This is a genomic window from Streptomyces sp. NBC_01089, assembly GCF_045162975.1.
Lineage (GTDB): Bacteria > Actinomycetota > Actinomycetes > Streptomycetales > Streptomycetaceae > Streptomyces.
In genome coordinates this window covers 2,100,001-2,157,671 of sequence record NZ_CP108660.1, presented here as the reverse complement: position 1 = coordinate 2,157,671, position 57,671 = coordinate 2,100,001, and the positions used below count along the sequence as shown (strand labels likewise).

Below are 57,671 nucleotides of genomic sequence, written 5' to 3'. Positions count from 1 at the left end.
ATCACGGCGGACTCGGTCCGCTCCATCCAGCGGCTGCGCTCCGCGCACGCCGGAGCGGTCCTCACCCTGCGCAGCCTGAGCGATGTGCCGGACGACCTGCACACCGCGCTGCTCGGCGCGGTCGGCTGCCGGATGGCGTTCTCCGGCGTCACCACCTGGGAGGGCAGGTCCTTCGCCGAGGCGTGGGGCACCGAATGGGTGGAGACCAGGGACGTCACCCAGCGCACCGTCTTCGCCGACCAGCCGCTGACCCGGGCGATCCACTCCTTCCGCAAACTCGTCACGGGCAAGGCGGTGACGACGGACGCCGTCACCGTGCGCAGGGTCGAGCGGGAGCGCTGGTCGGCCTCCGACCTGGCCCATTCGGTGCCGGCGGGCCACGCGGTGCTCTCGCTGACGACGGTGCGCGGCGAGCACGCGCCGCCCCTTCTGGTGGATCTGCGCGGCTGATCCGGCGCGGGGACCCGTACGCCCTGGCAGAATCGGAGAAGCCGTTCATACGGGGCGGCGCAGTTCTCACCCATTCTTCAGCCGAAGGTCCTACGGTCCCTCCATGCCGCCCACCCTTGCCTCGCTGGTCCACCACTCCACGCTCAAGCTGACCGTGCGTGCGGGGGAGGGCCGGCTCGAGACGCCGGTGCGCTGGGCCCACGTCAGCGAGCTGGCCGACCCCGTCCCGTACATGGAGGGCGGCGAGCTCCTCCTCATCACCGCGATGACCCTGGACACCGATGACCAGGAGGCGATGCGCCGGTACGTACGGCGGCTCGCCAAGGCCGGAGTCGTCGGGCTCGGCTTCGCCGTCGGCGTCCACTACGACGACATCCCGCCCGCGCTGGTCGCCGCGGCCGACGAGGAGGGCCTGCCGCTCCTCGAGGTCCCCCGGCGTACGCCGTTCCTGGCCATCAGCAAGGCGGTGTCGGCCGCCATCGCCGCCGACCAGTACCGCTCGGTCACCGCGGGGTTCGAGGCCCAGCGCGAGCTGACCCGGGCCGCGCTGAGCGGCGACGGCCCCGGCGACCTGCTGGCGCGGCTCGCGTCCCATGTCGACGGCTGGGCCGCGTTGTACGACGCGGCGGGCACCGTCGTGGCCGCCGCCCCCGAGTGGGCCGCGCGCCGCGCCGCCCGGCTCACCGCGGACGTCGCCCGACTCGGTGAGCGCCCGGCGCCCGCGAGCGCCGTCGTCGGCGGCTCCGACGACCGGGTGGAGCTCCAGTCGCTCGGCACCGGACGCCGCCCGCACGGCGCGCTGGCCGTCGGTACGGCCGCCCCGCTGGGCACCGCCGAGCGGTACGCGGTGCACTCGGCCGTCGCCCTGCTCACCCTGACCACCGAACGCTCCCGGTCCCTGCGGGCGGCCGAGGACCGGCTGGGGGCGGCGGTGCTGCGGATGCTGCTCGCGGGGGAACCCGACCACGCCCGCACCGTCGCCGGGGACCTCTACAACGGGCTGCTCGACGCCCCGTACCGCCTGCTCATCGCCGAGGGCGCACCCGTCGCGCTCCAGGAGCTGGCCGAAACGCTGGAGGCCGGGGCATCGCGCGCCGGGGAGATGGCGCTGGTGGTCCCCGAGGGCGAGCGTCTCGTCGTCCTCGCGACCGACGGCGGAGCCGCGGTCACGGCCTGCACCGCCTACGCCCAGCGGATCGAGGCCAGGCAGGCCCCCGGGGACACGGTGGGGCAGGTGGGGTCAGCGGGATCGGTGGGATCCGTGGGCTCGGTGAAGTCGGTCGTTTCCGCGGGTTCCGCGGGGGAGGACGTCCAGGTCGTCATCGGCCAGTCCGCACCGGCCGGCACCATCGCCGCCGCCTCCGCCTACCGCCAGGCCGAACAGGCCCTCTCGGTCGCCCGCAGACGAGGCCGGGTCCTGGTCGAACACGAGGAACTGGCCACCGGATCCGTGGTGCCGCTGCTCGCCGACGACGCGGTACGGGCCTTCGCCGACGGCATGCTGCGTCCGCTGCACGAGCACGACGCGACCGGCCGCGGCGATCTGGTGGCGTCCCTGCGCGCCTGGCTCGCGCACCACGGCCAGTGGGACGCGGCCGCCGCCGACCTGGGCGTGCACCGGCACACCCTGCGGTACCGGATGCGGCGGGTGGAGGAGATCCTGGGGCGGTCCCTGGACGATCCGGACGTACGGATGGAGCTCTGGCTGGCGCTGAAGGCCACCAGCATGCCGTGAGGCGGCACGGCGCACGGAGCCACGCCGCGAGAGTGGACCGCCGCCCGCCGCCCGCCGCCCGCCGCCCGGAGCCCGGAGCCATGCCGCAGGGCGGACCTGGCCCGGCCGAGGGACGGGCGCCGAACCGCCGCGGAGGGCCGCCTCCGTGTCCCACGACATTCCGGCACCCCGGGACCCCGCACCACTCCATGCTGGACAAACACAGCGCCGCCCCCGCACCCCTACCGTGGGAACACCAACCACCACCACGGAAGGGCCGGAACACATGACCTCCACCCACGCCTTCTGGCTCGCCGGCCGCCAGGCCACCGGCGATGACACCTTCGATGTCACCTCCCCCTGGGACGGCCGGCACGTCGGTACGGTCGCCGTCCCGACCGACGCCCAGGTCGAGGAGGCCGTCGCCGCCGCGCACGCCGTCCGGGACGAGTTCGCCGCGACGCCCGCCCACGTCCGGGCCGCCGCCCTGGACCACGTCTCCCGGCGCCTGGTCGAGCGCACGGAGGAGATCGCCCAGCTGATCACCGCCGAGAACGGCAAGCCCATCAAGTGGGCCCGCGGCGAAGTCGGCCGCGCCGTATCGGTGTTCCGGTTCGCCGCCGAGGAGGCCCGCCGCTACAACGGCGGCGAGGCGCAGCGCCTCGACACCGACGCGGGCGGCGCCGGCCGCCTCGCGCTGACCCGCCGCTTCCCGCGCGGCGCGGTCCTGGGTGTCGCGCCGTTCAACTTCCCGCTGAACCTCTGCGCCCACAAGATCGCCCCCGCCATCGCGGTGGGCGCGCCGATCATCCTCAAGCCCGCCCCGGCGACCCCGCTCTCGGGTCTCGTCCTCGGCGAGCTGCTCGCCGAGACCGAGCTGCCCGCCGGCTCCTGGTCGGTCCTGCCGGTCGCCAACGACAAGATGCCCGCACTCGTCCAGGACGAGCGGCTGCCGGTCATCTCCTTCACCGGCTCCGACAAGGTCGGCTTCGCGATCATGGACTCGGTGCCGCGCAAGCACATCACCCTGGAGCTCGGCGGGAACGGCGCTGCCGTCGTCCTCGCCGACTACGCGTCCGAGAAGGACCTCGACTGGGCCGCCTCGCGCATCGCGACCTTCTCGAACTACCAGGCAGGCCAGTCCTGCATCTCGGTCCAGCGGGTGATCGCCGACGCCTCGGTGTACGACCGGCTGGTCCCGAAGATCGTCGACGCCGTGGGCCGGCAGACCACCGGCGACCCCGCCGACGCGGCCACCGACGTCGGTCCGCTGGTCAGCGAGGACGCGGCCAGGCGGGTCGAGTCCTGGGTCGACGAGGCGGTGCAGTCGGGCGCCAAGCTGCTCGCGGGCGGCTCCCGGGACGGCGCCAGCTATGCGCCGACCGTGCTCGCCGACGTCCCCGCGGACACCACCGTGGCCTGCGAGGAGATCTTCGGCCCGGTCCTCACCCTCACCAGGGTCGACGGCGAGGCGGAGGCGTTCGCCGCCGTCAACGACTCCAAGTACGGCCTGCAGGCGGGCGTGTTCACCCACGACGTGCAGACGGCGTTCCGCGCCCACAGCGCCCTGGAGGTCGGCGGTGTGATCGTCGGCGACGTCCCCTCGTACCGCGCGGACCAGATGCCGTACGGAGGCGCCAAGCAGTCCGGCGTCGGCCGCGAGGGCGTGCGCTTCGCGATGGAGGACTACACCTACGAGCGGGTCATGGTCTTCACCGGCCTCGCCCTCTGAACCACGGACGACGGCCGGCGGGGCCCGCTCCGGCCTGACCCGATCGGACGCACCCCTCCCCGCCCCGGCCACCCCTCACCCGCGTGAGGGGTGGCCGCTGTGCCGGTAATGCGGTAGATACGGACACGTAGTGATGACCAGCACCGCCTGGCTGCGGGCAGGTGCGTCCATCCCGACGTCCGCGGTGAGGAGTACCCCTCATGACCGCACCACTCGACAAGCCCAGGGTCACCGAGCGCGAGGCGCGCCAGGTCGCCGAGGCCGCCCGTGAACAGGACTGGCGGAAACCCAGCTTCGCCAAGGAGCTGTTCCTCGGCCGCTTCCGGCTCGATCTGATCCATCCCCATCCACTGCCCGACGCGGAGGACGCCCGGCGCGGCGAAGCCTTCCTCGCGAAGCTGCACACCTTCTGCGAGACCCGGATCGACGGCGCGCTGATCGAGCGCGAGGCCCGGATCCCCGACGAGACCATCAACGGGCTCAAGGAGCTCGGCGCGCTCGGCATGAAGATCGACACCAAGTACGGCGGCCTCGGCCTCACCCAGGTGTACTACAACAGGGCGCTCTCACTGGCCGGTTCGGCCAGCCCGGCCGTCGGCGCGCTGCTCTCGGCCCATCAGTCGATCGGGGTCCCCCAGCCGCTGAAGCAGTTCGGCACCCAGGAGCAGAAGGACGCCTTCCTGCCCCGGCTGGCCCGTACGGACATCTCGGCCTTCCTGCTCACCGAGCCGGACGTCGGCTCCGACCCGGCCCGGCTCGCCACATCGGCGGTCAGGGACGGCGACTCGTACGTCCTCGACGGGGTCAAGCTCTGGACGACCAACGGCGTCGTCGCGGACCTGCTCGTCGTGATGGCCCGGGTGCCGAGGAGCGAGGAGAGCAAGGGCGGCATCACCGCTTTCATCGTCGAGGCGGACTCGCCGGGCATCACCGTCGAGAACCGCAACGCCTTCATGGGGCTGCGCGGCCTGGAGAACGGCGTCACCCGCTTCCACCAGGTCCGTGTCCCGGCGGCGAACCGGATCGGCCCCGAGGGCGCCGGTCTCAAGATCGCCCTCACCACCCTCAACACGGGCCGGCTCTCGCTGCCCGCGATGTGCGTCGGCGCAGGCAAATGGTGTCTGAAAATCGCCCGTGAGTGGTCGGCGGAGCGGGAGCAGTGGGGCCGGCCCGTCGGCCGGCACGAAGCCGTCGGCGCCAAGATCTCCTTCATCGCCGCGACCACCTTCGCCATCGAAGCGGTCGTGGACCTCTCCTCCCAGATGGCCGACGAGGACCGCAACGACATCCGGATCGAGGCGGCGCTCGCCAAGCTGTACGGGTCCGAGATGGGCTGGCTGATCGCCGACGAACTGGTCCAGATCCGCGGCGGCCGCGGCTTCGAGACGGCCGAATCCCTCGCGGCCCGCGGTGAACGGCCGGTGCCCGCCGAGCAGCTGCTCAGGGACATGCGCATCAACCGGATCTTCGAGGGCTCGACCGAGATCATGCATCTGCTGATCGCCCGCGAGGCCGTCGACGCGCATCTCTCCGTCGCCGGCGATCTGATCGACCCGGACACCTCGCTGTCGGACAAGGCGAAGGCGGGCGCGCAGGCCACCGCCTTCTACGCGCGCTGGCTGCCCAAGCTCGTCGCGGGCCCAGGACAGCTGCCCGGCAGCTACGCGGCCTTCCACCCGGAAGGACACCCGGACCTCGCCGCGCATCTGCGCCACGTCGAGCGCTGCTCCCGCAAGCTGGCCCGCTCGACCTTCTACGCCATGTCGCGCTGGCAGGGAAAGATGGAGACGAAGCAGGGCTTCCTCGGCCGCATCGTCGACATCGGCGCCGAGCTGTTCGCGATGAGCGCGGCGTGCGTACGGGCCGAACTGCTGCGCGCGTCGGACGACCACGGGCGGGAGGCGTACCAACTGGCCGACGCCTTCTGCCACCAGGCCCGTATCCGGGTCGACGAGCTGTTCGGCCGGCTCTGGGCGAACACCGACGAGCTGGACCGCAAGGTGGTGTCCGGGGTCCTCTCCGGGACGTACACCTGGCTGGAACAGGGCATCGTCGACGCATCGGGCGAAGGCCCCTGGATCGCCGACGCGACCCCGGGACCCTCGACGGCGGATGACGTCCACCGCCGCATCCGCTGAGCGGGACGGGGTCACCGCGCGCTCGGGCGGTGCCGGGCTGTTGAGGGGTGCCGCGCGCCTGGGCGGTGCCGGGCTGGTGACCGGGGGCGGGAGGGTCCACGGCCGGATCGTGGACCGTCCCGCCCCCGGTCACGGGCGCACGGCAGAATGTCCGCCCGTGACCGTCACCGAAATCCCCGGCTCCAAGTCCGTGACCGCGCGCGCCCTGTTCCTGGCCGCCGCGGCCGACGGCACCAGCACGCTCCTGCGCCCTCTCGTCTCCGACGACACCGAAGGGTTCGCCGATGGCCTGACCCGGCTCGGATACGCGGTGGAGCGCGGGCCCGACGCGTGGCGCATCGAAGGCCGCCCGGCCGGGCCGGGCGTGGCCGACGCGGACGTGTACTGCCGGGACGGCGCCACCACGGCCCGCTTCCTGCCCGCACTCGCCGCCGCGGGCCGGCAGCACCTCGAAGGACCTCCCGGCACCGGCGGAGGCAGCTACCGCTTCGACGCCTCCGCCCAGATGCGCCGCCGCCCGCTGGCCCCGCTCACCCGCGCGCTCCAGGAGCTGGGCGTCGACCTCCGGCACGAGGGAGCGGAGGGCCACCACCCGCTGCGGATCGCCGCCCGAGGCATCGAGGGCGGCGAACTGACCCTGGACGCCGGCCAGTCGTCGCAGTACCTCACCGCGCTGCTGATGCTCGGCCCGCTCACCCGCACCGGGCTGCGCATCACCGTCACCGACCTCGTCTCCGCCCCGTACATCGACATCACGCTCGCGATGATGCGCGGCTTCGGTGTCACGGTGGCCCGCGAGGGCAATGTGTTCACGGTGCCGCCCGGCGGCTACCGCGCCACCGAGTACGCCGTCGAGCCCGACGCCTCCACGGCGAGCTACTTCTTCGCCGCGGCCGCCGTCACCGGACACACCGTCACCGTGCCCGGCCTCGGCACGGGCGCGCTCCAGGGCGATCTGCGCTTCACCGAGGTGCTCGGCAGGATGGGCGCCGACGTCCGTACGACCGCGGACGGCACCACGGTCACCGGCCCGCGGCAGCTCCGCGGACTCACCGTCTCCATGCGTGACATCTCCGACACCATGCCCACGCTGGCCGCCATCGCCCCCTTCGCGTCGGGGCCGGTGCGGATCGAGGACGTCGGCAACACCCGGGTCAAGGAGTGCGACCGGCTCGAGGCGTGCGCGGAGAACCTCCGCGCGCTCGGCATCGACGCCGCCACCGGACCCGACTGGATCGAGATCCGGCCCGGCACACCGGCCCCTGCCCGGATCCGTACGCACGGCGACCACCGCATCGTGATGTCCTTCGCGGTCACCGGTCTGCTCACCCCGGGCATCACCTTCGACGACCCCGGCTGTGTCCGTAAGACCTTCCCCGGCTTCCACGAGGCGTTCGCGAAGCTGCGAAGCTCTTGGTGAAGTGCCCGCGCCGCGGCGCACTTGACCGACACCGAGGGATGGCGGGCGAGCAGTGCCGATGTACCACACGGACACACGGCAGTGGTGCCGTGCGGCGGGCGCCGCACTGATCACCGTCGTCTGCGCGGCGGCGGTCGCCTGCGGCAGCCACGGTCACCGGGGCCACGAGGACCACGAGCCCGCCCGCTCCGCCGGGACGGCGCAGGCGCAACAGCCGCTCGGCCACACCCGAACCGGGGCTCGCTGTCCTGACGGACAGCTGATGCGGCAACAATGGGGGGCATGAGCGACAGCCCTGCCATCCTCGCCGACCCGCACATCGTCTTCGACCCCGTCGAAGGACGCCGGGACATCGTCGTCCTCGGCTCGACCGGGTCCATCGGCACCCAGGCCATCGACCTGGTGCTGCGCAACCCCGACCGCTTCCGGGTGACGGCGCTCTCCGCCGCCGGCGGCCGGGTCGCCCTGCTCGCCGAACAGGCCCGCCGGCTCGGTGTCCGTACCGTCGCTGTCGCCCGTGCGGACGCCGTGCCCGCGCTGCGCGAGGCGCTGGGCGCCCAGTACGGCTCCGAGCCGCTGCCCGAGATCCTGGCGGGGCCCGAGGCCGCGAGCGAACTCGCCGCCTCCGACTGCCACACGGTGCTCAACGGCATCACCGGCTCGATCGGCCTGGCACCCACCCTCGCCGCCCTGACCGCCGGCCGTACGCTCGCCCTCGCCAACAAGGAGTCGCTGATCGTCGGCGGTCCGCTGGTGAAGGCGCTGGCGAAGCCCGGCCAGATCATCCCGGTCGACTCCGAGCACGCGGCGCTGTTCCAGGCGCTGGCGGCCGGGAAGCGGGCCGATGTGCGCAAGCTCATCGTCACCGCGTCCGGTGGGCCCTTCCGCGGCCGGACCAGGGCCGAACTGGCCGACGTCACCCCCGACGCGGCGCTGGCGCACCCGACCTGGGCGATGGGCCCGGTCATCACCGTGAACTCGGCGACCCTGGTCAACAAGGGCCTGGAGGTCATCGAGGCGCATCTGCTGTACGACGTCCCGTTCGACCGTATCGAGGTCGTCGTGCACCCCCAGTCGTATGTGCACTCCATGGTCGAGTTCACCGACGGCTCGACGCTCGTCCAGGCCACGCCGCCCGACATGAGCGGCCCGATCGCCCTCGGTATCGGCTGGCCGCAGCGGGTCCCGGACGCGGCGCCCGCCTTCGACTGGAGCAAGGCGTCCAGCTGGGAGTTCTTCCCGCTGGACACCGAAGCCTTCCCGTCCGTCGGCCTTGCCCGGCACGTCGGCGCCATCGGCGGCACGGCTCCCGCGGTCTTCAACGCGGCGAACGAGGAGTGCGTCGACGCCTTCCTGACCGGAAAGCTGCCCTTCAACGGGATTATGGATACGGTCACCGCAGTCGTGGCCGAGCATGGCGAGCCCCGTACGGGAACTTCTCCGACGGTCACGGACGTCCTGCAAGCGGAGACCTGGGCACGTGCCCGGGCCCGTGAACTAGCCCAGAAGGCCACAGCGGAGGCTCGCGCATGACCACGATCGTGTTGACGGTCATCGGCATCGTCATCTTTGTCTTCGGGCTGCTCTTCTCGATCGCCTGGCACGAGCTGGGCCACCTCTCGACGGCGAAGCTCTTCGGCATCCGTGTCCCGCAGTACATGGTCGGCTTCGGCCCCACCATCTGGTCGCGCAAGAAGGGCGACACGGAGTACGGCTTCAAGGCGATCCCGGCCGGCGGGTACATCCGCATGATCGGTATGTTCCCGCCCGGCCCGGACGGCAGGATCGAGTCCCGGTCCACGTCCCCGTGGCGCTCCATGGTCGAGGACGCCAGGTCGGCGGCGTTCGAGGAGCTGGAGGAGGGCGACGAGGAGCGGCTGTTCTACACCCGCAAGCCGTGGAAGCGCGTGATCGTGATGTTCGCGGGCCCCTTCATGAACCTGATCCTCGCGGTGGTGATCTTCGTCGGGGTCGCGATGTCCTTCGGCTTCGAGACGCAGACCACGCAGGTGGCCGGGGTGCAGAAGTGCGTCATCGCGCAGAGCGAGAAGCGCCAGACCTGCGAGAAGGGCGACCCGGTCTCGCCGGCCAGGGCCGCGGGCCTCAAGGAGGGCGACAAGATCGTCGCCTTCGACGGTACGAAGGTCTCCACCTGGGGCGATCTGTCGAACCACATCCGCGACACCATCGGCCCTGCGACGATCACCGTCGTACGGGACGGCAAGCAGCAGACCCTGCACGCCAAGCTCGCCAAGAACATGGTGGCCCGCAAGGACTCCAACGGGGACGTCGTCCCCGACAAGTTCGTCCCGGCCGGTTACCTGGGCTTCGCCGCGCAGACCGAGATCAAGCCGCTGTCCTTCGGCGCCTCGGTGGGCCGGATGGGCGACATGGTGGGCAACGGCGTCGACTCCATCGTCGCGCTGCCGTCCAAGATCCCGGACCTCTGGAACGCCGCCTTCGACGGCGGCCAGCGCAAGGCCGACTCGCCGGTCGGTGTGGTCGGCGCCGCCCGGATCGGCGGCGAGGTCATGACCCTGCACGTGCCCGCGCAGAACCAGCTGGCGATGATGCTGTTCCTGCTCGCCGGGTTCAACCTCTCGCTCTTCCTCTTCAACATGCTGCCGCTGCTGCCGCTGGACGGCGGCCATATCGCAGGGGCCCTGTGGGAGGCGCTGCGGCGCAATCTGGCCAAGGTCTTCAAGCGGCCCGACCCGGGCCCGTTCGACGTCGCCAAGCTGATGCCCGTCGCGTATGTCGTCGCCGGGGTCTTCGTCTGCTTCACCCTGCTCGTGCTGGTGGCCGACATCGTGAACCCGGTCAAAATCACCTGAGAAGAAGGCGGAACCTGCGGCCGTACACCCTTGGTGTGCGGCCGCTCACCTTTGGGTGGTTTACGGGCGCGGGTGTTCGTGTGCTGCCCCGGGTGACGTAATCTCGGTGGCCGAAGCCCGTTGATTCCGGGACCTCGATCCACACCCTTGGGGATGCACTGCGCATGACTGCGATTTCTCTCGGAATGCCGGACGTTCCGATCAAGCTCGCCGACCGGAGGATCAGCCGCAAGATTCAGGTCGGCACGGTGGCCGTCGGAGGAGACGCACCCGTCTCCGTGCAGTCGATGACCACGACGCGGACCTCGGACATCGGGGCGACGCTCCAGCAGATCGCCGAGCTGACGGCCTCCGGCTGCCAGATCGTACGGGTGGCGTGCCCGACGCAGGACGACGCGGACGCGCTGGCGACCATCGCGAAGAAGTCACAGATCCCGGTCATCGCCGACATCCACTTCCAGCCGAAGTACGTCTTCGCGGCGATCGACGCCGGCTGCGCCGCGGTGCGGGTGAACCCGGGCAACATCAAGCAGTTCGACGACAAGGTCAAGGAGATCGCCCTCGCGGCCGCCGACGCCGGGACCCCGATCCGGATCGGGGTGAACGCGGGCTCGCTGGACGCGCGGCTGCTCAAGAAGTACGGCAAGGCGACGCCCGAGGCGCTGGTCGAGTCGGCGCTGTGGGAGGCGTCGCTCTTCGAGGAGCACGGCTTCCGCGACATCAAGATCTCCGTGAAGCACAACGACCCGGTGGTCATGGTCAACGCCTACCGCCAGCTGGCCGCGCAGTCCGACTACCCGCTGCACCTGGGCGTCACCGAGGCGGGCCCCGCCTTCCAGGGCACCATCAAGTCCGCCGTGGCCTTCGGCGCGCTGCTCAGCGAGGGCATCGGCGACACGATCCGGGTCTCGCTCTCCGCGCCGCCCGCCGAAGAGGTCAAGGTCGGCATCCAGATCCTGGAGTCGCTCAACCTGCGCCAGCGCCGCCTGGAGATCGTCTCCTGCCCCTCCTGCGGCCGCGCCCAGGTCGATGTGTACAAGCTGGCCGACCAGGTGTCCGCCGGGCTCGAAGGCATGGAGGTCCCGCTGCGCGTCGCCGTCATGGGCTGTGTCGTCAACGGCCCCGGCGAGGCCCGCGAGGCCGACCTGGGTGTGGCGTCGGGCAACGGCAAGGGCCAGATCTTCGTGAAGGGCGAGGTCATCAAGACCGTCCCGGAGTCGAAGATCGTCGAGACCCTCATCGAAGAGGCCATGAAGATCGCCGAGCAGATGGAACGCGACGGCATCGCCTCCGGCGAGCCCGCGGTCTCCGTCAGCTGATCCTCCGTATCGACGGCGCGCGGGACGGGACCCTCCGCAGGCAGGGCCTCTCCCGCGCGAGCGGTGCTGCGATCCATCTCCGGGTACAGTTCGGAGACCAGCAGACCGTGTGACTCCGCCCCGAGGGGCTTCTCGCGGTGACGCGACGGTCAAGCCGTGACCGACGCCGGACATGCGCGCTGCAACGCTAGCAAGAAGCGCGATGCCGTGACATGGCCCGAAGGAGCGTTGGAGCGACCCTTGTGTTGACGCAGACCACCACCCGGGTCCTCGAACCCGGCGAACTCGACGCGGCGCTCGAGATCCTGCACAGCGATCCCGTCGTCAACGCCTTCGTGACGTCCCGTGTCCAGGTCGCCGGACTCGACCCCTGGCGGCTCGGCGGCGAGATGTGGGGCTGGTACACCGGGGGCCGGCTCCGCTCGCTCTGCTACTCGGGCGCCAACCTCGTCCCGATCTGCGCGGGCCCCGCCGCCGTACGCGCCTTCGCCGAACGCGCCCGCCGGGCCGGCCGCCGCTGCTCCTCCATCGTGGGCCCCGCCGAATCCACCGCGCTCCTGTGGCGGCTGCTCGAACCGAGCTGGGGCCCCGCCCGCGACGTCCGCGCCCACCAGCCGCTGATGATCACCGAGGAACCCTCGGCCGACATCGCGCCCGACCCGTTCGTCCGCCGGATACGCAAGGACGAGCTGGAAGTGATCATGCCCGCCTGTGTGGCCATGTTCACCGAGGAGGTCGGCGTCTCCCCGATGGCGGGGGACGGCGGACTGCTCTACCAGGCACGCGTCGCCGAACTCGTCGGCTCCGGCCGCTCCTTCGCCCGGATCGAGAACGGCCAGGTCGTCTTCAAGGCCGAGATCGGCGCCGCCACCTCGCTGGCCTGCCAGATCCAGGGCGTCTGGGTCGCCCCCGAGTTCCGCGGCCGCGGCCTCTCCGAGACCGGCATGGCGGCCGTCCTGCGCTACGCGCTCGCCGATGTCGCCCCCGTGGTCAGCCTGTACGTCAACGACTTCAACCACGCGGCACGCGCCTCCTACCGCCGGGTCGGCTTCCGCGAGGCCGGAGCCTTCATGAGCGTTCTGTTCTGACACCGCGGTTCTGGCATTAGGGTGCCGACCATGGATGACGCAGTGGTCGGACCGGTCGATCTCGCGGGACGAGTGGACGAGGCGCTGGCCGTACAGGCACTCGCGTTCGGCCTCAGCGAGGCCGAGGTCGCCGTGCGCCGCCACATCGTCCTGCGCCATCTGCAGAACCCGGGCGCCCGCGCCCTCGGCGCGACGGCACCCGACGGCCGCCTGGTCGGCTTCGTGTACGGGATGCCCAACAGCCGGGCCCACTGGTGGTCCACGGTGGTCGAGCCGTATCTGCGCGCCACCGGCTCCGACTTCTGGCTCGACGACTCCTTCGTGATCACCGAACTGCATGTCCACCCCGACTTCCAGGGCCGCGGCACCGGCCGCGAACTGATCACCGCGATCACCGACGGCGCCGCCGAACCCCGCTCGATCCTCTCCGCCATCGACCGGGAGTCCCCGGCCCGCGGGCTCTACCGTTCCCTCGGGTACACGGACCTCGCGCGGCAGGTCCACTTCCCCAGCGCGGGAATGCCGTACGCCGTGATGGGCGCCCCGCTCCCGCTGCTCCGCCCCGGGACGCACACGTAGCCCTGTGCGGTCAGGCCCCCTGTGCGGTCAGGACCCCGACCGATTTCCGCCCGCCCGCCGGGCCCGGTTAACCTCCTGACATCACTTACGGGGGTCCGGGGGGCGTCCCCCGGAAAACACAGCCAAGCAGGAGAGTCACCATGGCCCAGGTCCAGCGCATGTCCCGGTTGATGGTCAAGACCTTGCGCGACGACCCGGCGGACGCGGAGACGCTCAGCCACAAGCTCCTGGTCCGCGCCGGTTACGTACGCCGCAACGCGGCCGGGATCTGGACCTGGCTGCCGCTGGGCAAGAAGGTCCTCGACAACGTCTCCCGCGTGGTGCGCGAGGAGATGGACGGCATCGGCGCGCAGGAGGTCCTGCTGCCCGCGCTGCTGCCCAAGGAGCCCTACGAGGCGTCCGGCCGCTGGGAGGAGTACGGCGACCTGCTCTTCCGCCTCAAGGACCGCAAGGGCGCCGACTACCTCCTCGGCCCGACGCACGAGGAGATCTTCACCCAGACCGTCAAGGACCAGTGCACGTCCTACAAGGACCTGCCGGTGATGCTCTACCAGATCCAGACCAAGTACCGGGACGAGGCGCGTCCGCGCTCCGGCGTGCTGCGCGGCCGTGAGTTCCAGATGAAGGACTCGTACTCCTTCGACACCACGGACGAGGGCCTGGCGGAGTCCTACCGGCTGCACCGCGAGGCGTACATCAGGATCTTCGAGCGCCTCGGTCTCGACCACCGCATCGTGTCCGCAGTCTCCGGCGCCATGGGCGGCTCGGCCTCCGAGGAGTTCCTGGCCCCGGCCGCCGCAGGCGAGGACACCTTCGTGGACTGCCCGCAGTGCGACTACGCGGCCAACACCGAGGCGGTCACCTTCGTCGCCCCCGCGGCGGACGGCACGGAGCACGGCGCCGTCGAGGAGCTGGACACCCCGGACACCCCGACCATCGAGACGCTGGCGGCGCACCTCGGTGTGCCCGCGTCCGCGACCCTGAAGAACCTGCTGGTGAAGGTCGACGGCGAGATCGTCGCCGTCGGCGTCCCCGGCCACCGCGAGGTGGACCTCGGCAAGTTGGGCGAGCACCTGGCCCCTGCCGTGGTCGAGGTCGTCACAGCCGAGGACTTCGAGGACCGCCCCGACCTGGTACGCGGCTATGTCGGCCCGCAGGGTCTGGAGAAGGTCCGCTACATCGCCGACCCGCGGATCGCGGCGGGCACGGCCTGGATCACCGGCGCCAACAAGCCCGGCAAGCACGCGCGCAACGTGGTCGCGGGCCGCGACTTCGAGGTGGACGACTACCTCGACGTGGTGGTCGTCGAGCCCGGCGACCCCTGCCCGTCCTGCGGCACCGGCCTCAAGCTGGACCGCGCGATCGAGATCGGCCACATCTTCCAGCTGGGCCGCAAGTACGCGGACACCTTCCAGCTCGACGTGCTGGGCCAACAGGGCAAGCCGGTCCGGGTCACCATGGGCTCGTACGGCATCGGCGTCTCGCGCGCCGTCGCCGCGCTGGCCGAGCAGTCCGCGGACGACAAGGGCCTGTGCTGGTCCAAGGAGGTCGCACCGGCCGATGTGCACGTCGTCGCCGCGGGCAAGGCGCTCCAGACCGAACTGGCCCTGGACGTCGCGGAGAAGCTGGGCGCGGCCGGTGTGCGGGTGCTGGTCGACGACCGCCCCGGGGTCTCGCCCGGTGTGAAGTTCACCGACTCCGAGCTGATCGGTGTCCCGCAGATCCTGGTCGCGGGCCGGCGCGCGGCGGACGGCGTCCTCGAACTCAAGGACCGGCGCACGGGCGAGCGCGAGGAGCTCACGGTCGCCGAGGCGATCGAGCGCCTGGCCGGCTGAGTCCAGCCGCAGACAGCCGCAGACAGTCGAGGAAGTCGGCCGCCGGGGCAGCGGGTAGCGGGCAGCGGGCAGCCGACAGCCGACAGCTGCGCGTACGAGTACGGACAGGGCGGGCCGGGAGTCGAACCCCGGCCCGCCCTGTTCCGTCAGAGCCAGCCCGCGAACTCCAGCAGCAGCTCCCCGTCCTGCCGGCGCCCGGCCGCGACCGCCCGCACCCCCGACTCCACCGCCCGGAACAGCGTCCAGCCGTGCAGCCGCGCGTGCTCGATCTCCAGCGAGTCCGCCAGCCGGTTCACCCGGCGCCGCACGGTGGAGGGCCCGACAGCGGCCGCGACCAGGTCGTCCACCCGGTCGCGCACCAGCCTGGCCAGGTCGTACGCCCGCTCGCCGACCACCGGGTCGGGGCCCACCGCAAGCCACGGGGTGCGCTCACCCGCGAGGACTTTGCTCTGGCGGAAGTTGCCGTGCAGCAGCACGCTCTCGCTCCCGGCGGCCGACCCGAGCAGTTCGTCGCGCGCCGCGAGCGCCGCGTCGACCAGCGGGACGACCAGCGGCTCGGCCGTCGCGCGCATCGCCGTGGCCTGCCGGGCGGTCCGCTCCGCCACCGTCTCGAAACCGTGCCCGTCAGGCGGCGCCACCCAGAGCTTGCGCACCGTGCCCGCCGCTTCGAGCAGGGCCTTGGCCTCCGGGAGCGAGTGCAGGGAGACCTCGGGGTGCAGCCGCTCCAGCAGCAGAGCGGTGTCGCCGGGTGAGGCGTCGTCGAGCAGCTGCACGGCGCCCCAGCCGTTCCAGTGGGCCAGCGCGGCCCGCTCCAGATCGGGCCGCGCGAACGGCGGGGCCAGCTTGAGTACCGCGTGCGTTCCGTCGGCCCTGCGCACCAGCACGATCAGGGCGCTGCGGCCCCCCGGGGCCTGCACCCGCTCGGCGGTCAACTCCCGTACGCCGATGGCCCCTTGCATATCAGTCTGAATCCGGCCGAACCAGTCGGCCGCGGCCGCGTCCCCGTACGTCTCGCCGAGCGCCCGGACAAGCCGCTGCGGCGGTTCGAAAGTCATGCGTGAGTGGGTCCCTTTCCGGCGCTTGCTGAGGCCCGCTCGACGAGCCCCGGAAAGGCTACGCTGCCGTTGCCACGCCACCGCGCAGCCCGCACCGCGGCCTCCCGCAGTGCCAGCGCCGCCTCGTGCCGCAGTGGCCCCTGTGCGGCCCGCACCAGGTCGGAGTAGACATCGGCTACCCGGTCCTCGAGCACCGAGGCCAGCCGGACCGCGTCGCTCTGCTCCGCCACCGGGAAGGGCAGCGCGTAGGCGGCCGCCGCGGCGACGGGCCTGCCGCCCAGGTCGCGCACGGTACGGGCCAGCGCGTCACGCCGGGCGCGGTGGGCGTTATACGCGTCGAGCGCCTCCGCCCTGCGGGCAGCGGCGATCCGGCCGCCGACGACGCCGTACCCGTACACGGCCGCGTGTTCGGCGGCCAGCGCCGCCTGTGCCGCTTCGCGTGTGCTCATCAGTGGTCCGCCTGCGTCAGCAGATACGCGTGGACGGCGGAAGCGGCCGCGACCGACGCCAGCAGCCGCGCCAGCTCGGGCGGGGCGTCGGCGAGCGCGGCGGTGTGGGCGTCGGCGGCACGCCGCTCGGCCGCCGCGAGTGCCTTCAGAGCGGCCTTCCGGTCGGCCGGCACCGCGGGAGGCGCGGGCGCGGGAGACGCCTTGCCCGCCGGCCCCTGCGCCCCGGACGACGGCGCCCCGGCGGGCGGGGCCAGCGCCTTGATGTGCAGCGCCACGGTGTCCCGCAGCGGGCCCGCCAGCTTCTCGGTGGCCGGGTCCCGGTGCCGGGCGAGCACCGCGTCGTACAGCGCGAGCAGGCCGCCGCTGGTCCGCGCCGAGCGCAGACGGAGCGCCGTCCCCGCGCGGGCGGCGGCCGCACCCTGTGTACGGTGGGCGGCGGACCGCTCCGAACAGCCGGTCAGGAGTGCGGCACCGGCAGCCGCCGTCGCGCCCAGCACACCCCTGCGTGTGGTCCCCGTGCCCAGCACGTGTTTCTCCCTCGGCCCGAAGTGATCACCGCAGGCGAGCGTACCCGCGGGTCAACACAGCGAGGACGGCAACACCCCTGCGGACCGGATACCCTTTGATCTGACACGCGACGATCAGAGACGCGGCGATCGCGAATCGCGACGATCCCACAACAGCACACGCGGCCGAGGAGTCACCCGGATGAGCACCACCCAGAGCGAGAGGCTGCGCGGGCTGCTGGAACCGCTCGTCGCCGCCAAGGACCTGGATCTGGAAGAGATCGAAGTCTCCCGGGCCGGCCGGCGTGGCGTACTGAGGATCACCGTGGACTCCGACGACGGCGTCGAGCTGGACACCTGCGCCGAGCTGAGCCGGACCATCTCCGAGAAGCTCGACGAGAGCGACGTGATGGGCGACGGCGAGTACGTACTCGAGGTCAGCTCGCCGGGCGCCGACCGTCCGCTGACGGAGCACCGCCACTACGTACGCGCCACCGGCCGCCTGGCCAAGCTGACGCTGACCGGGGGCGACGAGGTGATCGCGCGCATCCTCGCGGTGGACGCCGACGGCCTCGACCTCGAAGTGCCGGGCGTGAAGGGGCGCAAGCCCACCGCCCGCCGGGTCGGCTTCGCGGAGATCGCCAAGGCGCGCGTGGAGCTGGAATTCAACCGCAAGGACAAGAAGGAAGAGGAGGCGTAGCCATGGACATCGACGTAAAGCTTCTGAAGGGCTTGGCGAAGGAGAAGGAGATCTCCTTCGACCTGCTGGTCGAGGCGATCGAGTCGGCCCTCCTCATCGCCTACCACCGCACGGAGGGAAGTCGCCGCCTCGCCCGCGTGCGCCTCGACCACGACAACGGTCATGTGACGGTCTGGGCGAAGGAGGACCCGGCCGACCTCGAAGAGGGCCAGGAGGCCCGGGAGTTCGACGACACCCCGTCCGACTTCGGCCGGATCGCCGCGACCACCGCCAAGCAGGTCATCCTGCAGCGGCTGCGGGACGCGGAGGACGACCTGACCTTCGGCGAGTACGCCGGACGCGAGGGCGACGTCGTCGCCGGGGTCGTCCAGCAGGGCAAGGACCCGCGGAACGTGCTGGTCGACATCGGCAAACTGGAGGCCATCCTGCCGGTGCAGGAGCAGGTGCCGGGCGAGACCTACTCGCACGGGCTGCGGCTGCGCACCTATGTGGTCCGGGTGGCCAAGGGCGTCCGCGGCCCGTCCGTGACGCTCTCCCGCACCCACCCCAACCTGGTGAAGAAGCTCTTCGCGCTGGAGGTCCCGGAGATCGCGGACGGCTCGGTCGTCATCGAGGCCATCGCCCGCGAGGCCGGTCACCGCAGCAAGATCGCCGTCCGGTCGACCCGGTCGGGGCTCAACCCGAAGGGTGCCTGCATCGGCCCGATGGGCAGCCGCGTCCGCAATGTCATGGCCGAGCTGCTCGGCGAGAAGATCGACATCGTGGACTGGTCGGACGACCCGGCCGAGATGGTGGCCAGCGCGCTCTCGCCCGCCCGGGTCAGCAAGGTCGAGATCGTCGACCTCGCCGCCCGCTCGGCGCGGGTCACGGTCCCCGACTACCAGCTCTCCCTGGCCATCGGCAAGGAGGGGCAGAACGCCCGCCTCGCCGCCCGGCTGACCGGCTGGCGTATCGACATCCGCCCGGACACCGAGCCGGACGACGGTCCGTCCGGCGGCCGGGACGACGAGAGCTGAGCCCGACGGCCCCGGCCGCCCGGCCGGGACCGTATCCGCACGACTGCGGAAAACTTCAGGACAACATCCGTTCGATTCCTGCCCCGATCGGGTGGGGTCGTTACGGGGAGGTAGACTTAAACGTGTCTGGCCGGACAGTCGACCGAGCGTGCCCTGAGCGAACCTGCGTGGGATGCCGGGAGCGGACGGCCAAGAGCGAACTGCTGCGCATCGTCGTGGTTGAGGGCAAATGCGCCCCTGATCCGCGCGGTACGCTGCCCGGCCGGGGTGCGTACGTGCACCCCGCCTCGGTCTGCCTCGACCTGGCGGTCCGCCGCCGGGCGTTCTCCAGGGCCTTCAAGGTCAGGGGGCCGCTCGACAGCGCGGAACTGAACCAGTATGTCGGGCAGGCAGCACCGTAATAAGTGAACGGCACGGGTCCCCGTGCGGTCAGGTACCTCGCGAGTTGGAAGTAGGTCGAGATTGCGATGAGCACTCGATGAGTACGCGATGAGTACGCCCATGAAGTAGCGACGGTCCGGCGGTAACCCGGACCTAAAAGGAGCGAAGTGGCTAAGGTCCGGGTATACGAACTCGCCAAGGAGTTCGGAGTTGAGAGCAAGGTCGTCATGGCCAAGCTCCAAGAACTCGGTGAATTCGTACGTTCGGCGTCCTCGACGATCGAGGCGCCTGTCGTACGCAAGTTGACCGACGCTTTGCAGGGGCCCGGCGGCAACGCCGGCAAGTCCGCTGCCAAGCCTGGCGCGCCCCGCAAGGCCGCGCCCTCTCCCGCACCCCGTGCGGGTTCCACGCCTGCGGCGCCGTCCCCGGCCGCCGCGGCCCGTCCCGCTGCCCCGAAGCCCGGCGTCCCGGCCCCCAAGCCGGCCGCAGCCGAGGCTCCGCAGAGCAGCGCCCCCAGCACCCCGTCGGCGCCCTCCCCGGCCGCCCCGGGTCCGCGTCCCGGCCCGAAGCCCGCGGCCAAGCCCGCTCCGGCGGCTCCGGTCCCGGCGGCCGAGTTCTCCGCGCCTGCCCCGGCCCAGCCGGCGGCGCCGCAGACCCCGCGTCCCTCGGGTGCCACCCCGGGTCCCCGTCCCACGAACGCCCGTCCGGCCCCGGCCGGCGGTCAGCGTGACGGTGGCCGCGGCGGCGAGCGTCCGGCACGGCCGGCCGGCCAGGGCGCCCCGCGCCCCGGCGGCAACCGCCCGTCCGGTCCCCGTCCGGGCAACAACCCGTTCACCTCCGGTGGCTCCACCGGCATGGCCCGCCCGCAGGCACCCCGTCCCGGTGGCGCCCCGCGTCCCGGCGGCGGCCAGGACCGCCCCGGCGGCCCGCGCCCGCAGGGTGGTCCCGGTGGCGCTCCGCGCCCCCAGGGCCAGGGTCAGGGCGGCGCCCGTCCCAGCCCCGGCGGCATGCCCCGTCCGCAGGGCGGCGCCCCGCGTCCCGGCGGCGCCCCCAGCGGTAACCGTCCCAACCCCGGCATGATGCCGCAGCGTCCCGCCGCCAGCCCCCGTCCCGGTGGCGGTCCCGGCGGTGGCGGCCGTGGTCCCGGCGGCGGCGCAGGCCGTCCCGGCGGCGGCGCCCGTCCGGGCGGCGGCGGCTTCGCCGGACGTCCGGCAGGTCCCGGCGGCGGCGGTCGTCCCGGCGGTGGCGGTGGCTTCGGCGGCCGTCCCGGCGGCGGCGCTCCCGGTGGTGGCTTCGGTGGACGTCCCGGTTTCTCGGGCCGTCCCGGCGGCCCCGGTGGCCGCGGTGGCACACAGGGTGCCTTCGGCCGTCCCGGCGGGCCCGCCCGCCGTGGCCGCAAGTCGAAGCGGCAGAGGCGCCAGGAGTACGAGTCGATGCAGGCCCCGTCGGTGGGCGGTGTCATGCTGCCCCGCGGCAACGGGCAGGCTGTCCGGCTGTCCCGCGGCGCGTCCCTCACCGACTTCGCGGAGAAGATCAACGCGAACCCGGCGTCGCTCGTCGGCGTGATGCTGAACCTCGGCGAGATGGTCACTGCGACGCAGTCCGTCCCGGACGAGACGCTGAAGCTCCTCGCGGACGAGATGAACTTCGTCCTGGAGATCGTCAGCCCCGAGGAGGAGGACCGCGAGCTGCTCGAGTCCTTCGACATCGAGTTCGGCGAGGACGAGGGCGGCGAAGAGGCTCTCGTCTCGCGCCCGCCGGTCGTCACCGTCATGGGTCACGTCGACCACGGTAAGACCCGGCTGCTCGACGCGATCCGCAAGACGAACGTCATCGCGGGCGAGGCCGGCGGCATCACCCAGCACATCGGTGCCTACCAGGTCTCCTCCGAGGTCAACGGCGAGGACCGCCGTATCACCTTCATCGACACCCCGGGTCACGAGGCGTTCACCGCCATGCGTGCCCGTGGTGCGAAGTCCACCGACATCGCGATCCTCGTGGTGGCGGCGAACGACGGTGTGATGCCCCAGACGATCGAGGCGCTGAACCACGTCAAGGCGGCCGGTGTGCCGATCGTCGTCGCGGTCAACAAGATCGACGTCGAGGGCGCGGACCCGACCAAGGTGCGCGGTCAGCTCACCGAGTTCGGGCTGGTGGCCGAGGAGTACGGCGGCGACACGATGTTCGTCGACATCTCCGCCAAGCAGGGTCTCCACATCGATTCCCTCCTGGAGGCCGTCGTCCTCACCGCCGACGCCTCGCTCGACCTGCGGGCCAACCCGGAGCAGGACGCGCAGGGTATTGCGATCGAGTCCCACCTGGACAAGGGCCGCGGTGCCGTCTCGACCGTCCTCGTCCAGCGCGGCACGCTGCGCATCGGCGACACGATGGTCGTCGGCGACGCGTACGGCCGGGTCCGGGCGATGCTCGACGACAACGGCAACAACCTGGAGGAAGCGGGTCCCTCGACCCCCGTCCTCGTACTGGGTCTCACCAACGTCCCGGGTGCGGGCGACAACTTCCTGGTGGTCGACGAGGACCGTACGGCCCGTCAGATCGCCGAGAAGCGTGCCGCCCGTGAGCGCAACGCCAACTTCGCCCGCAAGGGCGTCAGGTTCTCCCTGGAGAACCTGGACGAGGCGCTCAAGGCCGGTCTGGTCCAGGAGCTCAACCTCATCATCAAGGGCGACGCGTCCGGTTCGGTGGAGGCTCTCGAGTCCTCGCTGCTCCAGCTCGACGTCGGTGAAGAGGTCGACATCCGGATCCTGCACCGCGGTGTGGGTGCGGTCACCGAGTCGGACATCGACCTGGCGACCGGCTCCGACGCCATCGTCATCGGCTTCAACGTGCGCGCCGCAGGGCGTGCCGCGCAGATGGCCGAGCGCGAAGGTGTGGACGTCCGGTACTACTCGGTCATCTACCAGGCGATCGAAGAGATCGAAGCGGCCCTCAAGGGCATGCTCAAGCCGGAGTACGAAGAGGTCGAGCTCGGCACGGCGGAGATCCGCGAGATCTTCCGCTCGTCCAAGCTGGGCAACATCGCCGGTGTGCTGGTCAGGTCCGGCGAGGTCAAGCGCAACACCAAGGCGCGCCTGCTGCGTGACGGCAAGGTCGTCGCGGAGAACCTCAACATCTCCGGTCTGCGCCGCTTCAAGGACGACGTCACCGAGATCCGCGAAGGGTTCGAGGGCGGTATCAACCTCGGCAACTTCAACGACATCAAGATCGACGACGTCATCGCGACGTACGAGATGCGCGAGAAGCCCCGCGGCTGATCCGTATCGCGGCCGGTCCGTACCCGAGCGGTACGGACCGGCCGGGCGCAGCCCCAGGGCAGCGCAGTGGTCGGGGCCGTTCGGCGGGAGTTATATCCGTCGAGCGGCCCCGGCCGTTGCGTGTACGGTTCTGGTGTCCCCGCCAAGCGGTTGGCGGGGCGCGACCCCGAACCGGCGGGACATCCGGACATGCATGTATGTAGGGACACTGTCCTTCGATCTCCTGCTCGGCGACGTACGGTCACTGAAGGAGAAACGCTCCGTCGTCCGGCCCATCGTGGCCGAACTCCAGCGCAAGTTCGCGGTGAGCGCGGCCGAGGTCGGCGACCAGGATCTGTACCGCAGGGCCAGGATCGGCCTCGCGGTCGTGTCCGGCGGGACGGAGCACCTCACTGATGTACTCGACCGGTGCGAGCGGCTTGTCGCCGCCCGGCCCGAGGTGGAGCTGCTGTCCGTACGACGGCGGCTGCACGGCGACGAAGACGATTGAGCAAGGCTCGAGAAGGAGACGGACCAGTGGCCGACAACGCGCGGGCGAAAAAGCTGGCGGACCTCATCCAGGAGGTGGTCGCCGAGAAACTGCAGCGCGGCATCAAGGACCCCCGTCTGGGCACGCACGTGACCATCACGGACACCCGCGTCACCGGTGACCTGCGGGAGGCCACGGTCTTCTACACGGTCTACGGGGACGACGAGGAGCGGGCGAGCGCCGCGGCCGGTCTGGAGAGCGCCAAGGGCATCCTGCGGTCGGCGGTCGGTGCGGCGGCGGGGACGAAGTTCACGCCCACCCTCGCCTTCGTGGCCGACGCGCTGCCGGAGAACGCCAAGGCGATCGAGGACCTCCTCGACCGGGCCAGGGCGTCGGACGCCAAGGTGCGCGAGGCGTCGTCCGGCGCCACGTACGCCGGCGGGGCCGACCCGTACCGCAAGCCGGAGGACGAGGCCGACGAGGCCGCCGCGTCCGGCGACGACGACGGGGACAACGCCTCCGCATGACACAGCAGAACTCCGTGCCGGACGGCCTTGTCATCGTCGACAAGCCGTCCGGCTTCACTTCGCACGACGTCGTGGCCAAGATGCGCGGGATCGCGAAGACCCGCCGGGTCGGCCACGCGGGCACCCTCGACCCGATGGCCACCGGCGTCCTCGTCCTCGGGGTCGAGAGGGCCACCAAGATGCTCGGCCATCTCGCGCTGACCGAGAAGGAGTACCTCGGTACGATCCGGCTCGGCCAGAACACCGTCACCGATGACGCCGAGGGCGAGATCACCTCGTCCGCCGACGCGTCGGCGGTGACCCGTGAGGCCATCGACGCCGGAGTGGCCGAGCAGACCGGCGCCATCATGCAGGTGCCGTCCAAGGTCAGCGCCATCAAGATCGACGGAAAACGTTCGTACGCGCGGGTGCGCGGCGGCGAGGAGTTCGACATCCCGGCCCGTCCGGTGACCGTCTCCTCGTTCCGGGTGTACGACGTCCGCCCGGCCGTCGCCGACGACGGGACGCCCGTCGTCGACCTGGTCGTCTCGGTGGTCTGCTCGTCCGGTACGTACATCCGCGCCATTGCCCGTGACCTCGGGGCGGCCACCGGGGTCGGCGGCCATCTGACGGCGCTGCGCCGTACCAGGGTCGGCCCGTACGGTCTTGACACCGCCCGAACGCTGGACCAGCTCCAGGAGGAGCTGACGGTGATGCCGGCCGCGGACGCAGCCGCTGCAGCCTTCCCCCGCTGGGACGTGGACGAGAGGCGGGCCAGGCTGCTGCTCAACGGTGTTCGGCTCGACATGCCCGGATACCCGGCAGGGGCCGTGGCCGCCTTTGGCCCGGACGAGCGCCTGCTCGCCCTGGTCGAGGAGGAGAACGGCAAGGCCAAGAGCCTCGCCGTCTTCGGCTGACCGGACGCCGCCCCCGCGGACCCACCGTGGAGCGGGCAGGACCACCTGCCCGCTCCACGATCCCCCTCGCAAGGGGTCTGTCCATCGCGGCCCCGCGATTCACTCGTTTGGCCAGGCGCTCGGAGTGAACGCCCGGAGCGCAAGGGGGCGCTTTCGGCCGGTGTCCTTCTCCCGGCGATCACCGCGTGCCTACGGTCTGACCATGGGCAGTGGGGTGGGAAACGGGGTGGGAAACGGGGACCGGGAGACGCTGGTACGCGTCTGCGATCCGGCGGGACGCCTGCGAGGCACCGGCTTCGTCGCCGATGACCGGGGCACGGTGGTGACCGGCCACGAGGTGGTCGCCGGCCTCACCGGCGCCGTGCTGTACGGGGCGGCCGGCCGGTCGTGCTGCGCCGGGCCCGGAGCAGTCACCGCACTGCCCGAGCTGGGGCTGGCCCTGATCCGGAGCGAGGACCTCGGGGTGGCTCCGCTGCCCGTCGCCGTCCGGGACACGGTGGACACCGGCACCTATGTGCGCGTCGCCGCGCTCGGCTGGCGCGCCGCACGCGTCCTGGGCGAGACCACCGTGACCTACCCGGCGGACGGCCGCTGCCACCGCCCCGCCGCCCTGGAGCTGGCGCTCGGCACCCAGGGCAGCGACGCGCTCCGGCCGGGCGGCGGAGCGGCGGGCGGCCCCGTCGTGGACGCCTCGACCGGCGCCGTGCTCGCGGTGCTCGGCACCACCTTCCTGGGCGAGCGCCCGGTGGCCGGCCTCGCCGTTCCGCTGCGCGGCGCCGCGCTCGCCCCGCTGCTGCGGCGCAACGCCGCGACCGTCCCCGGCTACGGCCGCGACCTCAACCTGGCGGCCGTCCTCGAGCTGACCGCCACATCGGTCGGCGCCGCGGGCTCCGCCGAGCTGTGGCGCGACCCGGTCGAGCGGCCCGGTATCGCCGCCGCGCTCGACGGCTTCCGGGCGGACGGCGGGCCGGTGCTCGGCCTGGTGGGCGCGCCCGGCACCGGGCGGACGACGGAGCTCACCGCCCTCGCGGCCCGCAGGGCCCGCGGCGCGCAGCCCGCCCCCACGGTCTGGCTGCGCGGCGCCGATCTGCGCGCCGCCGATGGCTCCGTCGCCGACGCGGTGGCCCGTACGGTCCGGCAGGCCGGACGGATCGTCGGCGCCGACGGTCTGGACCGTGCCACCCCGGAGCGCGTCGCCGACCTCGCGGCCGCGGCGGGACAGCCGCTGCTCATCCTGCTGGACGCGCCGGAGGAGATGGCGCCGCTGCCCGCGGGCGCGCTGCCGGAGTGGGCGGCGGCCACCACACGCTGGCTGTGCGCGCACGGGGTGCGGATGGTGGTCGGCTGCCGTCCCGAGTACTGGGAGCAGGCGGCGGGGCTGCTCGGCCCGCGGGGCGCGGAGTGCGTACGGATCGGGGACCTGCCGCCGCGCGAGGCCGAGCGGGCCAGGCAGCGCTACGGCATCCCGGAGGGGATGCTCGCCCCGGAGGACGCGGGCCATCCGCTCACGCTGCGGATGCTCGCCGAGGTGCGGGCCGCGATTCCCGACGGGGTGGACGGCAGGCCCGCCCGTGAGGACGTGTTCACCGCGTATCTGGACCTGCTGTGTCTGCGGACCGCCGTACGGATCGCGGCCGCGCGGCGCCCCGCGCCCCGTGGAGCCGAGGTGCGCCGTCTCGCGGCGACGGTCTCGGGCCGGGTGCACGAGGCGGCGCGGCGCTGTCTGGGGCCGGGCCAGGGGGAGTTGGACCGGGCCTCCTTCGAGGAGCTGTTCCCGTGGCGTACCGGCTGGGCTTCGGCGGTGCTGACCGAGGGGCTGCTGACCCCGGCGGGCGCCGGATACCGCTTCGCACACGGTGAGCTGGCCGACTGGGTGCAGGGCGAACACCTCGATGTGGACGGCGCGTTGTACGCACTGGTCCACCGCCGCGCGGCGGAGCAGGCCGCCGGGGCCGCCGCCCGGCTCCCGGAGCGGGCGGGCGCCGCCGCTGTGCCGCGCCCGCCGACCGTGCCCCGGCACCGGGCAGGTCCGGTGGTCCAGGCACTGCTGCTGCTCGGACGCCGCCACGGCCACCACGAACTGGGCCGTCGGCTGCGCGAGTTGACCGAGGCGCTGGACCGGATGCAGGACGCGCCGCCGGGGCCACGGACACCGGGGCCGGGCCGGGAGCAGAGCCGGGGGCCGGGGCGCGGTGCGGAGGCTGCAGAGGGCGCAGAGGGTACGGAGGGCGCGGAGGGTGCGGAGCCCGTGCCGTCGGTGCCCAGGCAGGCAACGCGCGCCACCGCCCGGCCCCAGGACCCGCCCCGCGGCCTCGTTGCACCGGACGGCGACGGCATGGGCTTGGCCGGCGGGGGTGTGTCCGGACCGGGTGAGCCCAGCCGGGCTGTGTCCGGCCCGGGGGAGTCTGGCCGGCGTGTGTCCGTCCCGGGTACGCCCGGCCAGGGTATGTCCGGACCGGGTGTATCCGACCGGCGTGTCTCCGTCTCGGGTACGTCCGGCCAGGGCGCGCCCGACTGGGGTGTGGCAGGTCCATCGACGTCGGCCCGGGGCATGTCCGGTCCGGCGACACCCGCCTCGGGTGCCTCTGCCCTGGGCACGTCAGGACCGTCAGGACCGGGGCCATCCAGTGCGCCGATGCTCGGCCCGCATGCCCATGGCCCGCACGCGGATGGCCCGCACGCGGATGGCCCGCACGCCGACGGCACACACGGGGCACCCCTTCCCGGGGGCGAACCCCTCCCCGGGGGAGAACCGCAGCCCGTCGCGGCGCTCGCCGACCCCGAGTGGTGGGCGGCGCGGCTGCTCGCCGATGTGCTGCTGCGTGTGCCGGACGCCCGGCCGTACATCGGTGTCCTGCGGCTCCTCGCCGACCGGATCACCCTGCTGTCGGTCCGCGCGGGCGGACCCCGCGGGCTCGGCGGATTCCGCGTCTTCGACAGCGCGTTCTGGGAGCGGCTGCGGCTCGGCGAGAGCCACCGCCTCGATCTGCTGCGGCGCCTGGTGCCCGCCGACGGTGTGCCCGGTGCGCGGTCCGCCGACCGCTATCTGGACGCGGCCGCCCGGCGGCTCGCCGCCGAGCCCAGGACCGTACAGCCACTGCTGTGCCGCTGGTTCGGCGACGAGCGGCTGCTGCCGTCCGACGCCGGGGCCGAGCTGCGGCCCACCGTCGCCGGGGCCGCCCAGGCGCTGCTGTACACCCGGCGCGGACTGGCCGTCGACGACCTCGCGGAAGCGCTCGTCGCCACGGACCACCCCCGCGCCGACGAACTGCTCGCCGCGCTCGCCGAGGACGAGACGTCCGCGCTCTGCCGCGCCGTGGACCGCTGGGCGCACGACGACCGGCCCGAGCGCCGGGCGGCGGCGGCCCGGCAGGCCGCGCGGGCCGCCGTGCACGCCAGGACAGGACCCGACAGCGAACTGCTGCGGTACGCGGCCCTTGCGCTGCTCGCCCGCCCCGGCGACACCGGACTGCACGGCCCCGCCCTGGCCCTGCTCATCAGCGACCCGGCCACCCGCGCCCGGCATCTGCCGCGCGCCCTGGCCCTCTTCGAGTCCGGCGGGACGAAACTGCCCGCCGCCGCGCTCGCCGTCGCCCTGCCCACCCACCCCGACCCCGTGTTCGCCGCCTTCGAAGCGGTCCTGCGGTCGCGGCCGGACGCGGCGGGCCCGGTACTGAGCGCACTCGCCGGGGTCAGCGACCCCGCCCAGGCCCGCCGCGCCGCCGCGCTCGTCCACGAGTACATCGACCGCCACCCGCCGGGCGCCGTGCACGCGGCCACCTTCGTCGACCGCCGCCTGGAGGACGGCCCGGCCGCCCGCGCCGTTGTCTTCCCGCTGGTCACCGGCTTGCTGCGGGGCCGCCCGAGCCGGGTGCGCGAGGCGCTGGCCCCGGTGCTCGCCGCGCCCGGCGGCCAGGGCTCGCGCGCGATGCGGGCCGAGCTGCTCGACGTACTGCTGGAGTACGAGCGGTTCGAGGCCAGGGACGGTGCGGCCGTCCTGGAGGCCCTGGTGCGGGCCGCGGCGGACGGGGCCGCCCACCGTGCCGAAGCCAGGACCCGTGACCTGGTCCACCGCGCGGGACTGCTGCTGGTCCGTACACCCGACGGCGCGGCCGCGCTCGACCGGCTGCTGGCCGAACTGTCCACACGGTCACCCGTCTTCGCAGGACAGCTCGCCGACTGGCTGGCCCGCGCACCCCAGGAGTGGGCCGTGATCGTCGGCCCGCAGACCCGGCTCGCGGCCGGGGAGCCCGCGGCCCCGATGCCGATGCACGCCGCGAGCGCCGGACATGGCAGTCTTAGACCTGCGTAACTGGCAGGGCATTGATCATGTACACGGGTTCGGGCGAGGAGCGGTCTCAGTGCAGCGCTGGCGTGGCTTGGAGGACATTCCCCAGGACTGGGGACGCAGCGTCGTCACCATCGGCTCCTACGACGGGGTGCACCGCGGCCATCAGCTGATCATCGGGCGGGCCGTGCGGCGCGCGCGTGAGCTGGGCGTTCCCGCCGTGGTCGTCACCTTCGACCCGCACCCCAGCGAGGTCGTGCGGCCCGGCAGCCACCCGCCGCTGCTCGCCCCGCACCACCGGCGCGCCGAGCTGATGGCGGAGCTGGGCGTGGACGCGCAGCTGATCCTCCCCTTCACGACCGAGTTCTCGAAGCTGTCGCCCGCCGACTTCATCGTGAAGGTCCTGGTCGACAAATTGCACGCCCGCGCCGTGATCGAGGGCCCCAACTTCCGCTTCGGCCACCGGGCGGCCGGAAATGTCGGCTTCCTCGCCGAGCTGGGCTCGACGTACGACTACGAGGTCGACATCGTCGACCTCTCGGTGAGCGGAGAGGCGGGCGGCGGCGAGCCGTTCTCGTCGACCCTCACCCGCCGACTGGTCGCCGAGGGCGACATGACCGGCGCCGCCGAGATCCTGGGCCGCCCGCACCGCGTCGAGGGCGTGGTGGTCCGGGGCGCACAGCGCGGCCGTGAGCTGGGCTTCCCCACGGCGAACGTCGAGACGCTTCCGCACACCGCGATCCCTGTGGACGGGGTGTACGCGGGATGGCTGACCGCCGACGGCGAACGGATGCCCGCCGCGATCTCGGTGGGCAGCAACCCCCAGTTCGACGGCAGCGAGCGCACCGTCGAGGCGTACGCCATCGACCGCGTCGGCCTCGACCTGTACGGCATGCATGTCGCCGTCGACTTCCTCGCCTACGTACGCGGCATGGAGAAGTTCGACTCGATCGACGCGCTCCTGGTGGCCATGGCGGACGACGTGAAGCGCTGCCGGACGCTCATCGAGGCGTACGAGTCGCACTGACCGCGTCCCGCGCACGCTCCGCACCACGCGCTCAGCTCTGCGCGGCCACCAGCACGTCCCCGGCCGCGGTACGGCAGTAGAGCACCGACCGCCCGGCCCGCCGTCTGAACACCAGACCGGCGTCCAGCAGAACCCTGAGATGACGGCCCACCGACCCCAGGGCCTGACCCGAGAGGGCGACCAGCTGTGTCGTGCTCTTCGGGGTGTCGAGCAGCAGCAGAACACCGGCCCGCCCACTGCCCAGCAGCCTGCCGAGCGCCCCGGGCACGGCCGCCCGCACCGGCTCCGACAGCGGCCCCGTACAGGGGTAGACGGCGGAGAAACGGTGCGGCCTGTCCCACGAGACCCAACCGCTGCGCCCGCTCGCCGGCACGAACAGCAGCTGCGCACCCGAGACCTCCTGCGGCTCGTACGCGCCGTGGTTGATCCGCAGCCGGCCCTCGCCCAGCCAGCGCATCCCCGGCCGGATGTCGTCCAGCGCCGCCGCCCAGCCGCCCTTCGTGAGCTGCCGGGTGCGGGCCAGGATGTCCGCCTCGAAGAGGCGCCGCCGCCGGGGCCAGTACGGCAGGACGGTCTCCGTCCACACCCACTCCAGCAGGTCGGCCGCGCGGCCGGGCAGATCGTCCCGGTCCAGCGCGCCGGGAAGCCGGCCGCCCGCGCCGTGGGCGAGGTCGTGGCGGGCCTCGGCCGGCGGGGTGGCGCGGACCACGGCCAGCTCGCGGTGGAATTCCGATTCGTCCTCCGAGGGCGGTGTGGGGGACAGGAAGTCGGCGATCCAGTGCGGCCGCAGACCGGTCCGCACCAGCAGCCGGGTGACCGGGTCCGCGTCCAGCAGCTCCTGGTAGGCAGGCCGGTGCGCGGCCAGCCAGGACAGCTCACCCGGGTGCCCGGTCTGCCCCGACTCCAGCATCACCAGACAGGCGAAAGCCTCACTGAACTGGGAGATCACAAACCGGCTGCGCGCCAGGGTGTCCGCGTCGATGACCCACAGCCCCATGTTTCGCCCCCTTGCGAAACATTATCCTCCGGCCCGGCGCCCGGTCAGAATCCGGCGCATGCGCACCTACCGACAGCTCTTCGGCGTCCCGGAGTTCACCCCGCTCTTCGTCTCGGTCTCGCTCCTGGGCGTGGGCTCGACCGTGAGCGGCATCGCCCTGGCCTCGCTGGTCTTCTCGGCCACCCACTCCCCGCTGCTCGCCGCGCTGAGTATGTTCGGCGGCTCCTTCGCCCAGGTCATCGGAGCGGTGGCGCTGCTCTCCGCCGCCGACCGGCTGCCGCCCCGGGCCGCGGAGACCGGCCTCGCGGCGACGGCCGCGGCGGGCGCAGCGGCCCTCGCGCTCCCGGGCCTGCCGCTCCCGGCCGCCTTCTCGGTGCTGTTCGCCCTCGGCCTGGCCGGCTCTGTGGGCGGCGGGGTGCGCTACGGCCTGCTCGCCGAGATCCTGCCCCAGGAGGCGTACGTCCTGGGGCGCTCGGCGCTGAACATGTCCAACGGGATCACGCAGATCGCCGGATTCGCGGTCGGCGGGGCGCTCGTCGCCGCACTGTCGCCACGCGGCGCACTGCTCGTCGCCGCCGCGCTCGCCCTGGCCGCCGCGGCCGTCGCGCTCGGCGGGCTCAGCAGCCGGCCGGCCCGGTCGGCGGGCCGCCCTTCGGTCCGGGAGACCTGGCGCGTCAACCGGCTGATCTGGTCGTCGGCGCCGCGCCGGTACGTCTACCTCGCGCTCTGGGTGCCCAACGGGCTGATCGTCGGCTGCGAGTCGGTCTTCGTGCCGTACGCACCCGGGCACGCGGGGCTGCTGCTCGCGGTCGCCGCGTTCGGGATGCTGGCCGGGGATGTGACGGTCGGCCGGATCGTGCCCCCGCGGTGGCGGGCCCGGATCGCCACCCCGCTGCGGTTCCTGCTCGCCGCGCCCTATCTGGTCTTCGCGGTCCGGCCCGGGCTGCCACTCGCGCTGGCGGCCGTCGTGCTGGCCTCGGTCGGATACGCGGCGAGCCTGGTCCTGATGGAGCGTCTGGTCGAACTGACCCCGGACGACATCCAGGGCCAGTCGCTCGGCCTGCACACCTCGGGAATGCTCACACTCCAGGGGGTGGGCGCCGCCCTCGCGGGAGCCGTGGCCCAGCGCACCTCGGCCGCGACGGCCATGGCGGTGATGGCCGCGCTGTCCGTCGCCGTGTCCCTGGCCCTGGTACGGGGACTGCGGGCCCCGGCACCCGTGGCGCCGGTGCGGCCGGCCCCCTGACCGCGCCGGCGCACCGGCTCAGTGGCCATGCACGGGCAACTCGGTGATCGCAAAAGCTGTGGCCCAGGCAAGAGGTGAAGGGCCACGCGCAGGAGGTGTTGGAGAGAAGATCCGGGACCCCCGGGGTCCTCCGCTGGGCAGCCGCCTCATGAACGCGTGAGGTCAGCCGGGCGGGCGGACCGGTTCCGTGGATGGGGGCTGTGGTGCTGTCCAACTGGCGAGGAGTCTGAGGCGGTCCTCCGAGGGGGTGCCCGGCTCGGCCGTGTAGACGGTCAGGTCGTGGACGGCCCGTTGAGGCAGGGGCAGGTTCAGTGAGCGGAAGGTCATCTCCAGACGGCCGACCTCGGGATGGTCCAGCCGCTTGACGCCTTCGTGATGGATCCGGACGTCATGACTGGCCCACATGGTGCGGAAGTCGGGGCTGAGCGTGGACAGTTCGCCGACGAGCTCACGCAGGGCCCGGTCGTGGGGTTCGCGTCCGGCTTCGGCGCGGAGCACCGCGACCGTGGCCCTCGCGCCTTCCTCCCAGTCGACGAAGTAGTCGGGGGAGCCGGGGTCGAGGAAGAAGTAACGGGGGAAATTGGCGCAGCCCCGGTCGCCGGTGGTGTCGCTGTCGAACATCGGTGAGTACAGCGCCCTGCACAGCGCGTTGCTCGCGACGATGTCCAGATGTCCGTTGCGTACGAAGGCGGGGGCCATGGTCATGGAGTCCACCATCCACTGGACGGAAGACGGGATCTCGACGTCCTTGCGGCGGTGCGACCTGCGGCGGGCGGGGCGAGCCGCTCTGGCCAGAGCGAGCAGGTAGGTGCGCTCGTCCTCATTGAGGCGCAATGCCTGCGCGACCGCTTCCAGCACGTCATCGGAGACGCCACTGATGTGGCCCTTCTCCAGCCGTGTGTACCACTCGGTGCTCACACCGGCGAGGGCCGCGACCTCCTCGCGACGGAGTCCCGGAACGCGGCGTCGTCGGCTGGTGGGCAGTCCGACCCGCTCCGGGGGGAGCTTGGCGCGCCGGCTGATGAGGAAGTCGCGGATGTCCGAGCGGTTGTCCGTGCGACTCCCGGTGCGGTGTCCGGGCGGAGGTTCCATTCGGCCACGATACCCATGGTCCGGCCGACAGAGAGAGGTTGTGTTTATACCCCCCATAAACGCGGCCTTGCCCGTCTCCGACGGCGCCGGTTCCCTGGGGTCGGCGGACTTGAACGGTGCACCTTCATCCCAGGCCGCCGTCCGCCGTCCCCCTCACGCTTCAGGAGCATGACCATGACCAGCAAGACCGTACTGATCACCGGCGCGACCAGCGGTATCGGCGCCCACACCGCGCGGTTGCTCATCGACCGCGGCCACCGCGTGGCCGTCACCGGCCGCAACGAGAGCAGACTGAAGGCGTTCCTCGACGAGGCCGGTCACTCCGACCGCCTGCTGGGCCTGGTCGCGGACGCGGCGGACTGGCAGGCCACCGAGTCGGCCGTGAACCGTACCGTGGCGCATTTCGGTGCCCTTGACGCGGCGGTGGCCAACGCCGGATTCATGTCCGGTGACTCCATCGGGGCCGGCGACCCCACGCTGTGGTCGCCCATGGTCCTCACCAACGTCCTCGGCCCCGCGCTGCTGGCCCATGCCACCCTGCCCCACCTCGAAGCCACCGGCGGACGGCTGGTGCTCATCGGCAGCGTCGCCGGGCTGAAGAACTCTTCCGCCAACCTCTACTCGGCCACCAAGTGGGCCACCACCGGACTGGCCGAGAACCTGCGCCTGCACGCGACGACCCGCGGCATCGGTGTCACTCTCGTCAACCCCGGCATGATCGACACCCCCTTCTGGCAGGGCGCAGGCGTTCCCCCCTTCGCCCTGCCTCCCCAGCCCATCGCCGAGGCCATCTGCTTCGCCCTGGACCAGCCGACGGGCGTCGACCTCAACACCCTGACCATCCGGCCCCTGGGCCAGCCCGTCTGACCACGCCCGGTTGCCACACCACACCGCTCGCCTCAGGACGCCGGTACCGGCCCCACCGTCTTCGACGCCGTCGCCCAGTGGCACGCCACCGCGTCCCGCCCGCCGCCGGCCAGCACCGGAAGATCCTTCGTACGGCAGGCGTCGGCGACCCCCGCGCGCTCCGCCTCACCCGAGGCGAGGATCTGGCAGCGGGCATGGAAGCGGCACCCCGGCGGGACCCTGGACGGGTCCGGCGGCTCGCCGGTGAGCACCACCGGTTCCGTCGCCGCGTCCGGCATCACCGACAACAGCGCCTGGGTGTACGGGTGTTGCGGCGCCGTGAGGATACGGTCCACGTCACCCGTCTCCACGATCCGGCCGAGATACATCACCGCCACCCGGTCGGCGATGTTCCACGCCAGCCCCAGATCGTGGGTCACGACCAGGGCCGAGAGCCCCAGCTCGTCCCGCAGCCGCAGCAGCAGGGCGAGGATCTCACCGCGCACCGAGGCGTCCAGCGAGGCCACCGGCTCGTCCGCCACGATGAGTTCGGGTTCGAGCACCAGCGCCCCCGCGATCACCACCCGCTGGCGCTGACCGCCCGACAGCTCGTGCGGATACTTCAGGAAGAACCGCTCGGGAGGCCGCAGCCCCGCCCGGGAGAGCGCCTCGGACACGGCGGCCCGCTCGTCGCCCGTGTACCCGTGGATCCGCAGGCCCTCCGCCACCGCCTCGTACACGGTGTGCCGCGGGTTCAGCGAACCGCTCGGGTCCTGGAGCACCAGCTGGACGCGCTTGCGGTACGCCTTGAGGGCGCGGGCCGAGAGGTCCAGCGGCTCGCCCCCGAAGGTGACCTGCCCTGACGTCGGCCGTACGAGCCCGAGGAGGGTGCGGGCGAGCGTCGTCTTGCCGCACCCCGACTCGCCGACCAGGGCCACGATCTCACCGGGCCCGATGTCGAGGTCCACCCCGTCGACGGCGCGCGCGGGGGAGGCCCCGCGCCGGCCGGGGAAGGCGACCTCCAGCGCGGTGGTGCTGAGCAGGGGAGGGGTGGTCATGAGGTGCTCCTTGCTTCCTCGGCACCGGGCTCCGCGACCGGGCCGCCGTCCGGCCGTACGAGCAGGCAGGCCGCCTGCCACGCCGGCCCGGCGTCCCGCAGCTCGGGCCCGGCGGTCGTCGCGCACTCGTCCAGGGCCACCGGGCAGCGCGGATGGAACGTACAGCCCGACGGGAGCGCGGCCGGATCGGGCGGATCACCGGGCAGCCCGCGCGGGGCACGCCGGGAAGCGGGGTCGCCGATGCGCGGGAAGGCCCCGGACAGCGCGGTGCTGTACGGGTGGGCCGCACCGGTGAAGACCTGCTGGGCGGGGCCCTCCTCGACGACCCGGCCCGCGTACATCACGGCCAGCCGGTCGCAGGTATCCGCCAGTACCGCCAGGTCGTGGCTGATCATCAGCAGGCTGATGTCCTGGTCGGCGACCAGCCGCTCGATCAGCCGCAGGATCTGGGCCTGGATCATCACATCGAGCGCGGTGGTCGGCTCGTCGGCGACGATGACCTGCGGGTCGCAGGCCAGCGCCATCGCGATCATCACCCGCTGCCGCTGCCCGCCGGAGAGCTCGTGCGGATAGGCGTCGGCCCGCGCCGCGGGCAGCCCGACCTGCTCCAGCAGATCGCGGGCCCGCCCGCGCGCGGCGGCCGGGGTCGCCTGACGGTGGACGAGCAGCGGCTCAGCGATCTGGTCGCCGATCCGGTGCACCGCGTTGAGGGAGTGCATCGCGCCCTGGAAGACGATCGAGGCGCCCGCCCACCGGACGGCCCGCAGCCGTCCCCACTTCATGGTGAGGACGTCCTCGCCGTCGAGCAGGATCTCGCCGCTCAGCTTCGCCGAAGCAGGCAGCAGCCGCAGCAGTGCGAGTGCCAGCGTCGACTTCCCGCACCCGGACTCACCGGCGATCCCGAGCTTCTGCCCGGCCCCGACGGTCAGGTCCACCCCGCGCACGGCGGGCACCGCGCCCGCTCCCGACCCGTAGGTCACGTGCAGGTCCTTGATTTCGAGGAGGCTCAACGTCCCACCCCCAGCTTCGGGTTGAGCACGGCCTCCACGGCACGGCCGCAGAGGGTGAAGGCGAGCGCGACGAGCGCGATGGCGATCCCGGGCGGCGCCAGATACCACCAGTGTCCCGAGGAGACCGCGCCCGCCTCCCGGGCGTCCTGGAGCATGCCGCCCCAGGAGATCAGCGTCGGGTCACCGAGCCCGAGGAAGGCCAGGGTCGCCTCGGTGAGGATCGCGTCGGAGATGCCCAGCGTCGTCTGGGTGAGCACCAGCGGCACCACATTGGGCAGCACGTGCCGGGTCATCACATGCCCGTGGCCGCCCCCGAGCGCCCTCGCGCGTTCGATGTACGGACGGGACTCCACGGCGATGGTCTGCGCCCGCACCAGCCGGGCGGTGGTCGGCCAGGAGGTGACACCGATCGCCAGGATCACCGTCCAGATCGAGTGGTCGAGCACCGTCGCCAGCACGATCGCCAGCACCAGGGTCGGCATCACCAGGAACCAGTCGGTGATCCGCATCAGCACCGTCGCGAACCAGCCGCCGAAGTGCCCGGCGATGATCCCGACCAGGGTGCCGATGGCCACCGAGAGCGCGGCGGCCAGCAGCCCCACCGTGAGCGAGATCCTGGCGCCCCAGACGAGCAGCCCGAGCAGCGAACGCCCGAACTGGTCGGTGCCGAGCGGGAACTCACCGCTGGGCGCCTCCAGCGGCGACCCGGGCGCCTTGGTCACGCTCTGCACGTCACTGCCGACCAGCAGCGGCGCGGCCAGCGCGATCACCGCGATCAGGACGAGCCCGGCCAGCCCGAAGACCCCGGCCCGGTGCGTGCGGTACTGCTGCCAGAAGCGGCCCAGGGACTCACGCTGCCTGGCCCTGGCGAGTGAGCCCGCCGTCGGTTGTGCGGTCGTCATCGGCCCACCCTGGGATCGAGCAGCGGATAGAGCAGATCGGCGAGGAGGTTCATCACGATCATCGCGCCCGCGAAGACCACGAACAGCCCCTGCACCAGCGGAAGGTCCGGCACGCTCAGCGCCGAGTAGAAGAGACCGCCGACGCCGGGCCAGGAGAACACCGTCTCGACCAGGATCGAACCGGCCGCCACACGGCCGAAGTTGATGAAGATCATGGTCATGGTCGGCAGCATGGCGTTGGGCACGGCGTGCCGGCGGCGTACGAGGACGTCGCGCAGCCCCTTGGCCCGGGCCGTCGTCAGATAGTCGCTGCCCATCTCGTCCAGCAGCGAGGACCGCATCACCAGCAGGGTCTGCGCGTACCCCACCGCGACGAGGGTGATGACGGGCAGCACCATATGGTGCGCCACATCCGTGACGTACGCGAAGCCGGTCAGGCCGCCGGACTCCATGCCTCCGGTCGGGAACATCCCCGGGACCGGGCCGATGCCCACCGCGAAGACGATGATCAGCAGCAGCCCGAGCCAGAAGGCGGGCACCGACCACAGGGTCAGCGCAACCCCGGTAGAGATCCTGTCGCCGAGCCCGCCGTGCCCCCACGCGGAGCGGGTGCCGAGCCACAGGCCGAGCGCGGAGTAGATCAGCACGGCGGCACCGGTGAGCAGCAGCGTCGCGGGCAGTTTCTGCGCGATCAGCTGGCCGACGGGGGCGTGGAACTGGTACGAGGTGCCCAGGTCGCCGCTGAGCGCCTTGGTGCAGTACTGGGTGAACTGCTGCCAGACCGGCAGATCGAGCCCCAGCTGCTTGCGCAGGGCGAGCAGCTGCTGATGGGTGACCGGATGACCGTGTGTCATGGTGCGGACCGGGTCGCCGGGGATGATCCGGAACAGGAAGAAGCTGGTGACGAGGACGGCGACCAGCGAGACGGCGGCGCCGCCCAGCTTGCCCGCCACATACAGCAGATACGCGGTCGCGTTACGGGTGCGGGGGCCGGACGGCCCGGTCTTGACCTGGACCGGGCCGTCGGCCGCACCCTCCGCGAGCGGAGTGGTGCCGGCAGCGCTCATGGGTTATTCACGGTCTTCCGCGGTGGAACGGCGGCGCAGGGCGACGAAGCCTCCGAGCCCGATGACGACGACAGCCGCCACGATGCCGATGACGAGCCCCGTCGAGGAACCCGACGACTTCGAGGCGCTGTGGTCGGCGGGGACCGCCGACCAGAAGCTCCAGTAGCCGTCCTGGCCCCAGATGTTGCCCGCCGCCAGGGGCATCGTGTCGATGGACTTGATCTGGTCGGTACGGTACGCCTCGACCGCGTTCGGATACGCCATGACATTCATGTACCCGGTGTCGTACAGCCGCGATTCCATCTGCTTCACCAGATCGGCGCGCTTGGCCGGGTTGTACTCGACGGCCTGCTGGGCGTAGAGGCTGTCGAACTTCTTGTCGCAGATGAAGTTGTCGGTGGACCCGGTGCCCTTGGGCGTGTCGGGCAGCGCGGCGCAGGTGTGGATGGACAGGACGTAGTCCGGGTCGGGATTGACCGAGTACCCGTCGAACGCCAGGTCGTACTGACCGGCCAGCCAGGGGTCGGAGACGTTGTCGAGGCAGCTCATCTTGAGCCCGATGCCGAGCTTGCCCCACCACTCCTGCATGTACTGGCCGATGGCCTTGTCGTTCGGGTCGGTGGCGTGGCACAGCAGCCGGAAGCTGAGCGGCTTGCCGTCCTTGCCGACGCGCTTGCCGTCACCGTTCTTCTTGTAGCCCGCCTGGTCCAGCAGGGCCGCTGCCCTGGCCGGGTCGTAGGAGATCTTCTGGCTCGCCGACGGCTTCCAGAAGTAGCTGGAGAAGCGTGGCGGGATATAGCCGGCGCCCTCGACGGCGTGTCCCTGGAAGACCTTGTCGATGATGGTCTTGGTGTCGGTCGCGGCGAACAGCGCCTTGCGGACCCGGGGGTCGAGCAGGGCCGGGTTGCCGTCGCCGATCTTCTTGCCGTTCTTGGCCTTGGCGCCCGGGTTGGTGGCGAGCGCGTAGAAGCGCCGGCCCGGGGCGTCGTTGACCTTGATGTTCTTCTCGGTCTTCAGGGCCGCGGCCTGGGCCGGGGTGAGGCCCTGGACGAAGGAGACCTCACCCTTCTGCAGGGCGGCGACGGCCGCGTCGTTGTCCTTGTAGTACTTGAAGTCCAGCTCGTCGAACTTGGGGGCGCCGCGCCAGAACGTCTTGTTCGGCTTGAACTTCAGATACTGGTCGACCTTGTAGTCGGTGAGGATGAACGGGCCGTCGCCGACGACCGGGAACTGCTTGTCGTTGTTGAACTTCGAGAAGTCCCCGACCTTCTCCCAGATGTGCTTCGGCACGATCGGCACATCGAGCGCGGTCATGGTGGCCTGAGGCTTCTTCAGCTGCACGACCAGTGTCCGCGCGTCGGGGGCGGTGACCTTCTTGAAGTTCGCCGTGAAGCTGCCGTTGGCGGTGGCGGCCGCGCTGTCCGTCATCATCTTGTTGAACGTCCAGGCCGCGTCGTCGGCGGTGACCTGCTGACCGTCCGACCATGTGGCGTTCTTCCGGATGGTGAACGTCCAGGTGAGCTTCGAGGACGACGACTTCCAGGCGCTGGCGAGGCCCGGGATGGTGTGGCCGTCCTTGACGTCGTAGTTGGTCAGGTACTCGTACATGAGCCGCAGCGCGGTGGTGGACACCAGGCGCGTGGTGAGGAACGGGCTCAGCGAGTCGACGCTCTGGTTGACCGCGACGGTGAGGACCTTCTTGCCGCCTGAGCCTGAGCCTGAGCCGGCGTCAGAGGCGGAGTCGGCGGGGGCTGCGGCAGGGGCCTCGGCCGTCGTGGCGTGGGCCTGTTGGGGGGCCGGGTTCAGCGGGGTCGCGGCGGCGGCCGCCAGGGCGAAGGCGGTCGCACCGGTGGCCAGGAGCAGACGGAAACGGGAACGATGCCGGATAGGGCCGGTCGGAACTCTTCTGTCCATGGGCGTTGACCTCGCGTCAGGGTGAATCATGGAGTCGCCAGCTGGTGAAGCGAAGGTTTATCAGCGGTGGTTTAGACATGTCAACGGTCGTCAAGACCGTGCCTGGTCTGCACAAATGTCTGAAGGCCCGCACCGTTCACACGGTGCGGGCCTTCAGTGGTCTATACCCTTATCGCCTTACTGCTGAGGGGGCGGCGGCGCCTGCGGGGGCTGCTGCTGAGGCCATCCGGCCGGCGGGACCGGCCCCTGCGGCTCCGGCTCACCGGGCTGACCTGGGTGTCCCTGCGGCTGGGGCGGGGACTGCGGCTGCCCCGGCTGGGCGGGCTGCTGCTGCCAGGGCTGTCCCTGGGGAGGGGGCGAGCCGGGCTGCCCCGGGTGCGCGGGCTGTCCCTGCCCCTGCTGCCCCGGCTGTGGGGGCTGCTGCTGCCACCCCTGTTGCTGCGGCGGATAGGGCTGCTGCGGCCCTTGGGGTGCCTGCGGTGCGTACGGCTGCTGCCCGCCGGGCATCGGCGGGGCCATGTGGGGCGGGGTGCCCTGGCCGTTGCCGGTCCACAACCCCTGGGCCTGCTGGGCGCGTTGGAAGTCCTCGGCGACCAGCGCGGAGAGGTTGAAGTACGCCTCACGGGTCTTCGGCCGCATCATGTCCAGGTCGACCTCGGCGCCCGCCGACAGATGCTCGTCGAACGGCACCACGACGACCGCGCGGCAGCGGGTCTCGAAGTGCTGCACGATGTCGTCGACCTTGATCATCTTGCCGGTCTCGCGGACCCCGGAGATCACCGTGAGCGACCGCTGGACCAGCTCCGAATAGCCGTGCGCCGAGAGCCAGTCGAGCGTGGTGCTCGCGCTGGACGCGCCGTCGACGGACGGGGTGGAGACGATGATCAGCTGGTCGGCGAGGTCGAGCACGCCCCGCATGGCGCTGTAGAGCAGACCCGTACCGGAGTCGGTCAGGATGACCGGGTACTGCTTGCCCAGGACGTCGATCGCCCGGCGGTAGTCCTCGTCGTTGAACGTGGTGGAGACGGCGGGGTCCACGTCGTTGGCGATGATCTCAAGACCGGAGGGCGCCTGCGAGGTGAACCGGCGGATGTCCATGTACGAGTTGAGGTACGGGATCGCCTGGACCAGGTCACGGATGGTGGCCCCGGTCTCCCGCCGTACCCGCCTGCCGAGCGTCCCCGCGTCCGGGTTGGCGTCGATCGCCAGGATCTTGTCCTGCCGTTCGGTCGCGAGTGTGGCGCCCAGTGCGGTCGTCGTCGTGGTCTTGCCGACACCGCCCTTGAGGCTGATGACGGCGATCCGGTAGCAGGAGAGGACCGGCGTCCTGATGAGGTCGAGCTTGCGCTGCCGCTCGGCCTCCTCCTTCTTGCCGCCGATCTTGAAGCGCGAGGCACCGGCCGGGCCACTGCGACTGCTCTTCGTCTTCTGCTTGTTGCGGATCAGCCGGTCGGACGACAGCTCGACGGCCGCCGTGTACCCCAGCGGCGCACCGGGAACGGATCGCTCCCGCTGGTCATGGGCGACGGGCTGCGGCCAGCCGGCCCCGCTGCGGGGATCGACGGGGGCGGCGGGCTGCTGCGCCTGCTGTCCCGGCTGCTGTCCTCGCTGTCCCTGCCCGGGGCCCTGGGCCTGCGGGTCCTGCGGCGCGGGCAGGCCCGGGGCAGGAGCGCCGGGCTGCGGGAATCCGTAACCGGAACCGGGGTGCTGCGGCTGCGGGGTCTGCCCCTGCGGCGCGGGCTGCTGCTGGGGCTGACCCGTCTGGGGAGCCTGCGGAGCCTGAGGCGGCTGGGCAGCGGGCGGCTGGGGGGCGGGCTGCGGGAATCCGTAACCGGCCTGTCCCTGCGGTGCCCCTTGCTGCTGCGGGAAGCCGTAACCGCTCTGCGGCGGCTGAGGAGCCTGCGGCGGCAGCGGCTGCTGCGCGGACTCCACGGGCCGGGGCTGCTGGGGGAATCCGTACCCGGCCTGCGGCTGCTGAGGCTGCTGGGGTGCGGGCTGGTCGGGTGCAGGGGCGGGGGTGGGCTGCGGGAACCCGTAACCGGCCTGGGACTGATGGGGCACTTGTGGGGCGGGCTGGTCGGGCGCAGGCGGCGGGAATCCGTACCCGGCTTGCGGCTGCGGCGGCTGTTCCGCCCGGGGGGCCGGCGGCTGGGGAGCGGGCTGCGGGAAGCCGTAGCCGCCCTCCTCGCCGGTGGGCCGCGGGGCCTGGGCGGGCCAGGACGGCGGCGCCGCGGGACCTCCGGGACCGGCGGGACCGGCCGTGGGCTGACCCTGCGGCTGCGGCTGGGGCGGCCCGGGGTACGGCTGCGACTGATCGGCGCTCGGCGTGCTCACCGGCCACTGCGGAGCGGCCGGCGGTGCGGCGGGCTGGAACGCGGGCGGCAGCGGCGGCAGTTCGCCCTGCGGCGGCGACGAAGGAGCGGGCACCCAGGGCTGGGCGGGCGGCGCCGGAGGGGCGTCCTGCGGCTCAGGGGCGTCCGGAACGTGCGGCGGCACCGCGTCCTCGATCGCATCGCCGGTCCCGGGCACGGCGTCGGAGGGCTCACCGAAGGAGGCAGCGACATCCGCGAACGCGTTGGACCCGTCGGACCGATAGGGGCCGGAAGCCCCGCTGGGCGTCCCTGCCGCCGAAGCGGGCGCGTTGCTCTCCTGCTCGGCGGCCGGAGGAGCCCCCGACCGCTCGCGTGCGGCCTTCGCGGCCGCTTCGAGCTTCTCGAACTCACGCTTCAGCGCGGCGGGGGAGAACTTCATGGTGTCCCCGCTCTCCACCTCACCCCCGCCGAGCGCCTCGGCCGCCTTCTCGGGCTCGGCTTCCGGAGCGGGTGCCACTACGGGGTCGGCCTCCGGCACGACCGTCGAGAAGGACTCAGGCTCCGAATCCGGCTCGGAATCCGACTCCTGCTCCAGCTCCTGCTCCTGCTCCGAATCCTGCTCCGAATCCGGCTCGGACTCGGGCTCCGACCCGGCGGGCCCGGACTGCGCCTCGGACGCCGTCTCGGCCTCTGCTCCGTTCCGCGCGGCGGATTCCCGGGCCGCCTTCGCGTCGGATTCCGCATCGGCCTCGCCCCACGGATCGAAGTCCGCTCCCAGGCTGGAGTCCGACGCCGGGAAGGACGCCGAAAACGACGCCGAAGAGGGCGCCTTGTGGTCAGGCACCTCGTCCCGGCCGGAGGGGGCGGCGCCCGCTCGGCGCCCGGCCCCGCTACCCGTCGCGTCCTTGTTCTTGTCCTCGTCCCTGTTCCCGTCCTGATCCGCGACGGCCGGCGCCGGGCTCCAGTTCGGCTCGAACCCTCCGGTCAGCGGCAGCCCCGGCACAGCCGCAGGCCCGCCGACGGGACCGGTGGGCTGGACCGGGCCCACCCGGGGCGCCTCAGGAGCCCGGGCCACCGGCGGAGCCGGCGGCAGCGGGGGAGTGGGGGCGGCAGCCGGAGCAGGCGGCGGAGCGGCCGGTGCCGGTTCCTGCGCCTGGGCGTCCGAAGCGTTCTGCGTATACCAGGCGGGAGGGGTGTAGTCGATGGTGAACTCACCCGTCTCGGCGGGATCCGCGTCGGACTGATCGTCGACGGGTGTGTTCGGTCCCCCGCGAATCTCGTCCCGATCGCTGTTCACAATGCCTCCCGCTGGTGTGCTCTAGCACCCTCGTGCCGTAGTGGATGGGGGGCGACCGTTGTCGTCCGATCCGCCTGGCTCTCCCCGTGAGGACGCGAACATCCCGCGTGCGGGTTCTGGCCCGCGCCCCCGTACCAGCCTAATCACCATTCGTACCGGGACGGCATGACGGAGTGCACCGTCGGACGTGACCTTTACGTCAAGAGGCGCCCGAAGAATGCTCTGTTACGTCACAACGCATCGGCCATAACGGAAGGAAGGCGTCAAAAGCCGCCCAAATTCAGCCCGTACGACCCGGGGACGTACAGCCGAGAAGGAAGACCGAACGGAACGGACCGCCCCCGCCGCCGCACGCCGAAGCCCGACTCCGCCTACTCGGCCTCGGCCGCGCTCGGCATCCCCCCGTTGTGCGGCGCCGGTTCCAGGTCGAATTCGCCGTCCCTGGCCCCCAGCACGAAAGCGCGCCATTCCGCTTCCGTGTACCGCAACACCGTCCCGTGATCGATGGAGGACCTCATGGCCACGGCACCGTCCGGCAGATACGCGATCTCGACCCGCTCCTCGTCCGCCGAGGTGCCGGGCGCGCCCTGCCACTCGACCCCGGAGATGTCGAGTGCGTAGAGCTCTTCCTTCTCGCGTTCCTTACGGTCCTTGTCGTGTGCGTCAGCCATGGCTGCCGGTCCCTTCACCACGTACGAACGAGCTGTCCGCTCACCCTACTTGGCGGGACCGGCCCTCCTCATGGGTTCCGGACGACATGGATCAGGCGTGGTAGAGGGGGCCTCGCGGTCACCGGCTGAGCAGCGTGATCGCCGTACAGGTGCCGCTCACCGCGCCGACCGCCATCACCGTCACCGACACACAGCGCCTCTTCAACTGCTCGTAGCGCGCCGTGTACTCGCCCCGCAGTTCGGCGGCCCGGCCGGAGATCCGCTCCAGTACGGCCCGGGAGACAGCCACCCGGTCGGCCGTGTAGACGCGCTCCACATCGTCCCGCTGGGCGCTGGTCAGCCAGGGCAGCTGACCCGCGAAGCGGGCGGCCTGCCGCCGCGCCTCCTCCACCTCCGCGCTCCACAGCAGATATCCCTCGATCCGCACGAGACCGCGCGCGGTCTCCTCGTCGGCTGCCACGCCTTCTCCTCCGCCGTTCCTTCCGCTTCTCTTCCCCTGCCCTACTCGTCCCCGGCGCGCGGGCCGGTGCCGCTGCCCGCCGAAGGGGCGGCCGTCGCGTGTGCCGCCGCTTCGAGAGCGTTGATCGCCGGGTAGTGCAGGTCGAACGCCGGGCCCTCGGAGCGGATCTTCGGCAGCGTCGTGAAGTTGTGCCGGGGCGGTGGGCAGGAGGTCGCCCATTCGAGCGAGCGGCCGTAGCCCCACGGGTCGTCGACCCCGACCTTCTTGCCGTACTTGGCGGTCTTCCAGACGTTGTAGAAGAACGGCAGCAGCGACAGACCGAGCAGGAAGGAGCTGATGCTCGAAATGGTGTTCAGCGTGGTGAAGCCATCGGCGGCCAGATAGTCCGCGTACCTGCGCGGCATCCCCTCCGCGCCCAGCCAGTGCTGCACCAGGAACGTGCCGTGGAAGCCCACGAACAGCGTCCAGAAATTGATCTTGCCGAGCCGCTCGTCCAGCATCTTGCCCGTGAACTTCGGCCACCAGAAGTAGAACCCGGCGAACATCGCGAAGACCACGGTCCCGAAGACCACGTAATGGAAGTGCGCCACCACGAAGTACGAGTCGGAGACGTGGAAGTCCATCGGGGGCGAGGCCAGGATGACGCCGGTCAGACCACCGAAGAGGAACGTGATCAGAAACCCGATCGCCCAGAGCATCGGCGTCTCGAAGGACAGCGACCCCTTCCACATCGTGCCGATCCAGTTGAAGAACTTCACCCCGGTCGGCACCGCGATCAGGAAGGTCATGAAGGAGAAGAACGGCAGCAGCACCCCGCCCGTGACGAACATGTGGTGGGCCCACACCGTCACCGACAGCCCCGCGATGGAGATCGTGGCCCCGACCAGGCCGATGTAACCGAAGACCGGCTTGCGGGAGAACACCGGAATGATCTCGGTGACGATCCCGAAGAACGGCAGCGCGATGATGTACACCTCCGGATGCCCGAAGAACCAGAAGAGGTGTTGCCACAGCAGGGCCCCGCCGTTGGCCGCGTCGAACACATGGGCGCCGAACTTCCGGTCCGCCTCCAGCGCGAGCAGCGCGGCAGCCAGCACGGGGAAGGCGAGCAGCACGAGCACGGCGGTCAGCAGCGCGTTCCACACGAAGATCGGCATACGGAACATCGTCATGCCGGGCGCGCGCATACAGATGATCGTGGTGATGAAGTTGACCGAGCCGAGGATCGTGCCGAAGCCCTGGAAGGCCAGACCCATGATCCACAGGTCGGCGCCGACCCCGGGGGAGCGCATCGTGCTGGTCAGCGGGGAGTACGCGAACCAGCCGAAGTCGGCCGCACCGTTCGGGGTGAGGAAGCCGCCCATCACGATCAGCGCACCGAACAGATACAGCCAGTAGGCAAAGAGGTTCAGCCGGGGGAAGGCCACATCGGGTGCCCCGATCTGCAAGGGCATGATCCAGTTGGTGAAGCCGATGAACAGCGGCGTCGCGAACATCAGCAGCATGATCGTGCCGTGCATCGTGAACGCCTGGTTGAACTGCTCGTTCGAGATGATCTGCGTACCCGGCCGCGCCAGCTCGGCGCGCATGACGAGCGCCATTACGCCGCCGATGCAGAAGAACGCGAACGATGTGACCAGATACATCGTGCCGATCGTCTTGTGATCGGTGGTGGTCGCCCAGGTGACGATGACGCTTCCCGGACGCCTCGGGCGTACCGGTACCTCGCTGTCGTACTCGTCATCGGACGTGGGTGAACCCTCGGTGGCCCTCGTCGTCACTGCGGTGCTCCTGCTGCTGTGGTCGCGCCCCGACGGGCTGGACAGCACAGGAGCATGGCGCAGCTCACGCCGTAGGGATCCGAAGCGGTGTGGCGTGGCGCGCCGCTTGAGCCATTCGGGTGCACGAGCGGCGGCCGGGGGCACGGGCCGGGGGGCTCGGAAAGGCTGATACGCTGTGTGACGGCCGTCTGTGTACGCGTCTCCGGGAGACCCGGAGGCTGCGCCCAGCGGATCCCCGCCTCCCGAGTTACGGAAGTTCCCCAGAGTATTCGACCTGGGGCACTCGGTGGCCTGAAGACTCACGAGGAGTACGCGTGTCGCTCGACGCCGCTACGAAGAAGCAGATCATGACCGAGTTCGCGCAGAAGGAAGGCGACACCGGTTCCCCCGAGGTTCAGGTCGCCATGCTCTCGCGCCGTATCTCGGACCTGACCGAGCACCTCAAGATGCACAAGCACGACCACCACTCCCGCCGGGGTCTGCTGATCCTGGTCGGGCAGCGCCGCCGCCTTCTCCAGTACCTGGCCAAGAAGGACATCCAGCGCTTCCGCGCGCTGGTCGAACGCCTCGGCATCCGCCGCGGTGCGGCCGGCGGCGCCAAGTAAGAACGTTGTGCGAGGGAGCGGGCCCCATTTCCTGGGGACCGCTCCCTTTGCCGTACGTGCTGCGACCGCTGTACGTGCGCAACCCGGACCGCGCTCAGTAACCTGGGTGTGCACGGCAGTACCGAACACCGCGGTGACGAACACCGCAGCACCGAACACCGCAGCACCGAACACCGCAGCACCGAACACCGCAGTACCGCACGAGGGGAAGCGCCCTCCAGCCGCCGCCGGTCCTCGGTAGTGGCCCCCGGGAACATCACCCGGGTGCTTCGATCGAAGACCGGCCCCGCAACCATGGAGCGCTTCTCCGCCCCGTTCCCCGCCACACGGGCTGGGGGACGAAAGACGACGAGTATGGAGAAAACGCTAGTGGAGAACGAGACCCACTACGCCGAGGCCGTTATCGACAACGGAACCTTCGGCACCCGCACCATCCGCTTCGAGACGGGCCGCCTCGCCAAGCAGGCCGCCGGCTCCGCCGTGGCGTACCTGGACGACGACACCATGGTGCTGTCGGCCACCAGCGCTTCCAAGAAGCCCAAGGACCAGCTCGACTTCTTCCCCCTCACGGTGGACGTCGAGGAGCGGCAGTACGCGGCCGGCAAGATCCCCGGCTCCTTCTTCCGCCGCGAGGGACGCCCCTCCGAGGACGCGATCCTCACCTGCCGCCTGATCGACAGGCCGCTGCGCCCCTCCTTCAAGAAGGGCCTGCGCAACGAGATCCAGATCGTCGAGACGATCATGGCGCTCAACCCCGACCACCTGTACGACGTGGTCGCGATCAACGCCGCCTCCGCCTCCACGATCCTGGCGGGCCTGCCCTTCTCCGGCCCGATCGGCGCCACCCGCGTCGCCCTGATCAAGGGCCAGTGGGTCGCCTTCCCGACGCACACCGAGCTCGAGGACGCCGTCTTCGACATGGTGGTCGCGGGCCGCGTGCTCGACGACGGCGACGTCGCGATCATGATGGTCGAGGCCGAGGCCACCGAGAAGACCATCCAGCTCGTCAAGGACGGCGCCGAGGCCCCGACCGAAGAGGTCGTCGCTGCCGGTCTGGAAGCCGCGAAGCCCTTCATCAAGGCGCTCTGCAAGGCCCAGTCCGACCTCGCAGCCAAGGCCGCCAAGCCCACCGGCGAGTTCCCGGTCTTCCTCGACTACCAGGACGACGTCCTGGAGGCGCTCACCGCCGCGGTCAGGACCGAGCTCGCCAAGGCGCTCACCATCGCCGGCAAGCAGGAGCGCGAGACCGAGCTCGACCGCGTCAAGGAGATCGCCGTCGAGAAGCTGCTCCCGAAGTTCGAGGGCCGCGAGAAGGAGATCTCCGGCGCGTACCGCGCGCTGACCAAGTCCGTCGTGCGTGAGCGCGTCATCAAGGACAAGGTCCGCATCGACGGCCGCGGCGTCACGGACATCCGTACGCTCGCCGCCGAGGTCGAGGCCATCCCGCGCGTGCACGGCTCGGCGCTCTTCGAGCGTGGCGAGACCCAGATCCTGGGCGTCACCACCCTCAACATGCTCCGCATGGAGCAGCAGCTGGACACCCTCTCCCCGGTGACCCGCAAGCGCTACATGCACAACTACAACTTCCCGCCGTACTCCGTCGGTGAGACCGGCCGCGTGGGTTCGCCCAAGCGCCGCGAGATCGGCCACGGAGCGCTCGCCGAGCGCGCCATCGTGCCGGTGCTGCCGACGCGCGAGGAGTTCCCCTACGCGATCCGCCAGGTCTCCGAGGCGCTGGGCTCCAACGGCTCGACGTCCATGGGCTCGGTCTGCGCCTCCACCATGTCCCTGCTGAACGCCGGTGTGCCCCTCAAGGCCGCCGTCGCCGGTATCGCCATGGGCCTCATCTCGCAGGAGATCGACGGCAAGACGCACTACGTCGCCCTCACCGACATCCTCGGTGCCGAGGACGCGTACGGCGACATGGACTTCAAGGTCGCCGGTACGAAGCAGTTCGTGACCGCGCTCCAGCTCGACACCAAGCTCGACGGCATCCCCGCCTCGGTCCTGGCCGCCGCGCTGAAGCAGGCCCGTGACGCACGCCTCCACATCCTCGACGTGATGAACGAGGCCATCGACGTCCCGGACGAGATGTCCCCGAACGCCCCGCGGATCATCACCGTCAAGATCCCGGTGGACAAGATCGGTGAGGTCATCGGCCCCAAGGGCAAGATGATCAACCAGATCCAGGAGGACACCGGCGCCGACATCACGATCGAGGACGACGGCACCATCTACATCGGTGCCCAGCAGGGCTCGCAGGCCGAGGCCGCGCGCGCCACGATCAACTCGATCGCCAACCCGACCATGCCGGAGGTCGGCGAGCGCTACCTGGGTACGGTCGTCAAGACCACCACCTTCGGTGCGTTCGTGTCGCTCATGCCGGGCAAGGACGGCCTGCTGCACATCTCGCAGATCCGCAAGCTCGCCGGTGGCAAGCGCGTGGAGAACGTCGAGGACGTGCTCGCGGTCGGCTCCAAGGTCCAGGTCGAGATCGGCGAGATCGACTCCCGCGGCAAGCTCTCCCTCGTTCCCGTCATCGAGGGCGAGGACGACGAGAAGAAGGACGACACCGACAAGTGACGTCCCGTAGTTCCGTGACGACGGCCCGCACCTCATCGGAGGCGCGGGCCGTCGCCCGTACCCAGAGCCACCTCACGGACGAGACGGCAGCAGTGCATCGAAGGACGGAAACGTGAGCAACGCCGGAGCACAGTCCAGCGACCCGGTCCGCAGGACCACCCTCCCGGGCGGTCTGCGCATCGTCACCGAGACCGTCCCCTCGGTACGCTCAGCGACCTTCGGGATCTGGGCGAACGTCGGATCCCGCGACGAGACCCCCGCCCTCAACGGCGCCACGCACTACCTGGAACACCTCCTCTTCAAGGGCACCGGCAAGCGCAGCGCCCTCGACATCTCCGCCGCGATCGACGCGGTCGGCGGCGAGATGAACGCCTTCACGGCGAAGGAGTACACCTGCTACTACGCACGGGTCCTGGACAGCGATCTGCCGCTGGCCATAGACGTCGTCTGCGACATGCTGACCGGTTCGCTGATCGCCGACGAGGACGTCGAGGCCGAGCGCGGCGTCATCCTCGAAGAGATCGCGATGACCGAGGACGACCCCGCCGACGTCGTGCACGACCTCTTCGCGCAGACGATGTTCGGCGACACCCCCCTCGGCCGCCCGGTGCTCGGCACCGTCGACACCGTCAACGGACTCAGCCGCAGCCAGATCGCCCGCTTCTACAAGAAGCACTACGACCCGACGCACCTCGTCGTCGCCGCCGCCGGCAACCTCGACCACGACACGGTGGTACGCCAGGTCAGCGAGGCGTTCGAGAGCGCGGGCGCACTCTCCCGTACCGACGCGGCACCGATGGACCCGCGCGCCGGCGCCCGCACCCTGCGCACCGCGGGCGGCTTCGACCTGCTGAACCGCAAGACCGAGCAGGCACACATCCTCCTCGGCATGCCGGGCCTGGCCAGGACCGACGACCGGCGCTGGGCGCTCGGCGTCCTCAACACGGCGCTCGGCGGCGGCATGAGCTCCCGCCTCTTCCAGGAGGTACGGGAGAAGCGCGGCCTCGCCTACAGCGTCTACTCGTACACCTCGGGCTTCGCCGACTGCGGGCTCTTCGGGGTCTACGCGGGCTGCCGCCCCAACCAGGTCCACGACGTCCTCAAGATCTGCCGGGACGAACTCGACCGGGCCGCGGGCGAAGGCGTGACCGACGAGGAGATCCGCCGTGCGATCGGCCAGCTCGCCGGTTCCACGGTGCTCGGCATGGAGGACACCGGGGCGCTCATGAACCGCATCGGCAAGAGCGAACTGTGCTGGGGCTCCCAGCTGTCGGTCGACGCGATGCTGGAGCGGATCACCGCCGTCACCCCGGACGAGGTCCGCGCGGTCGCCCACGACATATTGGGACAGCGTCCCTCGCTGTCGGTGATCGGGCCGCTGAAGGACAAACAGGCCGACCGCCTCCACGAAGCGGTCTCCTGAACCGGACCGTTCAGCCGGATCGCCGAGCCGAACCGTCTGTGACACGCGTCAGCCACGGCGCGTGAAGCGCGAGCGATGAAGGAAGAGCAAGTATGAGCAGCAAGCTGCGCGTCGCGGTCCTCGGCGCCCGGGGCCGCATCGGCTCCGAAGCCGCACGGGCCGTCGACGCCGCCGGCGACATGGAACTGGTCGCCGCCCTCGACCGCGACGACGCGCTCGACGCACTCGCCGCGTCCGGCGCCCAGGTGGCCATCGACCTGACGCACCCCGACTCGGTGATGGCCAACCTGGAATTCTGCGTACGCCACGGAATCCACGGCGTCGTCGGCACCACGGGCTGGACCGACGACCGCCTCGCGCAGCTCCGCTCCTGGCTCGACGCCTCCCCGGAGACCGGCGTCCTCATCGCCCCGAACTTCTCCATCGGGGCCGTGCTCACCATGACGTTCGCACAGGCGGCAGCGCGCTTCTTCGAGTCCGTCGAAGTCATCGAGCTGCACCACCCCAACAAGGCGGACGCCCCGTCCGGCACCGCGCAGCGCACCGCCCAGCTGATCGCGGCCGCCCGCGACAAGGCCGGCTGCGCCCCGCAGCCGGACGCGACGAGCACCGCACTGGACGGCGCCCGCGGCGCCGACGTCGACGGCGTCCCGGTGCACTCCGTACGGCTGCGCGGCCTCCTGGCCCACCAGGAGGTGCTGCTCGGCGGCGAGGGCGAGACGCTCACCATCCGCCACGACTCCCTGCACCACAGCAGCTTCATGCCGGGCATCCTGCTCGGCACGCGCCGTGTGGTGACCACCCCCGGCCTGACCTTCGGCCTGGAAAACTTCCTCGATCTGAGCTGACCCGATGCGCGCAAAGATCACCTACCTCGTCACGGCAGCCGTCCTGGTCTTCTACTTCGTCCTGGTCGGCAGCCGGGGCGTGCTGCTCATCGAGAACGGCACCCTGCTCACGGTCACCTTCGGCGTGGCCGTGCTGATCCTGCCGCTGATCGGCATCTGGTTCCTCTGGAAGAACACCCAGTTCGTCCGCAGGGCCAACCGGCTCGCCGCCGAACTGGACGCCGAAGGGGGCCTGCCCGTCGACGAGTTGGTCCGTACGCCCAGCGGCCGGATCGACCGCGACTCGGCCGACGCGGTCTTCGTGCGCCGCAAGGAGGAGACCGAGGACAGCCCGGACGACTGGCGCTGCTGGTTCCGCCTCGCCGTCGCCTACCAGGACGCCAGGGACACCCCGCGCGCCCGCAAGGCCATGCAGCGGGCCATCGCCCTGCACGCGGGCAGGCCCGTCAGCGTCTGACGGGCCTGCGGGCCGCCGGGGGCCCGCCCGGCGGCGTCGTGCTCAGCTGTGCGTGCGCAGATGCGTCCTGCTCCCGGCCGCGTCCTGCTCAGTGGAGGCGGTACTCCGCACCCCACGCCTCGACGGTGTCCGCCGCGCGGTCGAACGCCTCGTGGCGGGCCAGGAAATCGGCACTGTGATCGGTGAGCAGCGGCGGCAGCTGCTCACCGTTGCGCTGCACGAGCAGCAGCGCCTCGCCCTGCACCGTGCGCGGCAGCCCGAGCCAGCGGACCGGCTGCTGCACCGTGCGTACGGCCGCCGTGCGGCTCCAGGGCACCGTGACCGTCTTGAAGAAGCCGACCCGCCGCACCCCGTGCCTGCTGACCCAGGTGCCCATCCGCAGCAGCCGCAGGGCGCAGGCCACGACGGCGAGCCCGAGGACGAGGGTGGCACTCGCGCCGGACACCCCGCCGGCGAGAGCGATGATCATCGCTGCCAGCAGGATGAACGAGGCGATCAGCAGAAACAGCGCCGCCGCCCCGACCCGCCAGGGTCCGGGGCGGTAGGGGCGGCGCCACTGATCGTGGTCGTCGAACGGCAGCGCGACGTCGCCGGCATTCTCGGCGGCTGCGTCAAACGCGCGGTCGGCCGTCAGGAAAGGCAGGGGCACGACTGATCCTCACTCACAAGCACGCTCGATTGGCTGTGCCCGGTGAGGCTACCGATGAGATGATCGACGGACCACCCCAGGGGTCCGGACGAGTCAGTGGCCGTGCGCCGCTTCGGACTGATGTGTCTGGGTGGGCGTCTGATCGGCTGCCAGGGCAGGCAGACCGAACAGGAGCGAGCCTGCGAGGCCCGCGACGACCGTGAGGCCGACCAGCACACGGCCGGCGAGCTGGGAGGCGCTGGGGCGTTGACGGGGCGGCGGTTCGATGTTGCTACGGAAGCGGTCCGCGTCAGCGACGAATGCGAACGGGACGGCCTCTCGCCGGCGGAACATAGGGGCACTTCTCCTTGGATCACGAGACTTCCGGTTCCACTCTGGTTCCACTGATTCAGACGTTCAAAGCCCTCGATCGGTGCCCGATTCTCACGAATCGGCAGAACTTTTCTGCTGACGGTTCGTCCGGTCCTGGTTGTCGGTGCCGCGCCGTAGAGTGGGCGCCGCCCGAGCGATGCAACTGGAAGGACCCCGCCGGTGAGTGACACTCCCACCTCAGACCCCAAGCCGAGCTTCCGCAGCGACGTCACCGTCGAGCTGGTGAAGCACAGCGCGGGCGACTCCGACGTGCTGTGGGCGGCCCGAGTCTCCACGGCGGGTGAGCAGTCCCTGGAAGAGCTCACGAAGGACCCCGAGCGCTCCAAGGGACTCATCAACTATCTGATGCGGGACCGGCACGGCAGCCCCTTCGAGCACAACTCGATGACGTTCTTCATCAGCGCCCCGATCTTCGTGTTCCGTGAATTCATGCGGCACCGCGTCGGCTGGTCGTACAACGAGGAATCGGGCCGCTACCGGGAGCTGGAGCCGGTCTTCTACGTACCGGGCGAGTCCCGCAAGCTGGTCCAGCAGGGCCGTCCCGGCAAGTACGAGTTCGTCGAGGGCACCGCGGCCCAGCAGGAGCTCACCGGCCGCGCCATGGAGGACTCCTACCGGCAGGCGTACGACGCCTACCAGGAGATGCTGGCGGCCGGTGTGGCCCGCGAGGTGGCCAGGGCCGTCCTGCCCGTCGGCCTGTTCTCCTCGATGTACGCGACGTGCAATGCCCGGTCCCTGATGCACTTCCTCGGCCTGCGTACCCAGCACGAGCTGGCGAGGACGCCGTCCTTCCCGCAGCGGGAGATCGAGATGGTCGGCGAGCAGATGGAAGAGCACTGGAAAAAGCTCATGCCGCTGACCCACGCGGCCTTCAACGCCAACGGCCGCGTCGCGCCGTAAGGCACCCATGAAGACATCCACGAAGGCACACATGTGCGACTGGGCCGCCTGAGGTGTCCGGATTGCACCCTTTGGTGAACTTCATCTAGGCTGATCAAACGGACCCGGCACTGCTTGAACCCCCGAGCAGGCAGTGCCGGGCTCCGTAGCTCCTGTCCCCCGAGGGGACGAGGCGTACTGAGCAGCGAGTAGCGTGGTACCCATGGCTCCGATCTCCACTCCGCAGACCCCCTTCGGGCGGGTCCTCACCGCCATGGTCACGCCCTTCACGGCGGACGGCGCGCTCGACATCGACGGCGCGCAGCGGCTCGCCACCCATCTGGTGGAAGCAGGCAACGACGGCCTGGTCGTCAACGGCACCACCGGCGAGTCCCCGACCACCAGCGACGCGGAGAAAACCGACCTCGTACGGGCGGTCGGGGAAGCGGTCGGAGACCGTGCGCACGTCATCGCGGGCGTAGGCACCAACGACACCCGGCACAGCCTGGAGCTGGCCAGGGCGGCCGAGGGCGCCGGCGCACACGGCCTGCTCGCCGTGACGCCGTACTACAACAAGCCGCCCCAGGAGGGCCTGCTCCGGCACTTCACCGCCATCGCGGACTCCACCGGGCTGCCCGTCATGCTGTACGACATCCCCGGCCGCAGCGGTGTGCCGATCAACACCGAGACGATCGTCCGGCTGGCCGAGCACCCGCGCATCGTGGCCAACAAGGACGCCAAGGGCGACCTCGGCCGCGCCAGCTGGGCCATCGCGCGCAGCGGCCTGGCCTGGTACTCGGGCGACGACATGCTGAACCTGCCGCTCTTCTCGGTGGGCGCGTGCGGATTCGTCTCCGTCGTCGGCCACCTCGTCACCCCGGAGCTGCGCGCCCTCCTGGAGGCGTACCTCACGGGCGACGTCCAGAAGGCGACCGAGATCCACCAGCGTCTGCTGCCGGTCTTCACCGGCATGTTCCGGACGCAGGGAGTGATCACGACGAAGGCCGCGCTGAGCCTCCAGGGCCTGCCTGCCGGACCGCTCCGCCTCCCCCTGGTGGAACTTGCTCCCGAGGAAACGGCCCAGCTCAAGATCGATCTTGCCGCCGGCGGGGTAGAACTTTAAACACAGACTTCACAACTGAATACGCAAGATCACTCTGACAACTGCAAGTGCACGAATCATGCGCGCCACGTGCCTCAGGTACGTGGCGTGTGTGGTGAGGAGAGTCTTTTGAGTCATCCGCATCCTGAACTCGGCGCACCGCCGAAGCTTCCGAAGAACGGCCTGCGTGTCACCCCGCTCGGCGGTCTCGGCGAGATCGGCCGGAACATGACGGTCTTCGAATACGGAGGCCGGCTGCTGATCGTCGACTGCGGCGTGCTCTTCCCCGAGGAGGAGCAGCCGGGCATCGACCTGATCCTGCCCGATTTCACCACCATCAAGGACCGCCTCGACGACGTCGAGGGCATCGTGCTCACGCACGGGCACGAGGACCACATCGGCGGTGTGCCCTATCTGCTCCGGCTGAAGCCGGACATCCCGCTGATCGGCTCCAAGCTGACGCTCGCGCTCATCGAGGCGAAGCTCCAGGAGCACCGGATCCGCCCGTACACCCTCGAAGTCACCGAGGGGCAGCGCGAGCGCATCGGGGTCTTCGACTGCGAGTTCATCGCCGTCAACCACTCCATCCCGGACGCACTCGCGGTCGCCATCCGGACCCCCGCGGGGATGGCCGTCGCCACCGGCGACTTCAAGATGGACCAGCTGCCGCTGGACGGCCGCCTCACCGACCTGCACGCGTTCGCGCGGCTGAGTGAGGAGGGCATCGACCTTCTTCTCTCGGACTCGACGAACGCCGAGGTCCCCGGCTTCGTGCCGCCCGAGCGTGACATCTCCAATGTCCTGCGCACGGTCTTCGCGAACGCCCAGAAGCGCATCATCGTGGCGAGCTTCGCCAGCCATGTGCACCGCATCCAGCAGATCCTCGACGCGGCGCACGAGTACGGGCGCCGGGTGGCGTTCGTCGGCCGGTCGATGGTCAGGAACATGGGCATCGCCCGTGATCTCGGCTATCTGAAGGTCCCGGCGGGACTGGTCGTCGACGTCAAGACGCTCGACGACCTGCCCGACGACGAGGTCGTGCTGGTCTGCACCGGCTCGCAGGGCGAGCCGATGGCGGCCCTGTCCCGCATGGCCAACCGCGACCACCAGATCCGGATCGTCCAGGGCGACACCGTGATCCTGGCCTCGTCGCTCATCCCGGGCAACGAGAACGCGGTCTACCGCGTCATCAACGGCCTCACCCGCTGGGGTGCCGACGTCGTCCACAAGGGCAACGCCAAGGTCCATGTCTCGGGCCACGCGTCGGCCGGCGAGCTGCTGTACTTCTACAACATCTGCCGCCCGAAGAACCTGATGCCGGTACACGGTGAATGGCGCCATCTGCGGGCCAACGCCGAGCTCGGCGCGAAGACGGGTGTGCCCAAGGACCACATCGTCATCGCCGAGGACGGCGTCGTGGTCGACCTGGTCGACGGTAAGGCGAGAATCGTCGGCAAGGTCCAGGCGGGTTATGTGTACGTCGACGGCCTCTCGGTCGGCGATGTCACGGAGACCCACCTCAAGGACCGCCGCATCCTCGGCGACGAGGGCATCATCTCCGTCTTCATCGTGGTCGACAGCTCCAGCGGCAAGATCGTGGGCGGCCCCCACATCCAGGCCAGGGGCTCGGGCATCGACGACGGTGCGTTCAGCGCCGTCGTACCGAAGATCGAGGACGCCCTGAACAAGTCGGCCCAGGACGGCGTACTGGAGCCGCACCAGCTCCAGCAGCTGATCCGTCGCACGGTCGGCAAGTGGGTCTCGGACGGCTACCGCAGGCGCCCGATGATCCTTCCCGTCGTCGTCGAGGTCTGACAGTCGTACGTACGGAACTGGAGCGGGGCCCCCGATTTGCTTCGGGGAGCCCCGCTCCAGTACGTTTACGGCTCCACCTGATCGGGAACCGCGCACACTCGTGTGCGTGAAGCTTCCGGAAATCGGGTGGGGAATTCCGACTCAGAACCTCTGGTAAAGTCGGAATCGCCGGAAAGGGAAACGCGAAAGCGTGGAACTGGAAAGCGGCCCCGGCCGGCCGGGAATCGGACACGAAAGAGTCTGATAGAGTCGGAAACGCAAGACCGAAGGGAAAAGCCCGGAGGAAAGCCCGAGAGGGTGAGTACGAAGGAAGCGTCCGTTCCTTGAGAACTCAACAGCGTGCCAAAAGTCAACGCCAGATATGTTGATACCCCGGCCCACCTCTGGTGGGTTGGTGGTTCCTTTGAAAAAGACCTGTTCCGGCCTTCGGGTCAGGGGCAGGCGACACACAGCGAGGACGCTGTGGACAGTCGGCCTTATTCCGGTTGATTGTCCCGCTCAACGCGATGTGGACCCGATTACGGGTAAACATTCACGGAGAGTTTGATCCTGGCTCAGGACGAACGCTGGCGGCGTGCTTAACACAT

47 protein-coding genes and 1 rRNA gene (2 of these 48 only partly in view) are annotated in these 57,671 nt (G+C 71.1%); 32 read left to right on the top strand and 16 right to left on the bottom strand.

Going from position 1 to position 57,671, the window contains the following annotated elements; genetic code table 11:
- The 12 genes from OG510_RS09395 to OG510_RS09340 form a co-directional block, all read left to right on the top strand.
- A protein-coding gene (locus tag OG510_RS09395; RefSeq protein WP_406136331.1) for an ATP/GTP-binding protein crosses the window boundary here: on the top strand, positions 1-450 show its 3' end. The gene continues 1,920 nt to the left of window position 1, outside the view; the window shows 450 of its 2,370 coding nt (coding positions 1,921-2,370); its start codon lies off the left edge, out of view; the stop codon is at positions 448-450.
- Positions 451-553: 103 nt separating this feature from the next.
- The gene (locus tag OG510_RS09390) at positions 554-2,185 is read left to right on the top strand and encodes a PucR family transcriptional regulator (RefSeq protein ID WP_406136330.1); all 1,632 of its coding nucleotides are present in this window, start codon (positions 554-556) and stop codon (positions 2,183-2,185) included.
- A gap of 265 nt (positions 2,186-2,450) precedes the next feature.
- Complete coding sequence (locus OG510_RS09385) at positions 2,451-3,896, top strand: aldehyde dehydrogenase family protein (protein ID WP_406136329.1); 1,446 nt, start codon at positions 2,451-2,453, stop codon at positions 3,894-3,896.
- Between the two features lie 200 nt (positions 3,897-4,096).
- On the top strand, positions 4,097-6,034 hold the full coding sequence (locus OG510_RS09380; RefSeq protein WP_406136327.1) for an acyl-CoA dehydrogenase family protein: 1,938 nt from the start codon (positions 4,097-4,099) through the stop codon (positions 6,032-6,034).
- Between the two features lie 157 nt (positions 6,035-6,191).
- On the top strand, positions 6,192-7,454 hold the full coding sequence (gene aroA, locus OG510_RS09375) for a 3-phosphoshikimate 1-carboxyvinyltransferase (protein WP_406136326.1): 1,263 nt from the start codon (positions 6,192-6,194) through the stop codon (positions 7,452-7,454).
- A 58-nt stretch (positions 7,455-7,512) separates the two neighbouring features.
- Complete coding sequence (locus OG510_RS09370; protein ID WP_406136325.1) at positions 7,513-7,740, top strand: hypothetical protein; 228 nt, start codon at positions 7,513-7,515, stop codon at positions 7,738-7,740.
- Positions 7,728-8,987 carry a 1-deoxy-D-xylulose-5-phosphate reductoisomerase gene (dxr, locus tag OG510_RS09365; RefSeq protein WP_406136324.1) on the top strand — a complete coding sequence of 420 codons (1,260 nt, stop codon included), beginning with the start codon at positions 7,728-7,730 and terminating at the stop codon, positions 8,985-8,987. Before OG510_RS09370 ends, dxr begins: the two co-directional genes overlap by 13 nt.
- The gene (locus OG510_RS09360) at positions 8,984-10,288 is read left to right on the top strand and encodes an RIP metalloprotease (protein ID WP_164267172.1); all 1,305 of its coding nucleotides are present in this window, start codon (positions 8,984-8,986) and stop codon (positions 10,286-10,288) included. Before dxr ends, OG510_RS09360 begins: the two co-directional genes overlap by 4 nt.
- Before the next feature lie 164 nt (positions 10,289-10,452).
- On the top strand, positions 10,453-11,607 hold the full coding sequence (gene ispG, locus OG510_RS09355; RefSeq protein ID WP_164267173.1) for a flavodoxin-dependent (E)-4-hydroxy-3-methylbut-2-enyl-diphosphate synthase: 1,155 nt from the start codon (positions 10,453-10,455) through the stop codon (positions 11,605-11,607).
- Positions 11,608-11,819: 212 nt separating this feature from the next.
- Positions 11,820-12,695, top strand: a complete 876-nt coding sequence (locus OG510_RS09350; protein ID WP_406136323.1) for a GNAT family N-acetyltransferase — start codon at positions 11,820-11,822, stop codon at positions 12,693-12,695.
- 30 nt (positions 12,696-12,725) lie between these two features.
- A complete protein-coding gene (locus OG510_RS09345) occupies positions 12,726-13,274 on the top strand; it encodes a GNAT family N-acetyltransferase (RefSeq protein ID WP_406136321.1) in 549 nt (182 codons plus the stop codon).
- Between the two features lie 140 nt (positions 13,275-13,414).
- Positions 13,415-15,109 (top strand): proline--tRNA ligase, encoded by a 1,695-nt coding sequence (locus OG510_RS09340; protein ID WP_406136319.1) that lies wholly within the window; start codon positions 13,415-13,417, stop codon positions 15,107-15,109.
- A 146-nt stretch (positions 15,110-15,255) separates the two neighbouring features.
- Here the strand turns inward: OG510_RS09340 and OG510_RS09335 are convergent, their stop codons facing one another.
- The 3 genes from OG510_RS09335 to OG510_RS09325 are packed head-to-tail and all read right to left on the bottom strand — an operon-like array spanning position 15,256 to position 17,140.
- Positions 15,256-16,164, bottom strand: coding sequence for an aminoglycoside phosphotransferase family protein (locus tag OG510_RS09335; protein ID WP_406136318.1), 909 nt, complete (start codon positions 16,162-16,164; stop codon positions 15,256-15,258).
- Positions 16,161-16,613: a ferritin-like domain-containing protein gene (locus OG510_RS09330; protein WP_406136316.1), complete on the bottom strand. Its 453-nt coding sequence runs from the start codon at positions 16,611-16,613 to the stop codon at positions 16,161-16,163. Before OG510_RS09330 ends, OG510_RS09335 begins: the two co-directional genes overlap by 4 nt.
- Entirely contained in the window at positions 16,613-17,140 is a 528-nt protein-coding gene (locus OG510_RS09325; RefSeq protein WP_406136315.1) for a hypothetical protein, read from the bottom strand. The genes OG510_RS09330 and OG510_RS09325 overlap by 1 nt, the downstream gene beginning before the upstream one ends.
- 181 nt (positions 17,141-17,321) lie before the next feature.
- On the opposite strand from OG510_RS09325, the gene rimP reads away from it, so the two are divergent.
- The 9 genes from rimP (at position 17,322) to OG510_RS09280 (ending at position 29,698) form a co-directional block, all read left to right on the top strand.
- A complete protein-coding gene (gene rimP, locus OG510_RS09320) occupies positions 17,322-17,819 on the top strand; it encodes a ribosome maturation factor RimP (protein ID WP_406136313.1) in 498 nt (165 codons plus the stop codon).
- Between the two features lie 2 nt (positions 17,820-17,821).
- Positions 17,822-18,835: a transcription termination factor NusA gene (gene nusA, locus OG510_RS09315; protein ID WP_164267863.1), complete on the top strand. Its 1,014-nt coding sequence runs from the start codon at positions 17,822-17,824 to the stop codon at positions 18,833-18,835.
- A 122-nt stretch (positions 18,836-18,957) separates the two neighbouring features.
- On the top strand, positions 18,958-19,236 hold the full coding sequence (locus tag OG510_RS09310; RefSeq protein ID WP_164267864.1) for a YlxR family protein: 279 nt from the start codon (positions 18,958-18,960) through the stop codon (positions 19,234-19,236).
- A 147-nt stretch (positions 19,237-19,383) separates the two neighbouring features.
- A complete protein-coding gene (infB, locus tag OG510_RS09305; protein ID WP_406136311.1) occupies positions 19,384-22,491 on the top strand; it encodes a translation initiation factor IF-2 in 3,108 nt (1,035 codons plus the stop codon).
- Between the two features lie 193 nt (positions 22,492-22,684).
- A complete protein-coding gene (locus OG510_RS09300) occupies positions 22,685-22,981 on the top strand; it encodes a DUF503 domain-containing protein (protein ID WP_406136310.1) in 297 nt (98 codons plus the stop codon).
- Positions 22,982-23,007: 26 nt separating this feature from the next.
- Entirely contained in the window at positions 23,008-23,487 is a 480-nt protein-coding gene (gene rbfA, locus OG510_RS09295; RefSeq protein WP_164267660.1) for a 30S ribosome-binding factor RbfA, read from the top strand.
- Complete coding sequence (truB, locus tag OG510_RS09290; protein WP_406136309.1) at positions 23,484-24,383, top strand: tRNA pseudouridine(55) synthase TruB; 900 nt, start codon at positions 23,484-23,486, stop codon at positions 24,381-24,383. Before rbfA ends, truB begins: the two co-directional genes overlap by 4 nt.
- Positions 24,384-24,609: 226 nt before the next feature.
- Entirely contained in the window at positions 24,610-28,695 is a 4,086-nt protein-coding gene (locus OG510_RS09285; protein WP_406142341.1) for a trypsin-like peptidase domain-containing protein, read from the top strand.
- Positions 28,696-28,744: 49 nt separating this feature from the next.
- Positions 28,745-29,698: a bifunctional riboflavin kinase/FAD synthetase gene (locus OG510_RS09280; RefSeq protein WP_406136307.1), complete on the top strand. Its 954-nt coding sequence runs from the start codon at positions 28,745-28,747 to the stop codon at positions 29,696-29,698.
- 31 nt (positions 29,699-29,729) lie between these two features.
- Here the strand turns inward: OG510_RS09280 and OG510_RS09275 are convergent, their stop codons facing one another.
- Positions 29,730-30,695 carry an ArsR/SmtB family transcription factor gene (locus OG510_RS09275; protein ID WP_406136306.1) on the bottom strand — a complete coding sequence of 322 codons (966 nt, stop codon included), beginning with the start codon at positions 30,693-30,695 and terminating at the stop codon, positions 29,730-29,732.
- Positions 30,696-30,753: 58 nt separating this feature from the next.
- Here OG510_RS09275 and OG510_RS09270 point away from each other — a divergent pair, with 58 nt between their 5' ends.
- Positions 30,754-31,941 (top strand): MFS transporter, encoded by a 1,188-nt coding sequence (locus OG510_RS09270; protein WP_406136305.1) that lies wholly within the window; start codon positions 30,754-30,756, stop codon positions 31,939-31,941.
- A gap of 162 nt (positions 31,942-32,103) precedes the next feature.
- Here the strand turns inward: OG510_RS09270 and OG510_RS09265 are convergent, their stop codons facing one another.
- Entirely contained in the window at positions 32,104-33,033 is a 930-nt protein-coding gene (locus OG510_RS09265) for a helix-turn-helix domain-containing protein (protein ID WP_406136304.1), read from the bottom strand.
- A 174-nt stretch (positions 33,034-33,207) separates the two neighbouring features.
- Here OG510_RS09265 and OG510_RS09260 point away from each other — a divergent pair, with 174 nt between their 5' ends.
- Positions 33,208-33,900 (top strand): SDR family oxidoreductase, encoded by a 693-nt coding sequence (locus OG510_RS09260; protein WP_406136303.1) that lies wholly within the window; start codon positions 33,208-33,210, stop codon positions 33,898-33,900.
- A gap of 32 nt (positions 33,901-33,932) precedes the next feature.
- Here the strand turns inward: OG510_RS09260 and OG510_RS09255 are convergent, their stop codons facing one another.
- The 9 genes from OG510_RS09255 to ctaD form a co-directional block, all read right to left on the bottom strand.
- Positions 33,933-34,937: an oligopeptide/dipeptide ABC transporter ATP-binding protein gene (locus OG510_RS09255; protein ID WP_406136302.1), complete on the bottom strand. Its 1,005-nt coding sequence runs from the start codon at positions 34,935-34,937 to the stop codon at positions 33,933-33,935.
- Positions 34,934-35,947: an ABC transporter ATP-binding protein gene (locus OG510_RS09250; protein ID WP_406136301.1), complete on the bottom strand. Its 1,014-nt coding sequence runs from the start codon at positions 35,945-35,947 to the stop codon at positions 34,934-34,936. Before OG510_RS09250 ends, OG510_RS09255 begins: the two co-directional genes overlap by 4 nt.
- On the bottom strand, positions 35,944-36,849 hold the full coding sequence (locus tag OG510_RS09245) for an ABC transporter permease (RefSeq protein WP_406136300.1): 906 nt from the start codon (positions 36,847-36,849) through the stop codon (positions 35,944-35,946). Before OG510_RS09245 ends, OG510_RS09250 begins: the two co-directional genes overlap by 4 nt.
- On the bottom strand, positions 36,846-37,916 hold the full coding sequence (locus OG510_RS09240; protein WP_406136299.1) for an ABC transporter permease: 1,071 nt from the start codon (positions 37,914-37,916) through the stop codon (positions 36,846-36,848). The genes OG510_RS09245 and OG510_RS09240 overlap by 4 nt, the downstream gene beginning before the upstream one ends.
- A 3-nt stretch (positions 37,917-37,919) precedes the next feature.
- On the bottom strand, positions 37,920-39,830 hold the full coding sequence (locus OG510_RS09235) for an ABC transporter substrate-binding protein (RefSeq protein WP_406136298.1): 1,911 nt from the start codon (positions 39,828-39,830) through the stop codon (positions 37,920-37,922).
- A gap of 177 nt (positions 39,831-40,007) precedes the next feature.
- A complete protein-coding gene (locus OG510_RS09230; RefSeq protein WP_406136296.1) occupies positions 40,008-43,439 on the bottom strand; it encodes an SCO5717 family growth-regulating ATPase in 3,432 nt (1,143 codons plus the stop codon).
- A gap of 371 nt (positions 43,440-43,810) precedes the next feature.
- Positions 43,811-44,110 carry a DUF397 domain-containing protein gene (locus OG510_RS09225; RefSeq protein WP_406136295.1) on the bottom strand — a complete coding sequence of 100 codons (300 nt, stop codon included), beginning with the start codon at positions 44,108-44,110 and terminating at the stop codon, positions 43,811-43,813.
- Positions 44,111-44,228: 118 nt separating this feature from the next.
- Complete coding sequence (locus tag OG510_RS09220; protein ID WP_164266135.1) at positions 44,229-44,570, bottom strand: hypothetical protein; 342 nt, start codon at positions 44,568-44,570, stop codon at positions 44,229-44,231.
- A gap of 41 nt (positions 44,571-44,611) precedes the next feature.
- On the bottom strand, positions 44,612-46,351 hold the full coding sequence (ctaD, locus tag OG510_RS09215) for a cytochrome c oxidase subunit I (RefSeq protein ID WP_406136294.1): 1,740 nt from the start codon (positions 46,349-46,351) through the stop codon (positions 44,612-44,614).
- Positions 46,352-46,665: 314 nt separating this feature from the next.
- Here ctaD and rpsO point away from each other — a divergent pair, with 314 nt between their 5' ends.
- From rpsO to OG510_RS09190, 5 genes are all read left to right on the top strand, one after another.
- Positions 46,666-46,956 (top strand): 30S ribosomal protein S15, encoded by a 291-nt coding sequence (rpsO, locus tag OG510_RS09210; protein WP_164266133.1) that lies wholly within the window; start codon positions 46,666-46,668, stop codon positions 46,954-46,956.
- 369 nt (positions 46,957-47,325) lie between these two features.
- Complete coding sequence (locus tag OG510_RS09205) at positions 47,326-49,539, top strand: polyribonucleotide nucleotidyltransferase (RefSeq protein WP_164266137.1); 2,214 nt, start codon at positions 47,326-47,328, stop codon at positions 49,537-49,539.
- A gap of 112 nt (positions 49,540-49,651) precedes the next feature.
- Positions 49,652-50,962 carry a M16 family metallopeptidase gene (locus OG510_RS09200; RefSeq protein ID WP_406136291.1) on the top strand — a complete coding sequence of 437 codons (1,311 nt, stop codon included), beginning with the start codon at positions 49,652-49,654 and terminating at the stop codon, positions 50,960-50,962.
- 92 nt (positions 50,963-51,054) lie between these two features.
- A complete protein-coding gene (gene dapB, locus OG510_RS09195; RefSeq protein WP_406136289.1) occupies positions 51,055-51,810 on the top strand; it encodes a 4-hydroxy-tetrahydrodipicolinate reductase in 756 nt (251 codons plus the stop codon).
- A 4-nt stretch (positions 51,811-51,814) separates the two neighbouring features.
- Complete coding sequence (locus OG510_RS09190) at positions 51,815-52,267, top strand: tetratricopeptide repeat protein (RefSeq protein ID WP_164266130.1); 453 nt, start codon at positions 51,815-51,817, stop codon at positions 52,265-52,267.
- A gap of 88 nt (positions 52,268-52,355) precedes the next feature.
- Here the strand turns inward: OG510_RS09190 and OG510_RS09185 are convergent, their stop codons facing one another.
- Together OG510_RS09185 and OG510_RS09180 are read right to left on the bottom strand one after the other, a co-directional pair.
- Entirely contained in the window at positions 52,356-52,916 is a 561-nt protein-coding gene (locus OG510_RS09185; RefSeq protein WP_406136287.1) for a hypothetical protein, read from the bottom strand.
- Between the two features lie 93 nt (positions 52,917-53,009).
- A complete protein-coding gene (locus tag OG510_RS09180) occupies positions 53,010-53,249 on the bottom strand; it encodes a hypothetical protein (protein WP_406136285.1) in 240 nt (79 codons plus the stop codon).
- A gap of 198 nt (positions 53,250-53,447) precedes the next feature.
- Here OG510_RS09180 and thyX point away from each other — a divergent pair, with 198 nt between their 5' ends.
- The 4 genes from thyX to OG510_RS09160 all read left to right on the top strand — a co-directional run.
- The gene (gene thyX, locus OG510_RS09175; protein ID WP_406136283.1) at positions 53,448-54,188 is read left to right on the top strand and encodes an FAD-dependent thymidylate synthase; all 741 of its coding nucleotides are present in this window, start codon (positions 53,448-53,450) and stop codon (positions 54,186-54,188) included.
- 202 nt (positions 54,189-54,390) lie between these two features.
- Complete coding sequence (gene dapA, locus OG510_RS09170) at positions 54,391-55,290, top strand: 4-hydroxy-tetrahydrodipicolinate synthase (RefSeq protein WP_406136281.1); 900 nt, start codon at positions 54,391-54,393, stop codon at positions 55,288-55,290.
- A 108-nt stretch (positions 55,291-55,398) separates the two neighbouring features.
- Entirely contained in the window at positions 55,399-57,084 is a 1,686-nt protein-coding gene (locus OG510_RS09165; protein ID WP_328378865.1) for a ribonuclease J, read from the top strand.
- 531 nt (positions 57,085-57,615) lie between these two features.
- Positions 57,616-57,671: ribosomal RNA gene (locus tag OG510_RS09160) — 16S ribosomal RNA — on the top strand; it runs 1,469 nt beyond the window's last position.

Bases quoted from the DNA above. Each gene is read 5' to 3' on its own strand.
- OG510_RS09350 (WP_406136323.1), top strand. From the start codon at position 11,820: ATGGCCCGAAGGAGCGTTGGAGCGACCCTTGTGTTGACGCAGACCACC.
- OG510_RS09370 (WP_406136325.1), top strand. From the start codon at position 7,513: ATGTACCACACGGACACACGGCAGTGGTGCCGTGCGGCGGGCGCCGCA.
- OG510_RS09300 (WP_406136310.1), top strand. From the start codon at position 22,685: ATGTATGTAGGGACACTGTCCTTCGATCTCCTGCTCGGCGACGTACGG.
- OG510_RS09235 (WP_406136298.1), bottom strand. From the start codon at position 39,830: ATGGACAGAAGAGTTCCGACCGGCCCTATCCGGCATCGTTCCCGTTTC.
- OG510_RS09275 (WP_406136306.1), bottom strand. From the start codon at position 30,695: ATGGGGCTGTGGGTCATCGACGCGGACACCCTGGCGCGCAGCCGGTTT.
- OG510_RS09240 (WP_406136299.1), bottom strand. From the start codon at position 37,916: ATGAGCGCTGCCGGCACCACTCCGCTCGCGGAGGGTGCGGCCGACGGC.
- OG510_RS09385 (WP_406136329.1), top strand. From the start codon at position 2,451: ATGACCTCCACCCACGCCTTCTGGCTCGCCGGCCGCCAGGCCACCGGC.
- truB (WP_406136309.1), top strand. From the start codon at position 23,484: ATGACACAGCAGAACTCCGTGCCGGACGGCCTTGTCATCGTCGACAAG.
- OG510_RS09260 (WP_406136303.1), top strand. From the start codon at position 33,208: ATGACCAGCAAGACCGTACTGATCACCGGCGCGACCAGCGGTATCGGC.
- OG510_RS09265 (WP_406136304.1), bottom strand. From the start codon at position 33,033: ATGGAACCTCCGCCCGGACACCGCACCGGGAGTCGCACGGACAACCGC.
- OG510_RS09380 (WP_406136327.1), top strand. From the start codon at position 4,097: ATGACCGCACCACTCGACAAGCCCAGGGTCACCGAGCGCGAGGCGCGC.
- dapB (WP_406136289.1), top strand. From the start codon at position 51,055: ATGAGCAGCAAGCTGCGCGTCGCGGTCCTCGGCGCCCGGGGCCGCATC.
- dxr (WP_406136324.1), top strand. From the start codon at position 7,728: ATGGGGGGCATGAGCGACAGCCCTGCCATCCTCGCCGACCCGCACATC.
- OG510_RS09345 (WP_406136321.1), top strand. From the start codon at position 12,726: ATGGATGACGCAGTGGTCGGACCGGTCGATCTCGCGGGACGAGTGGAC.
- OG510_RS09330 (WP_406136316.1), bottom strand. From the start codon at position 16,613: ATGAGCACACGCGAAGCGGCACAGGCGGCGCTGGCCGCCGAACACGCG.
- OG510_RS09335 (WP_406136318.1), bottom strand. From the start codon at position 16,164: ATGACTTTCGAACCGCCGCAGCGGCTTGTCCGGGCGCTCGGCGAGACG.
- OG510_RS09360 (WP_164267172.1), top strand. From the start codon at position 8,984: ATGACCACGATCGTGTTGACGGTCATCGGCATCGTCATCTTTGTCTTC.
- OG510_RS09390 (WP_406136330.1), top strand. From the start codon at position 554: ATGCCGCCCACCCTTGCCTCGCTGGTCCACCACTCCACGCTCAAGCTG.
- OG510_RS09340 (WP_406136319.1), top strand. From the start codon at position 13,415: ATGGCCCAGGTCCAGCGCATGTCCCGGTTGATGGTCAAGACCTTGCGC.
- OG510_RS09225 (WP_406136295.1), bottom strand. From the start codon at position 44,110: ATGGCTGACGCACACGACAAGGACCGTAAGGAACGCGAGAAGGAAGAG.
- OG510_RS09270 (WP_406136305.1), top strand. From the start codon at position 30,754: ATGCGCACCTACCGACAGCTCTTCGGCGTCCCGGAGTTCACCCCGCTC.
- OG510_RS09245 (WP_406136300.1), bottom strand. From the start codon at position 36,849: ATGACGACCGCACAACCGACGGCGGGCTCACTCGCCAGGGCCAGGCAG.
- rimP (WP_406136313.1), top strand. From the start codon at position 17,322: ATGAGCACCACCCAGAGCGAGAGGCTGCGCGGGCTGCTGGAACCGCTC.
- nusA (WP_164267863.1), top strand. From the start codon at position 17,822: ATGGACATCGACGTAAAGCTTCTGAAGGGCTTGGCGAAGGAGAAGGAG.
- OG510_RS09255 (WP_406136302.1), bottom strand. From the start codon at position 34,937: ATGACCACCCCTCCCCTGCTCAGCACCACCGCGCTGGAGGTCGCCTTC.
- dapA (WP_406136281.1), top strand. From the start codon at position 54,391: ATGGCTCCGATCTCCACTCCGCAGACCCCCTTCGGGCGGGTCCTCACC.
- OG510_RS09190 (WP_164266130.1), top strand. From the start codon at position 51,815: ATGCGCGCAAAGATCACCTACCTCGTCACGGCAGCCGTCCTGGTCTTC.
- ispG (WP_164267173.1), top strand. From the start codon at position 10,453: ATGACTGCGATTTCTCTCGGAATGCCGGACGTTCCGATCAAGCTCGCC.
- OG510_RS09180 (WP_406136285.1), bottom strand. From the start codon at position 53,249: ATGTTCCGCCGGCGAGAGGCCGTCCCGTTCGCATTCGTCGCTGACGCG.